At 69.6% G+C, this 55,211-nt stretch carries 55 protein-coding genes (1 of these 55 running past the window's edge); 31 read left to right on the top strand and 24 right to left on the bottom strand.

The window, feature by feature from the left end:
- On the top strand, window positions 1-1,567 hold the 3' portion of the coding sequence (gene ppc / locus AC1DGW_RS06605; protein ID WP_478020814.1) for a phosphoenolpyruvate carboxylase. Its footprint begins 1,142 nt before the window's first position; only the last 1,567 of its 2,709 coding nucleotides appear in the window; its start codon lies beyond the left edge, outside the window; the stop codon is at window positions 1,565-1,567.
- A 28-nt stretch (window positions 1,568-1,595) separates the two neighbouring features.
- Window positions 1,596-4,487, top strand: coding sequence for a serine/threonine-protein kinase (locus AC1DGW_RS06600; protein ID WP_478020812.1), 2,892 nt, complete (start codon window positions 1,596-1,598; stop codon window positions 4,485-4,487).
- Between the two features lie 26 nt (window positions 4,488-4,513).
- On the opposite strand, the gene AC1DGW_RS06595 is transcribed toward AC1DGW_RS06600, so the two are convergent.
- Both AC1DGW_RS06595 and metK read right to left on the bottom strand, forming a co-directional pair.
- Window positions 4,514-5,023, bottom strand: coding sequence for an acyl-CoA thioesterase (locus tag AC1DGW_RS06595; RefSeq protein WP_478020810.1), 510 nt, complete (start codon window positions 5,021-5,023; stop codon window positions 4,514-4,516).
- 137 nt (window positions 5,024-5,160) lie between these two features.
- Window positions 5,161-6,396 (bottom strand): methionine adenosyltransferase, encoded by a 1,236-nt coding sequence (gene metK / locus AC1DGW_RS06590; protein ID WP_478020808.1) that lies wholly within the window; start codon window positions 6,394-6,396, stop codon window positions 5,161-5,163.
- A gap of 231 nt (window positions 6,397-6,627) precedes the next feature.
- On the opposite strand from metK, the gene olsF reads away from it, so the two are divergent.
- From olsF to AC1DGW_RS06550, 8 genes are all read left to right on the top strand, one after another.
- A complete protein-coding gene (gene olsF / locus AC1DGW_RS06585; RefSeq protein WP_478020806.1) occupies window positions 6,628-8,340 on the top strand; it encodes a bifunctional ornithine lipid synthase OlsF in 1,713 nt (570 codons plus the stop codon).
- A complete protein-coding gene (locus AC1DGW_RS06580) occupies window positions 8,337-9,140 on the top strand; it encodes a UDP-2,3-diacylglucosamine diphosphatase (RefSeq protein ID WP_478020804.1) in 804 nt (267 codons plus the stop codon). Before olsF ends, AC1DGW_RS06580 begins: the two co-directional genes overlap by 4 nt.
- Before the next feature lie 71 nt (window positions 9,141-9,211).
- Window positions 9,212-10,591 carry a TolC family protein gene (locus AC1DGW_RS06575; protein ID WP_478020802.1) on the top strand — a complete coding sequence of 460 codons (1,380 nt, stop codon included), beginning with the start codon at window positions 9,212-9,214 and terminating at the stop codon, window positions 10,589-10,591.
- Window positions 10,588-11,598, top strand: coding sequence for an HlyD family secretion protein (locus tag AC1DGW_RS06570; RefSeq protein ID WP_478020800.1), 1,011 nt, complete (start codon window positions 10,588-10,590; stop codon window positions 11,596-11,598). Before AC1DGW_RS06575 ends, AC1DGW_RS06570 begins: the two co-directional genes overlap by 4 nt.
- Window positions 11,583-12,767 (top strand): ABC transporter permease, encoded by a 1,185-nt coding sequence (locus AC1DGW_RS06565; protein WP_478020798.1) that lies wholly within the window; start codon window positions 11,583-11,585, stop codon window positions 12,765-12,767. Before AC1DGW_RS06570 ends, AC1DGW_RS06565 begins: the two co-directional genes overlap by 16 nt.
- Window positions 12,764-13,888: an ABC transporter permease gene (locus AC1DGW_RS06560; protein ID WP_478020796.1), complete on the top strand. Its 1,125-nt coding sequence runs from the start codon at window positions 12,764-12,766 to the stop codon at window positions 13,886-13,888. Before AC1DGW_RS06565 ends, AC1DGW_RS06560 begins: the two co-directional genes overlap by 4 nt.
- Window positions 13,889-13,993: 105 nt before the next feature.
- Window positions 13,994-15,055 (top strand): metal-dependent hydrolase, encoded by a 1,062-nt coding sequence (locus tag AC1DGW_RS06555; RefSeq protein WP_478020794.1) that lies wholly within the window; start codon window positions 13,994-13,996, stop codon window positions 15,053-15,055.
- Window positions 15,056-15,198: 143 nt separating this feature from the next.
- Window positions 15,199-15,798, top strand: coding sequence for a nitroreductase family protein (locus AC1DGW_RS06550; RefSeq protein WP_478020792.1), 600 nt, complete (start codon window positions 15,199-15,201; stop codon window positions 15,796-15,798).
- Between the two features lie 523 nt (window positions 15,799-16,321).
- On the opposite strand, the gene dusB is transcribed toward AC1DGW_RS06550, so the two are convergent.
- From dusB to AC1DGW_RS06530, 4 genes are all read right to left on the bottom strand, one after another.
- Entirely contained in the window at window positions 16,322-17,311 is a 990-nt protein-coding gene (dusB, locus tag AC1DGW_RS06545) for a tRNA dihydrouridine synthase DusB (RefSeq protein ID WP_478020790.1), read from the bottom strand.
- Between the two features lie 75 nt (window positions 17,312-17,386).
- Complete coding sequence (locus AC1DGW_RS06540; RefSeq protein ID WP_478020788.1) at window positions 17,387-17,722, bottom strand: YegP family protein; 336 nt, start codon at window positions 17,720-17,722, stop codon at window positions 17,387-17,389.
- 63 nt (window positions 17,723-17,785) lie between these two features.
- Complete coding sequence (locus AC1DGW_RS06535; protein WP_478020786.1) at window positions 17,786-18,736, bottom strand: ribokinase; 951 nt, start codon at window positions 18,734-18,736, stop codon at window positions 17,786-17,788.
- 59 nt (window positions 18,737-18,795) lie between these two features.
- Window positions 18,796-20,094, bottom strand: a complete 1,299-nt coding sequence (locus AC1DGW_RS06530) for a NupC/NupG family nucleoside CNT transporter (RefSeq protein ID WP_478020784.1) — start codon at window positions 20,092-20,094, stop codon at window positions 18,796-18,798.
- 133 nt (window positions 20,095-20,227) lie between these two features.
- On the opposite strand from AC1DGW_RS06530, the gene AC1DGW_RS06525 reads away from it, so the two are divergent.
- The 4 genes from AC1DGW_RS06525 (at window position 20,228) to AC1DGW_RS06510 (ending at window position 24,936) form a co-directional block, all read left to right on the top strand.
- Entirely contained in the window at window positions 20,228-21,268 is a 1,041-nt protein-coding gene (locus tag AC1DGW_RS06525) for a potassium channel beta subunit family protein (RefSeq protein WP_478020782.1), read from the top strand.
- Window positions 21,269-21,406: 138 nt separating this feature from the next.
- On the top strand, window positions 21,407-21,604 hold the full coding sequence (gene hemP, locus AC1DGW_RS06520) for a hemin uptake protein HemP (protein WP_478020780.1): 198 nt from the start codon (window positions 21,407-21,409) through the stop codon (window positions 21,602-21,604).
- Between the two features lie 143 nt (window positions 21,605-21,747).
- Window positions 21,748-23,931, top strand: a complete 2,184-nt coding sequence (locus AC1DGW_RS06515) for a TonB-dependent hemoglobin/transferrin/lactoferrin family receptor (protein ID WP_478020778.1) — start codon at window positions 21,748-21,750, stop codon at window positions 23,929-23,931.
- A 69-nt stretch (window positions 23,932-24,000) separates the two neighbouring features.
- The gene (locus AC1DGW_RS06510) at window positions 24,001-24,936 is read left to right on the top strand and encodes a DUF6607 family protein (protein WP_478020776.1); all 936 of its coding nucleotides are present in this window, start codon (window positions 24,001-24,003) and stop codon (window positions 24,934-24,936) included.
- 75 nt (window positions 24,937-25,011) lie between these two features.
- On the opposite strand, the gene AC1DGW_RS06505 is transcribed toward AC1DGW_RS06510, so the two are convergent.
- The gene (locus AC1DGW_RS06505; protein ID WP_478020774.1) at window positions 25,012-25,365 is read right to left on the bottom strand and encodes a DMT family protein; all 354 of its coding nucleotides are present in this window, start codon (window positions 25,363-25,365) and stop codon (window positions 25,012-25,014) included.
- Between the two features lie 139 nt (window positions 25,366-25,504).
- Here AC1DGW_RS06505 and AC1DGW_RS06500 point away from each other — a divergent pair, with 139 nt between their 5' ends.
- The 11 genes from AC1DGW_RS06500 (at window position 25,505) to AC1DGW_RS06450 (ending at window position 33,904) form a co-directional block, all read left to right on the top strand.
- Window positions 25,505-26,218 carry a response regulator transcription factor gene (locus AC1DGW_RS06500; RefSeq protein ID WP_057505422.1) on the top strand — a complete coding sequence of 238 codons (714 nt, stop codon included), beginning with the start codon at window positions 25,505-25,507 and terminating at the stop codon, window positions 26,216-26,218.
- A 101-nt stretch (window positions 26,219-26,319) separates the two neighbouring features.
- Window positions 26,320-27,621 (top strand): sensor histidine kinase, encoded by a 1,302-nt coding sequence (locus AC1DGW_RS06495; protein WP_478020772.1) that lies wholly within the window; start codon window positions 26,320-26,322, stop codon window positions 27,619-27,621.
- A 298-nt stretch (window positions 27,622-27,919) separates the two neighbouring features.
- The gene (locus AC1DGW_RS06490) at window positions 27,920-28,300 is read left to right on the top strand and encodes a diacylglycerol kinase (RefSeq protein ID WP_273080703.1); all 381 of its coding nucleotides are present in this window, start codon (window positions 27,920-27,922) and stop codon (window positions 28,298-28,300) included.
- 51 nt (window positions 28,301-28,351) lie between these two features.
- Entirely contained in the window at window positions 28,352-29,101 is a 750-nt protein-coding gene (locus AC1DGW_RS06485; protein ID WP_478020770.1) for a TerC family protein, read from the top strand.
- Window positions 29,102-29,235: 134 nt separating this feature from the next.
- Window positions 29,236-29,865 carry a LemA family protein gene (locus tag AC1DGW_RS06480; RefSeq protein ID WP_478020768.1) on the top strand — a complete coding sequence of 210 codons (630 nt, stop codon included), beginning with the start codon at window positions 29,236-29,238 and terminating at the stop codon, window positions 29,863-29,865.
- Between the two features lie 7 nt (window positions 29,866-29,872).
- Window positions 29,873-30,742, top strand: a complete 870-nt coding sequence (locus tag AC1DGW_RS06475; protein WP_478020766.1) for a TPM domain-containing protein — start codon at window positions 29,873-29,875, stop codon at window positions 30,740-30,742.
- On the top strand, window positions 30,742-31,233 hold the full coding sequence (locus tag AC1DGW_RS06470) for a TPM domain-containing protein (protein WP_478020764.1): 492 nt from the start codon (window positions 30,742-30,744) through the stop codon (window positions 31,231-31,233). Before AC1DGW_RS06475 ends, AC1DGW_RS06470 begins: the two co-directional genes overlap by 1 nt.
- Before the next feature lie 51 nt (window positions 31,234-31,284).
- Window positions 31,285-31,623, top strand: coding sequence for a VOC family protein (locus AC1DGW_RS06465; RefSeq protein WP_478020762.1), 339 nt, complete (start codon window positions 31,285-31,287; stop codon window positions 31,621-31,623).
- 58 nt (window positions 31,624-31,681) lie between these two features.
- A complete protein-coding gene (gene lgt, locus AC1DGW_RS06460) occupies window positions 31,682-32,587 on the top strand; it encodes a prolipoprotein diacylglyceryl transferase (protein WP_478020760.1) in 906 nt (301 codons plus the stop codon).
- A gap of 22 nt (window positions 32,588-32,609) precedes the next feature.
- Complete coding sequence (locus tag AC1DGW_RS06455) at window positions 32,610-33,404, top strand: thymidylate synthase (RefSeq protein WP_478020758.1); 795 nt, start codon at window positions 32,610-32,612, stop codon at window positions 33,402-33,404.
- An 8-nt stretch (window positions 33,405-33,412) separates the two neighbouring features.
- Window positions 33,413-33,904 (top strand): dihydrofolate reductase, encoded by a 492-nt coding sequence (locus AC1DGW_RS06450; RefSeq protein ID WP_478020756.1) that lies wholly within the window; start codon window positions 33,413-33,415, stop codon window positions 33,902-33,904.
- Window positions 33,905-33,955: 51 nt separating this feature from the next.
- Here the strand turns inward: AC1DGW_RS06450 and AC1DGW_RS06445 are convergent, their stop codons facing one another.
- From AC1DGW_RS06445 to AC1DGW_RS06405, 9 genes are all read right to left on the bottom strand, one after another.
- Window positions 33,956-34,951, bottom strand: a complete 996-nt coding sequence (locus AC1DGW_RS06445; protein ID WP_478020754.1) for a symmetrical bis(5'-nucleosyl)-tetraphosphatase — start codon at window positions 34,949-34,951, stop codon at window positions 33,956-33,958.
- Window positions 34,951-35,334 carry a Co2+/Mg2+ efflux protein ApaG gene (gene apaG / locus AC1DGW_RS06440; protein ID WP_478020752.1) on the bottom strand — a complete coding sequence of 128 codons (384 nt, stop codon included), beginning with the start codon at window positions 35,332-35,334 and terminating at the stop codon, window positions 34,951-34,953. Before apaG ends, AC1DGW_RS06445 begins: the two co-directional genes overlap by 1 nt.
- Window positions 35,335-35,370: 36 nt before the next feature.
- Window positions 35,371-36,183 (bottom strand): 16S rRNA (adenine(1518)-N(6)/adenine(1519)-N(6))-dimethyltransferase RsmA, encoded by an 813-nt coding sequence (rsmA, locus tag AC1DGW_RS06435; protein WP_478020750.1) that lies wholly within the window; start codon window positions 36,181-36,183, stop codon window positions 35,371-35,373.
- The gene (pdxA, locus tag AC1DGW_RS06430) at window positions 36,180-37,160 is read right to left on the bottom strand and encodes a 4-hydroxythreonine-4-phosphate dehydrogenase PdxA (protein ID WP_478020748.1); all 981 of its coding nucleotides are present in this window, start codon (window positions 37,158-37,160) and stop codon (window positions 36,180-36,182) included. The genes rsmA and pdxA overlap by 4 nt, the downstream gene beginning before the upstream one ends.
- A gap of 4 nt (window positions 37,161-37,164) precedes the next feature.
- Window positions 37,165-38,523, bottom strand: coding sequence for a peptidylprolyl isomerase (locus tag AC1DGW_RS06425; RefSeq protein ID WP_478020745.1), 1,359 nt, complete (start codon window positions 38,521-38,523; stop codon window positions 37,165-37,167).
- A complete protein-coding gene (lptD, locus tag AC1DGW_RS06420; protein ID WP_478020742.1) occupies window positions 38,520-40,955 on the bottom strand; it encodes an LPS-assembly protein LptD in 2,436 nt (811 codons plus the stop codon). The genes AC1DGW_RS06425 and lptD overlap by 4 nt, the downstream gene beginning before the upstream one ends.
- A 99-nt stretch (window positions 40,956-41,054) precedes the next feature.
- The gene (locus tag AC1DGW_RS06415) at window positions 41,055-41,972 is read right to left on the bottom strand and encodes a histone deacetylase family protein (protein WP_478021472.1); all 918 of its coding nucleotides are present in this window, start codon (window positions 41,970-41,972) and stop codon (window positions 41,055-41,057) included.
- Between the two features lie 129 nt (window positions 41,973-42,101).
- Complete coding sequence (locus AC1DGW_RS06410) at window positions 42,102-42,656, bottom strand: cob(I)yrinic acid a,c-diamide adenosyltransferase (RefSeq protein WP_478020737.1); 555 nt, start codon at window positions 42,654-42,656, stop codon at window positions 42,102-42,104.
- Window positions 42,657-42,669: 13 nt separating this feature from the next.
- Window positions 42,670-43,251, bottom strand: a complete 582-nt coding sequence (locus AC1DGW_RS06405) for a hypothetical protein (protein WP_478020731.1) — start codon at window positions 43,249-43,251, stop codon at window positions 42,670-42,672.
- 117 nt (window positions 43,252-43,368) lie between these two features.
- On the opposite strand from AC1DGW_RS06405, the gene ubiH reads away from it, so the two are divergent.
- Both ubiH and AC1DGW_RS06395 read left to right on the top strand, forming a co-directional pair.
- Window positions 43,369-44,580, top strand: coding sequence for a 2-octaprenyl-6-methoxyphenyl hydroxylase (gene ubiH / locus AC1DGW_RS06400; RefSeq protein ID WP_478020728.1), 1,212 nt, complete (start codon window positions 43,369-43,371; stop codon window positions 44,578-44,580).
- Window positions 44,577-45,755, top strand: a complete 1,179-nt coding sequence (locus AC1DGW_RS06395; RefSeq protein WP_478020725.1) for a UbiH/UbiF family hydroxylase — start codon at window positions 44,577-44,579, stop codon at window positions 45,753-45,755. The genes ubiH and AC1DGW_RS06395 overlap by 4 nt, the downstream gene beginning before the upstream one ends.
- 101 nt (window positions 45,756-45,856) lie before the next feature.
- Here AC1DGW_RS06395 and AC1DGW_RS06390 read toward each other — a convergent pair whose 3' ends face one another.
- The 7 genes from AC1DGW_RS06390 to AC1DGW_RS06360 form a co-directional block, all read right to left on the bottom strand.
- Window positions 45,857-46,261, bottom strand: coding sequence for an EF-hand domain-containing protein (locus tag AC1DGW_RS06390; RefSeq protein ID WP_478021470.1), 405 nt, complete (start codon window positions 46,259-46,261; stop codon window positions 45,857-45,859).
- A 51-nt stretch (window positions 46,262-46,312) separates the two neighbouring features.
- Entirely contained in the window at window positions 46,313-46,624 is a 312-nt protein-coding gene (locus AC1DGW_RS06385; RefSeq protein WP_478020723.1) for an EF-hand domain-containing protein, read from the bottom strand.
- 125 nt (window positions 46,625-46,749) lie between these two features.
- A complete protein-coding gene (locus AC1DGW_RS06380) occupies window positions 46,750-47,472 on the bottom strand; it encodes a hypothetical protein (RefSeq protein WP_478020721.1) in 723 nt (240 codons plus the stop codon).
- An 81-nt stretch (window positions 47,473-47,553) separates the two neighbouring features.
- Window positions 47,554-48,468, bottom strand: coding sequence for an SMP-30/gluconolactonase/LRE family protein (locus tag AC1DGW_RS06375; RefSeq protein ID WP_478020719.1), 915 nt, complete (start codon window positions 48,466-48,468; stop codon window positions 47,554-47,556).
- Window positions 48,469-48,611: 143 nt separating this feature from the next.
- Window positions 48,612-49,661: a 23S rRNA (cytidine(2498)-2'-O)-methyltransferase RlmM gene (gene rlmM, locus AC1DGW_RS06370; RefSeq protein ID WP_478020717.1), complete on the bottom strand. Its 1,050-nt coding sequence runs from the start codon at window positions 49,659-49,661 to the stop codon at window positions 48,612-48,614.
- A gap of 97 nt (window positions 49,662-49,758) precedes the next feature.
- Window positions 49,759-50,319 carry a nucleoside deaminase gene (locus AC1DGW_RS06365; RefSeq protein WP_478020714.1) on the bottom strand — a complete coding sequence of 187 codons (561 nt, stop codon included), beginning with the start codon at window positions 50,317-50,319 and terminating at the stop codon, window positions 49,759-49,761.
- A 173-nt stretch (window positions 50,320-50,492) separates the two neighbouring features.
- The gene (locus tag AC1DGW_RS06360; RefSeq protein WP_478020712.1) at window positions 50,493-52,244 is read right to left on the bottom strand and encodes a glutamine--tRNA ligase/YqeY domain fusion protein; all 1,752 of its coding nucleotides are present in this window, start codon (window positions 52,242-52,244) and stop codon (window positions 50,493-50,495) included.
- Window positions 52,245-52,341: 97 nt separating this feature from the next.
- Between AC1DGW_RS06360 and AC1DGW_RS06355 the strand changes: the two genes are divergently transcribed.
- The 4 genes from AC1DGW_RS06355 to AC1DGW_RS06340 are packed head-to-tail and all read left to right on the top strand — an operon-like array spanning window position 52,342 to window position 54,490.
- Complete coding sequence (locus AC1DGW_RS06355) at window positions 52,342-53,010, top strand: glutathione S-transferase family protein (RefSeq protein ID WP_478020710.1); 669 nt, start codon at window positions 52,342-52,344, stop codon at window positions 53,008-53,010.
- A gap of 15 nt (window positions 53,011-53,025) precedes the next feature.
- Entirely contained in the window at window positions 53,026-53,292 is a 267-nt protein-coding gene (locus AC1DGW_RS06350) for a putative signal transducing protein (protein WP_478020708.1), read from the top strand.
- Between the two features lie 33 nt (window positions 53,293-53,325).
- Window positions 53,326-53,976 (top strand): peptide-methionine (S)-S-oxide reductase MsrA, encoded by a 651-nt coding sequence (gene msrA, locus AC1DGW_RS06345; protein WP_478021466.1) that lies wholly within the window; start codon window positions 53,326-53,328, stop codon window positions 53,974-53,976.
- A 1-nt stretch (window position 53,977) separates the two neighbouring features.
- On the top strand, window positions 53,978-54,490 hold the full coding sequence (locus AC1DGW_RS06340) for a flavodoxin family protein (protein WP_478020706.1): 513 nt from the start codon (window positions 53,978-53,980) through the stop codon (window positions 54,488-54,490).
- A 396-nt stretch (window positions 54,491-54,886) separates the two neighbouring features.
- Here the strand turns inward: AC1DGW_RS06340 and AC1DGW_RS06335 are convergent.
- On the bottom strand, window positions 54,887-55,211 hold a 325-nt coding region (locus tag AC1DGW_RS06335; protein ID WP_478020703.1), incomplete at its 5' end, for a transaldolase family protein.

Here is a 55,211-nt window from a genome sequence, read left to right as displayed (position 1 = left end):
CAACAAGGGCCGCCATGCCGGCTGGTTCTCGGTGCGCCGCCTGTTGTGGCGCGTGCGCACCTTCGGCTTCCACCTGGCGCGGCTGGACGTGCGCCAGGAATCGAGCGTGCACGCGCGCGCCCTGGCCGAGGTGCTGGGCGGGCAGGACGCCTTCGATGCGCTGGACGGCGCGGCGCGCGCGCGGCTGCTGTCGCCTTATGCCGCAGGCGGGGCCGCGCTGCCGCGTGGCGACGACGAGACCGGGCAGCGCCTGGACAAGGTGTTCGCGGCACTGGCCGACGCGCACCGCCGCCACGGCGCCGACGCGCTGGGCAACTACATCATCTCGATGGCGCACGACCGTGGCGACGTGCTCGCGGTACTGGCACTGGCGCGGCGCGGCGGCCTGGTCGCCGACGGCAATGTGCCGCTGGACATCGCGCCGCTGTTCGAGACGGTGGACGACCTGCATCGCGGCACAGCGACCCTGCGCGATCTGCTCGCCGATCCCGTGTATCGCACGCACCTGCGCGCGCGCGGCGACGTGCAGATGGTGATGCTCGGTTATTCGGACAGCGGCAAGGACGGCGGCATCGCCGCCTCGCGCTGGGGCCTGCAGCAGGCGCAGGTGGAGCTGCTTGCGGCCGCTGCCGAATACGGCGTGCGTCTGACCTTCTTCCACGGCCGCGGCGGTTCGCTCAGCCGTGGCGGCACCAAGACCACGCATGCGGTCGATGCCTCGCCGCGCGGCAGCATCGATGGCCGCCTGCGCGTGACCGAACAGGGCGAGGTGATCCACCGCAAGTACGGCATCCGTGCGCTGGCGCTGCGTTCGCTGGAACAGGAAGCCGGCGCGGTGCTGCGTGCCAGCCTGCGCCCGCGCGCACCGGAGCCGCGCGAACAACAGTGGACGCCGGTGATGGACATCGTCGCGGCGGAGAGCTCGCGCCGCTACCGCGCCTTCGTCGGCGACGCCCGGTTCATGGACTACTTCCGCAATGCCACCCCGATCGATGTGATCGAGCGCATGACCCTGGGCTCGCGGCCGTCGCGCCGGCTCGGCCAGGACGCGGCGCTGTCCAACCTGCGCGCGATCCCGTGGGTGTTCGCCTGGAGCCAGGCGCGGGCGGTGATCCCCGGCTGGTTCGGCGTGGGCAGCGGCCTGCAGGCTGCTGCCGATGCCGGCAATGAAGAGCTGCTGCGCGAAATGGCGCACGACTGGCCGTTCTTCGCCACTTTCCTCGATGACATGGCGATGGTGCTGAGCAAGGGCGACATCCACATCGCCGAGCAGTTCTCGCGCATGGCCGGGCCGCTGCACGAACGGTTCTTTCCGCTGATCCGCGAAGAGCTGGCGCTGACCGCGCACTGGGTCAAGCGCCTGAGCGGGCAGCAGGAGCTGCTGGAGCACGATCCGCGGCTGGCGCTGTCCATCCGCCTGCGCAACCCCTACATCGATCCGATCAGCACGCTGCAGGTGGACCTGCTGCAACGCTGGCGGGAAAGCGGCCGCGAGGACGAGGCGCTGCTGCGCGCGCTGGTGGCCTGCGTGAACGGCGTGTCGCAAGGCGTGCAGAATACCGGCTGACGGCGACACGCCGGACGGGGTGGGGACGATGCGGGAAGGGGAAGGCAACCGGGGCGGCGCGGCGCGTTACCACCGGATCAAACAGATCGTGCTGCAGGCGCTGGACCTGCGGGGGAGCGCCCGCGAGGACCTGATCGCCCGCGAGGCGGCGGGCGACGCGGCGATGGCCGACGAGCTGCGGGCGCTGCTTGCCGGCATGGAGGCCGACCAGACGCTGGTGGTGTCGTTGCGCTCGCCGGGGCTGCCGGCGCCCGACGCCGGGCAGGACCTGAGCGGCCAGGAGGCCTCGGCCGACGCCGCACGTGACTACCGCCTGCTGCAGCGCCTGGGCGCCGGTGGCATGGGCGTGGTCTACCTGGCCGAACGCAGCCACGGCGGCTTCGTGCAGAAGGTCGCGCTGAAGCTGCTCAACCCGGTGGCCGAGGCCTCGCCGGAACTGCGCGAACGCTTCGCCCGCGAGCGCGAGCTGCTGGCGCGGCTGGACCACCCGGGCATCGCGCGCCTGCTCGACGGCGGCATCCTCGCCGACGGCCGTCCGTTCCTGGCGATGGAATACGTCGAAGGCGAACGGGTGGATGTCCATGCCGCGCGCCTGCCGCTGGACGAGCGCATCGCGCTGTTCGTCGGGATCTGCGAGGCAGTGGCCGAGGCGCATCGCTGCCTGGTCATCCACCGCGACCTCAAGCCGGCCAACATCCTGGTCGACGCGCGCGGCCAGCCGCGGCTGCTGGATTTCGGCATTGCCCGCCTGATCGACGAGGACAGCGCGGCGGCCGGCGACACCCGCACCGGCCAGCATGCCCTCACCCTGGCCTATGCCAGCCCCGAGCAGCTCGCCTGCCAGCCGCTGACCACCGCCACCGACGTCTATTCGCTGGGCGCGGTGCTGTACCAGCTGGTCTGCGGGCAGCTGCCGTTCGCCGATATCGACAATCCGGCCGGCCTGTACAACGCCATCGCCAATACCGACGTGCCACCGCCCAGCCGGCGGCTGCGGCGCGATGGCGAACCGCGCGCGCAGGGCCGCGCCGTGCCGGCCGACATCGACGCGATCGTGCTCAAGGCGCTGCGCAAGGAACCGGACCGGCGCTACGCCTCGGTCGCGGCGCTGGCCGAGGACCTGCGCCGCTACTTGGCCCATCGCCCGGTCAGCGCGCGGGCCGGCGAACGCGGCTATCGCGCGCGGCGCTTCCTGCGCCGCAACGCCTGGCCGCTGGCCGCCGCCGCGCTGGTGCTGCTGTCGGTGCTGGGCGGCCTGCTGGCCTCGGTGCTGGCGCTGCGCGAGGCGCGGACGCAGCAGGCGCTGGCCGAGAAGCGCGGCCACGACCTGCAGCGGCTCACCGACTTCCAGCAGGCGATGCTGGAGAGCGTGGACATCGATGCGATGGGCCATGCCATGACCGATACCCAGCAGCGCAAGGTGCTGGAAGTGCTGGAGAGGCAGGGAACCGGTCAGCCGCTGGACGTGCGCCTGCGCCAGGCCTTCGCCCAGGTCGGTGCGCCGAGCATCGCCCGCGACGCGCTCGACCAGCAGATCGTCACGCACGCGCTGGTGCGGCTGGACAGCGATTTCGCCGATGCACCGCTGCTGGCGGCCGACATGCGGCAGTCGCTGGCGCGGGTGCTGATCGCCATCGGCCACTATCCGCACGCCGCCGACGAATTGCGGAGGGTGCTGCAGGTGCGCGAGACGGCGCTGCCGGCCAGCGACGCGCGCATCGTGTCCGCGCGCATCGACCTGGGGCAGGCGTTGTCGCTGCAGGGTGAGCTGGAGCCCGCGGCGGACGCCTACGGCCAGGCGCTGGCGGCGACGCGCGCTTTGCCGGCACTGGACCCGCAGCGCCGCGCCGCCGAGGCCGGTGCGGCGCGGGTGCAGGCGGCGCGCGGCGAACTGCAGGCGGCATTGGTCCGCCAGTCCGCGCTGCGCAAGGCGTGGATGGCGGCCCTGCCCGCCGATGACGAAGCCCTGCTGCTGCTGCGCGGCGATTACGCGCACACGCTGGACAAGCTTGGACAGCGCGACGAAGGCAGCGCCGAGATGGATGCGCTGCTGCCGCTGTACCGCGCCCGCTTCGGCCCGGAGTCCAACCGTACGCTGGCGGCCATGGACACGCTGGCCGAACTGGCCTTCGCCCACAACGACTACGAGCAGTCCGCCGCGCTCGCCCGGCAGGTGGCCGAGGTGCGTGAACGCCGGCTCGGCGCGGAGCATCCGGACACGCTCAAGGCCTGGGGCATCGCCGCCGGCAGCCTGGTGCGGCTGGCCGATTCGCCGGAAACCTTCGCCGAAGCCGAAGCCCTGCTCGACCATCTGCTGGAGGCGCAGGGGCGGATTCTCGGCATCGAACACCCGGCCACGCGGCAGTTCATCGTGGCCAAGGTCCGCCTGCTGTCCAAGCAGGAACGCACGATCGAGGCAATCGCGCTGCAGCGCCAGCTGCTGGCCGATTGCCAGCGGGTGCTGGGACCGGACCACAGTGAAACCCTGTTCGCGCAGGGCAGCCTGGCCAGCCTGTTGAGCTACCTGCCCGACCGCCAGGACGAGGCGCGGCGGCTGGCACAGGCGCTGCTGGCGCCGATGGGCCAGCAGCTGGGGCCGGAACACCCGTTCGTCACCGCCACCTACGACCTGATCGGGCGCATCGAGCGCAATACCGGCAACTGGGCAGCCTCGCGCGATGCCCATGCGCGGGCGCTGGAGATCCGCGCGCGTACCCGCGGCATGGTCGACGGCAACACCATCGAGAGCGCGAACCGGCTCTATGTCGCCCTGCTCAATCTGCATGACGAAGCGGGCATGGCCGACATCCGGGACCGCTTCCTCGACCCGCTGATCGCGCGCGACCCGGCCACCCTCAATGCCAGCCTGCGCAGCGTGCGCGAAGCTTCGCTGCTGGCGCTGAAGGGGCGCTGGGACTAGGCCCTTCCAGCGTACGGGCGGGGCGGTCAGCCCTGGTCCGGCGTGGAGGAGGGGGTGCTCCTGAGCAGCTCAAGGTGGCGCTGCTCCATCTCCTGCCGCAATTGCCGGCGGATCTGCGCGGCGGCGTAGCGGCGCTTCTCGTCGCCGGTCCGCGGCTGCAGCGGCGGCACCGGCGTGGGCCTGCCGTCGTCGTCCACCGCGACCATGGTGAAGAAACAGCTGTTGGCGTGGCGCACGCTGCCCTTGCGTATGTCCTCGGCCACCACCTTGATGCCCACTTCCATCGACGAGGTGCCGGTGTAGTTCACCGAGGCCAGGAAGGTGACCAGTTCGCCCACCGCGATCGGCTGGCGGAACGTCACCTGGTCCACCGACAGGGTGACCACGTAGTTGCCGGCGTAGCGGCTGGCGCAGGCATAGGCGACCTGGTCGAGCAGGCGCAGCACCGCGCCACCGTGCACCTTGCCGGAAAAGTTGGCCATCTCCGGCGACATCAGCACGGTCATCGACAGCTGGTGGGGCGTGGGTTCGGACATGGGCGGCTACTGCTGTGACGGGAGCCGCAGGCTAACCGTCGCGGGCGCCGGATGCACGCATGGCCTGTGTAGGAGCGCACAAACGAAAAGGCCGCCCCTGCGGGCGGCCTTTCCGGTCACGCGATGCGGTGCAGGCCTTACTTGAGCTTGGCGGCCTTGCGCAGCGCTTCGGCGCGGTCGGTCTTCTCCCACGAGAACGCCGTGGCATTGACGTTCTTGCCGTCGCCATCGACGTACGAGAATTCCTTCGGCTTGCGGCCGAAGTGACCGTAGGCGGCAGTCTGCTGGTACATCGGGTGGATCAGGTCGAGCATCTTGATGATGCCGTACGGGCGCAGGTCGAAGTGCGCGCGGATCAGCTTCTCGATCTGCGCGTCCGGGATCTTGCCGGTGCCGAAGGTGGTGACCGAGATCGAGGTCGGCTCGGCCACGCCGATGGCGTAGGAGACCTGCACTTCGCACTTGTCGGCCAGGCCGGCGGCGACCACGTTCTTGGCGACGTAGCGGGCGGCGTAGGCGGCCGAACGGTCAACCTTGGACGGGTCCTTGCCGGAGAACGCGCCACCGCCGTGACGGGCCATGCCGCCGTAGGTATCGACGATGATCTTGCGGCCGGTCAGGCCGCAGTCGCCCACCGGGCCGCCGATCACGAAGATGCCGGTCGGGTTGATGTGCACCTTGTTCTTCGGCAGCTTGTCCAGCCACGCCTTCGGCAGCACCGGCTTGAGGATGTGCTCGCGCACGGCCTCGATCAGGTCCTTCTGCTTCACGCCCGGGTCGTGCTGGGTCGACAGCACCACGGCATCGAGACCTTCGATCCTGCCGTCCTGGCCGTAACGCAGGGTCACCTGGCTCTTGGCGTCCGGGCGCAGCCACGGCAGCGGCGAGTTCTTCTTCTTGCGGACCTTGGCCTGCTGCTCGACCAGGCGGTGCGAGTAGTAGATCGGCGCCGGCATGAATTCCGGGGCTTCATTGCAGGCATAACCGAACATCAGGCCCTGGTCGCCCGCGCCCTGTTCTTCCGGCTTCTTGGCCTTCTTGTCGGTGCCGTCCACGCCGGCGGCGATGTCCGGCGACTGCTTGCCGAGCATGTTGATGATGGCGCAGGTGTGGCCATCGAAGCCGACGTTGGAGTTGTCGTAGCCGATCGAGTTGATGACGTTGCGGGTCAGCTCCTCGATGTCGACCCACGCAGAGGTGGTGACTTCGCCGGCGACGATGGCCGCGCCGGTCTTGACCAGGGTTTCGCAGGCGACGCGGGCGCGCTTGTCCTGGGCCAGGATCGCGTCCAGCACCGCATCGGAAATCTGGTCGGCGATCTTGTCCGGATGGCCTTCGGAGACCGACTCGGAAGTGAAGAGATAGCTGGACATGAGCTTGTATCCCTGTATGCGGATGAAAAGATAGCCGCGAATGATACACGGCCGGGGCGCCCCCGGAATAGTGCAGGGGCGGTTGTTGCCATCCGGTTAATAAACGGGTTCACCCGCCGCGCCGCATCGGCCGGGGGCGCAGCCGGGCGTCACGGAACTGCCGCAAAACCGCAACCGCATTGCCGCCTGCCGCGCGCAGGCTGCCGGCCAACCGGGCCGTCGGACAACGTCATGCACCAGATCGAACAACGCCTGCAGCAACGCTATCCCGATTGGTTCCACGGCCCGCGCGGCCGCCTGGCGCGGCCGCTGCTGCGCACGGTGGGGCGCTGGTCGCGGCTGGACCAGGTACAGGAATTCCTGCGCCGCAACGGCGACCGCAGCGGTTTCGCCTTCGTCGGCGCGGCGCTGGACTTCCTGGACAGCCGCTATGAAGTGGAGGCCGCGGCGCTGGCGCGGATCCCCGCCAGCGGGCGCCTGCTGATCGTCGCCAACCATCCCTCCGGTGCGCTCGACGCGCTGGCGCTGCTGGATGCGGTGGGCAAGGTGCGGCGCGACGTTCGCATCGTCGCCAACGACCTGCTGGCCGGCCTGGAGCCGCTGCGCGAACTGCTGCTGCCGGTGCGCATCCTCGGCGGCCGCGCGCAGCGCGCCAGCCTGCAGGCGGTGGAGCAGGCGCTGGCGGCCGAACAGTGCGTGATCGTGTTCCCGGCTGGCGAGGTCTCGCGGCTGTCGCTGCGCGGCATCCGCGACGGGCGCTGGAACCGCGGCTTCGTCCGCTTCGCCAACGCCACCCAGGCGCCAGTGCTGCCGGTGCGGGTGGAGGCACGCAACTCGGCGCTGTTCTATGGCGCTTCGACCCTGTTCAAGCCGGCCGGCACCGCCTTGCTGGCGCGTGAGATGTTCGCCCGCCGCGGCCGGCCGCTGCGGCTGCAGGTGGGGCAGGCGATGCGGCTGGAGTCCGGGGTGGACCCGGCACTGCAGCTGGAAACGGTGCGACGCGCCCTGTATGCGCTGGGCCGGGAGGCAGCACAGTCCGACGCTGCGGACGGCGGACCGGAACCGCTGGCCGCGCCGGTCGCGGTGGAGGAGGTGGTGGCGGAGATCGAGGGTGCCGAACTGCTCGGCCAGACCGGCGACGGCAAGCAGATCCGGTTGGCGCGCTGCGCCGCCGGTTCGCCGCTGCTGCTGGAACTGGGCAGGCTGCGCGAACTGACCTTCCGCCGGGTCGGCGAGGGCACCGGGCGCAGCCGCGACCTGGACGATTTCGACCCGCTGTACCAGCACATCGTGGTCTGGGATGCAGCCGCGCAGCGCATCGCCGGCGCCTACCGCATCATGCGCGGCGCCCAGGCGTTGGCGCGCAGCGGGCTGGCCGGGCTCTATACCGCCGCGCTGTTCCGTTATTCGGACGACGCCATCACCCACATCGCCGAAGGCATGGAGCTGGGCCGCAGTTTCGTCGTGCCCGACTACTGGGGCAGCCGCAGCCTGGATTACCTGTGGCAGGGCATCGGCGCCTACCTGCGCTGCCAGCCGGGCATCCGCTACCTGTTCGGCGCGGTGTCGATCAGCGCTGCGCTGCCGCGCGAGGCGCGCGAACAATTGGTCGCGTACTACCAGCGCTACTACGGCGGCGGCCACGGCCTGGCCGAATCGAACCGGCCGTTCCAGTATTTCGCCGCGCCGCCATGTTTCGGCGACCTGGACGCCGAGGCCGCGTTCGAGGTGCTCAAGGCCAACCTGGCCACGTCGGGCACCAGCGTGCCGACGCTCTACCGCCAGTACACCGACCTGTGCGAACCGGGCGGCGCGCGTTTCCTGGCGTTCGGCGTGGACCCGGATTTCAGCGATTCCATCGACGGGCTGATCGAGGTGGACCTGCAGGCGATCCGGCCGAAGAAGCGCAAGCGCTACCTGCGCGATGCCGGAGCAGTGGCATGAGCGCGCCGACGCCGCTGCTGCCGCACCGGCGCGCGGTGTTCATCTCCGACACGCACCTGGGCGCGCGCCACTGCCATGCCGCCGAACTGGCGCGCTTCCTGTCGCTGCTGCGCTGCGAACGGCTGTACCTGGTCGGCGACATCGTCGACCTGTGGTGGCTGACGCAGCGGCGCGCCAGCTGGACGGCAGCGCACAACGAGGTGATCGAAGCGCTGCGTGCGCTGCGCCGCGCCGGCACCGAGATCGTCTACATCCCCGGCAACCACGACGCGCCGCTGCGCCGCACCTGCGGGCTGATGCTGCCGGCCATGCAGGTGCGCCGCCGCGCCATCCACGTCACCGCCGACGGCCGCCGCCTGCTGGTGGTGCATGGCGACGACTATGACGGTGCAACCCATTTCGGCGGGTTGCAGGAACGCTTCGGCGACTGGCTGTACTACCGCATCCTCACCGGCAACCGCCTGCTCAATGCGCTGCGGCGCCGGTTCGGGCTGCGCTACTGGTCGCTGGCCGAATTCCTCAAGCGGCGCAGCACGGCGGCCGAGCGCTATATCGAACGCTTCGTGCAGGCCGGCCTGGACGACGTGCGCCGCCGTGGCCTGGACGGCGTCGTCTGCGGCCACATCCACCGCGCCGCGCTTGTCGAGCGCGACGGGCGGGTGTACGCCAACGACGGCGACTGGGTCGAAAGCCTCACCGCGCTGGCCGAGGACCCCGACGGCAGCCTGCGCCTGCTCGACCATGCCGGCCGCAGCCTGGCGTGGCTGCCGCCGCGTTCCCCGCTGGCGCGGGCCGCCTGAAACGCGCGCATGCTTCTTCCTCACGATGCCGGCGCTATGCTGGCGCCGGCGTGGGGAAAGGAGCATCCGGGGTGGCAGGCAAGCAGCCGACAACGAGGGGGCAGGCGGGGCTGTTCGCGGCCTGCCTTTTTCTGGCGGGGAGCGTCGCCGCCGATGACGCGCCGGTACTGAGTTTCGAGCAGGCGCGCGAACGGCTGGAACAAGTGTCCGATGCGCTCGCCGCCGCCCAGGCCGGGGTGCGTAACAAGCAGGACCTGCAGGACGCCACCCGCTACCTGCGGCTGCCGGAAATCACCGCCGACGTGCGCCGCATGCAGTTCCAGAAGACCCTGAACCTGCCGCTGGGCTCGCTGGCGCCAGTGGCCGAGGCGTTCGGCATCGAATCGCCGCTGCAGTTCGCCGAGCGCGACTGGCGTACCCGGCCGATCGTCACCGCCAGCGTGCCGCTGTACAGCGGCGGGCTGATCCCGGCCGCGCAGCAGGCGGCGCAGGCGGCCACCGCGCAGGCGCAGGCCGAGCGCGAGGCGCAGCGGCAGTCGCTGGCGCTGCAATTGGTGCAGGCCTATTTCGGCCAGCAGCTGGCCGGGCAGGCGGTGCTGGTGCGGCGCGACGTGCGCGATGGCCTGCAGCGGCATCTGGACGACGCGCTCAAGCTCGAACGCGAAGGTTTCGCCAGCCGCGCCCAGCGCCTGCAGGCCAATGTCGCCCGCGACAAGGCCGAGCGCGACTACCAGAAGGCGGTCAACGACCTGGCCACGCTGCAGCAGGCGCTGGCCACGCTGCTGCGCAGCGGCGGGACGGTCGGTACCGCCTCGCCGCTGTTCGTGATCGATGCGCCGCTGGGTGCGCGCGCCGACTTCGAGCGCAGCGCGCTGCAGCGCCATCCGCAGATCGAACGCCTGCGCGCACTCACCGCGCAGGCCGAGCAGGGCGTGCGCGTGCAGCAGGCCAGGCTCAAGCCGCAGGTCTATCTGTTCGGGCAGTACGACCTGCACCGCCGCGATGCCCTGCTGACCGATGCCGACTGGGCGTTCGGCATCGGCCTGCGCTACACCTTCCTGTCGCCGACCGCGCGGCCGCTGCAGGTCAGCGCCGCGCGCGCGCAGCTGGAACAGGCGCAGTCGGGGCTGGGCGAGGCGGAGAACCAATTGCGGCTCGGCGTGGGCAAGGCCTGGAACGAGTTGGACACGGCGCGCACGCAGTTCCGGCTGCTGGACAGCAGCATCGCCCAGGCCGAGGAAAACCTGCGGCTGCAGGAGCTGTCCTTCCGCGAAGGACAGGCCACCTCGCTGGACGTGATCGATGCACGGCTGGCGCTGGGCGGTGCGCGGGTGGAGCGGGCGCAGGCCGCCTACCAGTTCGATGTGGCATTGGCGCAGCTGCTGGAAGTGAGCGGGCAGATGGAACGGTTCGACGACTACCGCCGGCGTGCGGACAAGGTGCTGGAATGAGCGATTCACTGGGACAGGGCGCGAGCCCGCGGCATCGCCGCGCCTTCGCCATTGGCGGCGGCCTGCTGCTGGCGTTGGTGGCGCTCGGCCTGTGGCTTGGCCTGCGCACGCCGGCCGACCAGGTGCAGGGCATGGCCGACGCCGACAGCGTCAACGTCGCCGCCAAGGTCACCGCGCGGCTGCAGAAACTGCACGTGCGCGAGGGCGACCGGGTCGCGGCCGGGCAGGTGCTGTTCGAACTGGACAGCCCGGAGGTGGCCGCCAAGGAGCGCCAGGCCGAGGCCGTGGTGGCGGCCGCGCAGGCGGTGGCGGAGAAGGCCGAGGAAGGCGCGCGCAGCGAGGACATCCGTGCGGCCGAGGCCAACTGGAAGCGCGCCGTGGCCGGCGCCGAACTGGCCAGCGCCACCTTCCGCCGCGTGGACAACCTGTTCGGCGAAGGCGTGGTGACGCGGCAGAAGCGCGACGAGGCGCGGGCGCAGGCGCGCAGTTCGGAGGAACTGGCGCGCGCGGCGCGGGCGCAGTACGACCAGGCGCTGGCCGGTGCGCGGCAGCAGGACAAGGCCGCGGCGTTGGCGCAGGTGCGGCAGGCCGAAGGCGCCAAGGCCGAGGTCGATGCCGCGCGGCAGGAGACGGTGGGCCGCGCGCCACTGGCCGGCGAGGTGAGCAAGCGCCTGTCCGACATCGGCGAACTGGTGCCGGCCGGCTACCCGGTGTTCACCCTGGTGGACATCGACCGGATGTGGGTGGCGATGACCCTGCGCGAGGACCAGCTGCACGGGCTCAAGCCGGGAGCGACGCTGCAGGGTACGATTCCGGCGCTGGGCGGGCGCAGCGCCGGGTTCGAGGTCTATTTCATCAATCCGGCAGGCGACTACGCCACCTGGCGCAGCACCCGCCAGTCCTCCGGCTACGACGTGCGCAGCTTCGAGGTGCGGGCGCGGCCGCAGCAGCCCATCGACGGCTTCCGCCCGGGCATGAGCGTGCTGTTCGCATGGCCGCAGGGCTGACAGCGGGTACGTTCGCCGCCTTCACTGCTTCGCTGTGGCGCGAACTGCGCCATTGGCGCGCGGATCGCTGGGACTTGGCGCTGGTCACGCTGATGCCGCTGCTGCTGATGGCGATGATGATGTGGCTGTTCTCCAGTTCCGTGCTGCGGCAGGTGCCGGTGGCGCTGGTGGACCTGGATGGCAGCCCGGACAGCCGCGCGCTGGCGCGCGCCATCGACGCCAGCCCGGGCGTGGCGATCACCCGCCAGCCGGCGTCGCTGCAGCAGGCGCAGGCACAACTGCGCGGGCTGGAGGTGTTCGCCATCGTGCTGGTGCCGCGCGACATGAGCCGACATGCGCTGCGTGGCGAGGCGGCGCCGGTCTATGCGTTCTACAACGCCACTTACATGGCCACCGGGCAGTCGGCCGCGCGCGACATCGCCGATGCGGTGGGCACCTTCAACGCGCGCATGCTGCGCGAGCGGATCGGCCGCCAGACCGGACCGGCGCGGCTGCGCGCGGCGCCGGTGACGGTGCAGGCCACGGTGCTGCACAACCCTGCGCGCAGCTACGAGCTGTTCCTGTTGCCGCTGGTCTTCCCCGCGGTGCTGTCGCTGCTGGCGGCGCTGGCCGCCGGCGGCGCCTTCGGCCGGGAGCGTCGCGACGGCCTGCTGGGCGCATGGCTGGGCGAGCGGCCGTGGGCGGCCATCGCCGGCAAGCTGGCGCCCTACGTGGCGCTGTTCTCGCTGTATGGCGCGCTCGGCGTGCTGTACCTGGCGTACGCGCGTGGCGACGGCGTGGCCGGCAGCCTGTGGCTGCTGTTGCTGGCGCAGCCGCTGTTCTACCTGGCCTGCTGCTGCTTCGCGCTGCTGTTCATCGCCATCACCCGCGACATGGGCACCGGCCTGTCGCTGGTGGGGCTGAGCATCGGCACCGCGCTGGCGTTTTCCGGCGCCACCTTCCCGGTGATCGAGGCGCCGCTGTTCACCCGTGTCTGGAACGCACTGCTGCCGCTCACCGCCTACGTGCAGGTGCAGATGCAGCAGCTGTTCATGGGCGCGCCGTGGACGCTGTCGCTGCGGCCGCTGGGCGTGCTGCTGCTGATGGCGGCGGTGGCCGGCAGCCTCGGTGCGCTGCTGCTGGTGCGGGTCGCGCGCAGGTCCGCCGATGCGCAGCCGGTGCCGGCATGAGGCGGATCGCTGCTACCTTCCGCGCGACCCTGCAGGCGGTGTTCGCCGATTCCTCGGCGCGCGCGGTGATGATCGGCGCGATCCTGCTGTATTCGTTCTTCTATCCGGCGGCCTACCGCCACCAGGTCGCCAGCGACCTGCCCATCGCCGTGGTCGATGCCGACCGCAGCGCCACCAGCCGCGAGCTGGTCCGGCATATCGACGCGCTGCGCGCGGTGCGGGTGGTGGCACAGCCGGCCGGCCTGGCGCAGGCGCGCGCGCAGCTGGAGGCCGGACAGGTCGATGGCATCGTGCTGGTCCCGGCGCGGCTGGAGCGCGACATCCTGCGCGGCGGCAGCGGCCAGCTGGTGCTGCTGGGCAATGGCGCCTACCTGAGCCGCGCCAGCGCCATCCTCAACGGGCTGGCCGAAGGCATCACCGCCTTCGCGCGCGGGCAGGCGGTGCGCCAGGCCGCCTTCATGGGGCCGCCGCAGGCCGCACCGCTCGAGCTGGTGCAGCGGCCGCTGTACAACACCCGCGAGGGCTATGGCAGCAGCGTGGTACCGGGCGTGGCCGAGCTGATCGTGCACCAGACCCTGCTGCTGGGCATCGGCGTGCTGCTCGGCAGCCGCCGCGCGCAGCTGGGCCGGCGCCTCCATTTCGCCCCATCGGTGCTGCTGGGCATGGCGGCGGCGTTCGCGCTGGTCGCCGTGTGCGGGCTGCTCTATTACGCCGGCTTCACCGCCTGGGCGCAGGACTATCCGCGTGGCGGCAACGTACCGGGCCTGCTGCTGGCGGTGCTGCTGTTCGCGCTGGCAACGGTGCCGTTCGGGCTGTTCGTCGGCAGTTTCTTCACCACCCGCGAGCGCGCGTTCCAGTACGTCACCGCGGTCTCGATCCCGCTGTTCTTCCTGTCCAACCTGTCGTGGCCGGCGCTGGCCTCGCCGCCGGCGCTGGTGGCGCTGGCGAAGCTGCTGCCGACCACGCCGGGCATCAACGCCATCGTGCGCACCCAGCAGATGGGCGCGCGTCTGCCCGAAGTGGGCGGCGACCTGCTCAATCTGCTGCTGCTGGCGCTGCTGTACGGCGCGCTGGCGCTGTGGCGGTTCCGCACGCCGCCGCCGCGCCACGATCCCGCGTAGGCGCCGGGCTCGCCCGGCGCGGGGCTTGGCCGGGAATGTTCCATGCGGGGCAAGCCCCGCATCTACGCCAGGGAAGGGCGCCCGGCGGCCCGGCATAATGCGGCAATGGATTCCCTGACCCAGATCGTCCTCGGCGGCGCGGTCGCCGCCGCCATCGCACCCGCCGGCCACCGCCGTGCGGCCCTGCTCGCCGGCGCCGCGCTGGGCACCTTGCCCGACCTCGACGGCCTGCTCATCGCCGCCTTCACCCAGGACCCGGTCAGCTTGATGACCGTGCACCGCAGCTTCAGCCATTCGCTGTTCGTGCTGCCGCTGCTGGGCACGCTGATCTGGTGGCTGTACCGGCGCTTCGGCCACGGCCGGGTGGCGGCGTCGCCGGCGCGCTGGTGGTGGGCGATGGTGCTGGCGCTGGTCACCCATCCGCTGCTGGACGCTTTCACCGTCTACGGCACGCAGCTGTGGTGGCCGCTGATGCCTCATCCAACGATGTGGTCGAGCGTGTTCATCATCGATCCGCTCTATACGGTCTGGCTGGGTCTGGCCTGCGCGGTGGCCTGGTTCGCCAGGGCGCGGCCGCTGGCGCAGCGCGCGCTGGTCGCCGGGCTGGCGCTCAGCTGCGGCTATCTGGGCTGGTCGCTGCTGGCCAAGGGCATGGTCGAGCGCGAGGCCGACCGCGCGCTGGCGGCGATGGGGCTGGGGGATGCGCCTCGGTTCTCGGTGCCGATGCCGTTCAACACGCTGCTGTGGCGGGTGGTGGCGATGACGCCGCAGGGCTATGTGGTCGGCGACCGCTCGCTATGGGCCGACCATGGGCCGATGCGCTTCAGCGGCCACCCGTCCAACGTACAGGCGCTGCGGCAGGCGGCGCCGATCCCGGCGGTGGCGCGGCTGCAGTGGTTCAACCGCGGCTTCATGCGTGCGCAGGTGGTGGAGGGCGAACTGGTGCTCAGCGACCTGCGCATGGGCCTGGAGCCGGACTACAACTTCAGCTTCGCCGTGGCCCGCGAGGACGGCGCCAGCTGGGCGGCAATTCCGCCACGGCAACTGCGCCCGGTCTACCGCGAGGCCGGCGGCCGCGTGCTGCTGGAACGGCAGTTGGCGCGGGTATGGCATCGTATATGGAACGATGAGGACATGGCGCCACCGGAGGTGATGGCTGGCGGATAGAGCAGGATCCGAAGGGAAGGATTATTGTTTTGAATTTGGAACAAATAGTGGTTTTTCTGGTATTTGTTCTGAATTTGATGGCAATTACACTGGCGCCCATTCCAACGGCCGCCGTGCCGGCTTTCCTTCCTTCCGGAGTCATCATGAACAGCCAAGCCATCGCCCTGTACAAGCAGCGCCGTTCCCAGTACGCACTCGGCCGCAACCTGCCCATCGGCCAGGACCAGGTCACCGACCTGATCAAGCACGCCGTGCGCGAGGCGCCGTCGGCCTTCAACTCGCAGCCCACCCGCGCGCTGATCCTGCATGGGGCACAGAGCGTGAAGTTCTGGGAACTGGCCAAGGACGCGCTGCGCCGGATCGTGCCGGCCGAGGCCTTCGCCGCCACCGAAGGCAAGCTGGACAGCTTCGCCGCCGGCGCCGGCACGGTACTGTTTTTCAACGACGTGGACGTGACCAAGGGCCTGCAGGACCAGTTCCCGCTGTATGCCGACAACTTCCCGGTATGGGCCGAACACGCCAGCGGCATCGCCCAGTTCGCGGTGTGGACGGCGCTGGCCGAGGCCGGCATCGGCGCCAGCCTGCAGCACTACAACCCGCTGGTGGACGAAGCCGTGCGCAGCGAGTGGGGCATCGCCGAAAACTGGCAGCTGCGCGCGCAGATGCCGTTCGGTTCCAACGAAGCTCCCTTCGGCGAAAAGAACTACATGGAAGACGAGGCCCGCTTCAAGGTCTTCGCCTGATCTTTCCGGCGCGCTCCTCCCCCGCGCCGATCCAGGCCCGCCGGCTCTGCCGGCGGGCCTTTTTGCAGGCGTCCCTGTAGGGCGGGGCAACGCCCCGCTGGGGCAGCTTGCAGGAGCGCTTGCCGTTGCCGTGATTTTGTTTTTGCTTCCCTGCTTTTGACTCACCCCGGCCGTAGAGCGAGCCGAGCACCGCCGCGGGCCGAGGGGCGAAGAGGCGCACGTGTCTGAGCGAAGCGAGTTGTGCGCCGTCCCCTCGGCACGCGAGGAGCGCAGGGAACCGATGCGGCGCAGCCGCAGCGGATCGCGTCCGGCCCGTGCTTGACCAGCCATTCGGCTGTTGAAAAGCTCTTCTCTTGGTCACTTCTCTTTGCACGAGCAAAGAGAAGTGACTCGCGCCCCGAAGGGGAGCGAAAGCCTTTGATTCTGACTTTAGCTGTTGCTTGGGTTTCCAAAACCAAACGACAACAGCCAAAGCACAGAGCCGAAGCGGAAGCTTGAAAGCAAAAACTTCCGCCGTGATGCCTCAGGCCGCAGCCAGCGGCTGCCCGGCGATCAGGCTGTCGAAGTAATCGCGGGTCAGGCGCGACTGCGCATCGGCGCTCTCGGCGGCGTTGACCACGGCGCGGAAGGCCGCGTTCTCCGGCCGGTCCTTCGCGTACCAGCCCAGGTGCTTGCGGGCGATGCGCACGCCCTGGGGTTCGCCATAGAAGGCATGCAGGTCGGCGAGGTGGCCGAGCAGGATGTCGCGGATCTCTTCCAGCGATGGCGGCGGCAGTTCCTCGCCGGTGGCCAGGTAGTGGGCGATCTCGCGGAAGATCCACGGCCGGCCCTGCGCGGCGCGGCCGACCATCACCGCATCGCATCCGGTATGGGCCAGCACCTGCGCCGCCTTGCGCGGGGAGTCCACATCGCCGTTGGCCAGCACCGGGATGTCTAGCATCGCCTTGATCGCGGCGATGGTGTCGTACTCGGCGGTGCCGGTGTAGTGCTGGTCACGGGTTCGGCCGTGGATGGCGAGCGCGGCGATGCCGCTGTCCTGCGCGATGCGGGCGATGGCCGGCGCGTTGCGCACTTCCGCGCACCAGCCGGTGCGGATCTTCAGCGTGACCGGCACTTCCACAGCGCCCACCACCGCCTCCAGGATGCGCGCGACCAGCGCCTCGTCGCGCATCAGCGCCGAACCGGCCCAGGCATTGCATACCTTCTTGGCGGGGCAGCCCATGTTGATGTCGATGATCTGCGCGCCGTGGTCGACGTTGTAACGCGCCGCTTCGGCCAGCTGCTGCGGCTCGGTGCCGGCGATCTGCACGCTGATCGGCGCCGGTTCTCCGGCGTGATCCATGCGGTGGATGGATTTGCGCGTGTTCCAGAAGCGCGGGTCGGAGATGGTCATCTCCGAAGCGGCCAGGCCCGCGCCCAGCCGCTTGCACAGCTGCCGGAACGGCTTGTCGGTGACGCCGGCCATGGGCGCGAGCACCACGTTGGGCGCAATGGTGTAGGGGCCGATCTGCATGGCGGGCATTGTAATGATGAAGTCCCCTGGAGAACCGCAGAGCGCGGTGAGCCGCGCTCTGCGGGGGCTGCAACATCAGGCGGTTTCGTCCACCACGGTGGCGTCGGGGGCATTGGCCTTCACCGAGTCAATGCCGTTCTCGCGCGAAGCGGTGCTCTCATACATCTCGCTGCTGCCGATGACCTGCCCATTGCCGGCCAGCAGGTTGAAAAACGGCTTGTCGTTGCTGGAAGTCTTGCGCTCGTAACGGCCATCGTCCGGGCTGTTCTTCTTCACCGAGTCGATGCCGTTCCTGCAGCCCGCCTTGTCGGCATAGCCCTGGCTGGTCAGGATCACCTGCCCGTTGCCGGCCTTGAGGTTGAACTGGAAATCGCCATTGCTGCGCTTGCTGATGACGAACTTGCCTGCCATGGGATGCTCCGGTGTGCGGCGGGAATGCCGTAGCAGGCAATGTAGCCCAAGCGTGACGCCGGGTCAGGCGTCGGCCGGCGTCATCCGCGGCATCGCCACGGCGGCGCCTTCGTTCTCGGTTGAACGGGCCGCGTACTGGTTGGCGAAGCGCACGTGCTTGATGAAGGCCGCGTCCGGCGCCTGCGCCAGCGAGGCGACCAGCGCGCCGTTGAAGGCGTCGCCGGCACCGGTGGTGTCCACCGTCTGCACCGATTCGGCGGCCACGCGGTAGTAGGGCTGGCTGTCGCCGCGCAGGCGCTCCTCGTCGTGGGAGACGAACACGCCGACCGCGCCGAGGGTGACCACCACCGTGTTGCCCGACAGCTTGCGGCACAGCACGTGCAGGCTGGCGCCGTCGAGCGCCGCCACGTCGTCGGCTTCCACGCGCTCGCCGACATGGCGGCCGAGCAGGGCGGCGAACTCGGTTTCGTTCGGGGTCAGCACGTCGGCCAGCTTGAGCAGGCCGATGGTCGAGGGCGCGTTGGCCGGGGCGGCGTTGAGCACGGTCAGCACGCCGGCCTCGCGGGCGATGCCCAGCGCGGCTTCGATCGACTCCACCGGCGACTCCAGCTGCGCCAGCAGCACCTTGGCGCCGCCGATCAGCGCCGCCTTGGCGGCCATGAATTCCGTGCTCAGCGAAGCGTTGGCGCCGGGACCGATGACGATGGAGTTGCGGCCGCGGTTGTCGACGTAGATGCCGGCGGTGCCGGTGGGTTCGCTGCTGGCCTCGGCGGCCAGCACGATGCCGTCGGCGGCGGCCAGCTGGCGCGCCAGCGCGCCGCCGGCGTCATCGCCCAGCGCGCAGACGAAGGTGATGTCGGCGCCGGCGCGACGCGCGGCCACCGCCTGGTTGAAGCCCTTGCCGCCGGGACCGGTGCTGTAGCGCCCGGCAATGGTCGCCCCCGGCGCGGGCAGGGCATCGCAGCGCCAGACGTGGTCGACATTGAAGGAACCGGCAACGACAACAGACTTCATGGAATCTACTTCTCTACAGGTGGCCGTGGGGGAGCCGGAAGGGGGAGCGCGCCGGTGGCTCAGCCGAAGTGGCTGAGCACGCCGGCGATAGTCGCCGTCATCAGCGTGGCGATGGTGCCGCCGAGCACCGCGCGCAGGCCGAACTTGGCCAGGTCGTGGCGACGATCCGGGGCCAGGCCGCCGATGCCGCCGATCTGGATGGCGATCGAACTGAAGTTGGCGAAGCCGCATAGCGCGTAGGTGGCGATCAGGCGGCCTTCGTCGCTCAGCGCGACGCCGGCGACATTGCCCTTGATGATCTCCGACAGCTGCAGGTAGGCGACGAATTCGTTGATCACCACCTTCTGGCCGATCAGCGAACCCACCGTGGTGGCATCGCTCCATGGCGTGCCGATCACCCAGGCGATGGGCGCCAGCACGTAGCCGAAGATGGTGGCCAGGTTGGTCGGCTTGCCGATGGCCTGGGCCAGGCCGGTGACCTCGCCCAGCCAGGTCAACGGGGCGTTGAGCAGGGCGATCAGGGCGATGAAGGCCAGCAGCATCGCGCCGATGTTCAGCGCCAGCTTCAGGCCATCACCAGCGCCGGCAGCGGCCGCGTCGATGATGTTGGAGGAGGTCTTTTCCACCTCCATCTTCACCGTGCCGCGGGTCAGCGGGGTGCCGGTCTCGGGCACCAGCAGCTTGGAGATCACCAGCGTGGCCGGCGCGGCCATGATCGAGGCGGCCAGCAGGTGCTTGGCGTAGAACGCCTGCGCCACCGGGTCGCCGCCGCCGAGCATGCCGACGTAGGCCGCCAGCACGCCGCCGGCGATGTGCGCCATGCCGCCGATCATCATCGTGATCAGCTCGGACTGGGTCATCTTCGGGATGTACGGGCGCACGGTCAGCGGCGCCTCGGTCTGGCCGATGAAGACGCTGGCGCAGACGCTGGTGGTCTCCGCGCCGGACACGCGCATCACCTTGGTGATCGCCCAGGCCATGACCTTGACCACCGCCTGCATCACGCCCAGGTGGTAGAGCACGCCCATCAGCGCCGAGAAGAAGATGATGGTCGGCAGCACCTGGAAGGCGAAGATGAAGCCGTACTTGGGCACGTTCATCAGGTCGCCGAAGATGAAGCCGGAGCCTTCGTTGACGTAGCTCAGGATCTTGACGAAGCCCTGGCCCAGCCAGTCGAACACGTCGCGCCCGCCGGGCACCAGCAGCACCAGCGCGGCGAAGCCGATCTGCAGGGTGACGCCGGTGGCGACCAGCTTCCAGTCCACCGCCTTCTTGTTGTTGGAAAACAGCCAGGTGATGCCGATCAGCACCGCCAAGCCGAACAGGCCGAAGCCGATCCTGCCCAAACCTTCGACCATGAGTATTCCCCGGGCCAGCCCGCAAAAGCGGCAAGCCTAGTGCAGCGGCCAGTGCCGGGCAACAATCCCGATGCCGATCGGGGGCAACGGCGTCGATCAGGCCGTCATCGGCAAGGTCCCGGGCGCTATCGGTATGGTCGCGGCGGTTACACTGGCGACCCCGCCCGTGCCGCCCGCGCGGAGCGCGTTCCAGGAGCCTGCCATGCAATACCGCCGCCTCGGGTCGTCCGGCCTGCAGCTTTCCGCCCTGTCCTTCGGGGCCTGGGTCACCTTCGGCAGCCAGATCGCCCGTGGCGAGGCGCGCAACCTGATCGCCGCGGCCTGGGACAACGGGGTCAACTTCTTCGACAACGCCGAGGTCTACGCGCAGGGCCGCGCCGAACAGGTGATGGGCGACGTGATCGCCGACCTGCGCCTGCCGCGCGACGGCTACTGCGTGTCCAGCAAGGTGTTCTTCGGCGCGGTCGACGCGCCCAACCCGCTGCAGCGAGGGCTCTCGCGCAAGCACGTGCACGACGCCTGCCATGCCGCGCTCAAGCGCCTGCGGGTGGATTATCTGGATCTCTACTACTGCCATCGCCCGGACCCGGAGGCGCCGATCGCCGAAACCGTGCAGGCGATGGATGTGCTGATCCGCCAGGGCAAGGTGCTGTACTGGGGGACGTCGGAATGGTCCGGCGCGCAGATCGCCGAGGCGGTGGCGTTCGCCCGCGGCAACGGCCTGCATGCGCCGACCATGGAGCAGCCGCAGTACAACCTGCTGCACCGCGAGCGCGTGGAACAGGAATATGCGCCGCTGTACGCCGACGCCGGGCTGGGCACGACGATCTGGTCGCCGCTGGCCTCGGGCCTGCTGACCGGCAAGTACAACGACGGCATCGCCGCCGACAGCCGGTTGGCGCAGACCACGATGGACTGGCTGAAGGACGCGGTGCTGGGGTCGCCGGAACAGGATCGGCTGGGCAAGGTGCGGCGCTTCACCGCGCTGGCTACGGAACTGGACGAATCGCCCGCGCAGCTCGCCATTGCCTGGTGCCTGCGCAACCCGCACGTATCCAGCGTGATCCTCGGCGCCAGCCGGGTGTCGCAGCTGGAGGAGAACCTGCGCGCGCTGGACGTGCTGGCGCGCCACGGCGAGGACGTCTGGCGCAGGGTGGAAGCCACGTTCGCCTGATGCCTTCGATGGGTCGGGCGCGATTGCCCCGACCCGGACGGCGGCATGGATGGCTGGATGAAAAATTCCGCATACCCCTCTTGCGTCGCGGATGAGAATCATTATCATCAATTCCGTCCCCGCCACGGAATCGCCGCGATGTTCGCCCAACCCGTCCTGCTCCGCCCCCGCACGCTGCACCTGCCGCAACGTCCCGCCCCGCAGGCGGTGGCCGTCGATGACACCATCGACAGCGGCGCCCTGCTCAAGGGCCAGCGCGAAATCCTGATCCGCCATGGCGACCGCGTTTACCGCCTGCGCCACACCAGCAACGACAAGCTGATCCTCACCAAGTAACTCCCGGCCGCATTCGCCGCCAGCCGGCGCGCATCCGCGCGTCATGCCCGCCTGAATCGCAACTCTCTCCTCCTCGGCCGCGGCCGGGCCGCMGCTGCGGCCGGCCGCTCCGCCGGGGGTCAACCTTTCGATTCCAGGTACTCATGATCCGTCCTGCTGCCTTGAGTGTCGCCCTGTGGGCGGTGCTGTCCCCCGCCCGTGCCGAAACCGCGGCGCCGGCCGATGCCCACGAGTTCGACCGCGTCCAGGTCACCGCCACCCGCACCGGGCGCGCGGTCGGCGACGTCGCCGCCACGGTCGACGTGATCGACCGCGAGCAGCTCGACCGGCAGCTCGCCCACGACATCCGCGACCTGGTCCGCTACGAACCGGGCATCTCGGTGACCCGCAGCGTGGCGCGCTTCGGCCTCGGTGGTTTCCGCATCCGCGGCCTGGACGGCAATCGCGTGCTGATCCAGACCGACGGCATCGCCATGCCCAAGAGCTTCGACATCGGCAGCTTCGCCAGCGCCAACCGTAATTTCACCGATCTGGAGACGCTCAAGCGCGTGGAAATCGTGCGCGGCCCGACAAGCTCGCTGTACGGCTCCGATGCGCTGGGCGGTGTGGTCGCCTTTGTCACCAAGGACCCGGCCGACTACCTGGAGGACGGCAAGGACAGCCACGTCGGCCTGAAGTTCGGCTACGACGGTGACTGGCGGGGCCTGCTGGCCGGGGTGACCACCGCCTTCGGCGGCGAGCGCTGGAGCGGCACGGTCAACGTCAACCACCGCCAGGGCCAGGAAACCGGCAACAAGGGCGAAGAGCGCAGCCTCGACAACACCCGCACCGCCGCGAACCCGCAGGAACGCGACGGCCGCAGCGTGTTGTCCAAGCTGGTGTACGCGCCCGATGGCAGCCAGCGCTTCCGCCTGACCGTGGAAGGCAACGAGGACACCACCGATACCGACGTGTACTCGGCCATCGACCACACCACCACCACCGGCATGAAGGCGCACGACAGGCAGACCCGCGCCCGCCTGTCCTTCGCCCACGAAATGGATGCGCTCGAGGCGGCGTTCGCCGACAGCCTGCGCTGGCAGCTGTACCGGCAGGACAGCGAGACCACGCAGGTCACCGACGAGGCCCGCGCCAACCGCAGCCATCGCCATCGTGAGTTCAATTTCGACCAGCGCGTGTACGGCGCACAGGCGCAGTTCGACAAGGGCCTGACCAGCGGTGCGGTGGAGCATGCATTGACCTGGGGCTTGGACGGCGCGTGGACCGAGATCCGCCAGAAGCGCGACGGCTACCAGGTGCTGGCCAACGGCAGCACCAGCACCACGATCCTGCCCGATGCGTTCCCGGTGCGCGATTTTCCGATCAGCAGGACCACCGAGCTGGGCCTGTACGCACAGGATGAAATGCGCGTTGCGCAGGGCCGGTTGTCGTTGGTGCCGGGCGTGCGCGTGGACCACTACCGGCTCGACCCGCACGCGGATGCGATCTTCAGCGAGGACAACCCCGGCGTCGCGCTGGCGTCGCTGCGCAAGACCAGCGTGTCGCCGAAGCTGGGCATGGTGTGGCGTCTGGACGAACAGTGGTCGCTGTTCGCCGGCTATGCGCACGGCTTCCGCTCGCCGCCGTACAACGACGTCAACCTCGGCTTCACCAACGTGATGTTCGGCTATACCGCCATCCCCAACCCGGACCTCAAGCCGGAAACCAGCAATGGCCTGGAACTGGGCCTGCGTTACCTGTCGCCGGCGGTCTATGCCAGCCTGAGCGGTTACTGGAACGACTACCGCGACTTCATCGAATCGCAGCGCTATGTCGGCGTCAACGACCAGGGGCTGATGGTGTTCCAGTCGCAGAACATCGCCGACGCCCGCATCCATGGCGCCGAACTGAAGGCAGGCGTCGATTTCGGCGAACTGAACCCGGTGCTGGCCGGCTGGTCGCTGCGCGGCGCGGCGGCCTGGTCGTACGGCCAGAACCGCACCGAGAACCTGCCGCTGGATTCGGTGGATCCGCTGCGTGGCACGCTAGGGTTGATGTACGACCGCGATGACTGGGGCGTGGAGCTGGCCGGCACCTTCGCCCGCCGCAAGGACCGTGTCGCCAGCGCGGACGCGTTCCGTCCCGCCGGCTACGGCGTGCTCGACCTGATGGCGTACTGGCGGTTCGCGCCGGGCGCCACGGTCAACGTCGGCGTGTTCAACCTGGCCGACCGCAGGTACATCGATGCTTCGGCCCTGATTTCGACGCTGGCCGCCTCCAGCAGCGTGCTCGACCGCTACAGCAACCCCGGCCGCACGCTGTCGGCCAGCCTGTCGATGGACTGGTAAGCCCACGCTCTCTCTCCCCCGGAGTTCTACCGGCCAGGGACGGCCCTCTTCCGCACAAAGGAACCCACGATGAAACCGCATCACGCCAGCCTGCTGCTGTTGTGTGCCGCCACCGGCACCGCCAGCGCCGCGCCCGCCGACATCGCCCGCGACCACGACGCCATCCTGCGCATGCAGGGCGAGTACACCGTGGATTTCGCCTTCGACGAAACCGTGCTGCTGCAGCCCGGCTACGAGCGCGCCCCGGCGATGCGCAGCGGCGGCAACGAGTTGGTGGTGGTGGTCGAGGACACGCCGACCCGCGTCGTGCTGCAGCACCTGCTGGTGGACGCAAAGAGCGGCCACGTCACCAAACACTGGCGGCAGGACTGGACCTACGAAGCGCCGACCCGCTTCGAGTTCAGCGCCGACCAGACCTGGCGGGTGCGCGCCATTCCCGCCGCGATCAACCAGGGCGCGTGGACCCAATGCGTCCATGAGGTCAGCGACGCCCCGCGCTACTGCGGCACCGGCAGGTGGAGCTACGACAACGGCGTGCCAAGCTGGACCAGCGACCCGGGCTGGCGTCCGCTGCCGCGCCGCGAATACACCCGCCGCAGCGACTACAACGCGCTGGCGATGGTCAACCGCCACACGCTCACGCCCAACGGCTGGACCCACGAGCAGTTCAACACCAAGGTACAGCGCAGTGCAGACGGCACGCAGCAGGAAATCGCGCGCGAGTTCGGCTTCAACGATTACATCCGCACCACGGACGTGGACTTCACTCCGGCCCGCGACTACTGGAGCGCCACCGCCGGTTACTGGGCGAAGGTGCGCCGGCACTGGGACGGCTTCCTGGGCCAGGCCCCGGGTGCGCACCTGAAGACCAAAATCGACGGCATGGCGATGATCATCCCGTTGTTCACCCAGGCCGACGAGGTGCAGGCCGGTGGCAAGGTGGCCGATGCGCGGATCGACGCGGTGTTCGCTGAATTCGTCGAGAAGGCCCCGCGCGGCGACTGAGCGGCGGCGCGGAGGCGGCCCGTCCTGCGAACGCGATCCCGGGCAGGAAGCCGGGGTCGCGTTCGCGTCCGTGCCTCATTCCTTGAACATCAGCAGCGCGGCGACCACGATCAGGGCGAACGCCGCCCAATGGTTCCATTTCAACGGCTGGCCCAGGTAGACCGCCGAAAACCCGGCGAAGACCAGCAGGGTGATCACCTCCTGCATGCCCTTGAGCTGCGGCGCCGAGTAGACGGCCGCGCCCAGGCGGTTGCCCGGCACCTGCAGGCAGTACTCGAAGAAAGCGATGCCCCAGCTGACCAGGACCACCGCCAGCAATGGCGCCGAGCGGTACTTCAGGTGCCCGTACCAGGCGAAGGTCATGAAGACGTTGCTGGCGGCCAGCAGCAGTACCGGGTACAGGTAAGCGGTGAAGGGCGGGGCGGGCATGTCCGGGTCCGGGGCAGGGCGCACATAGCATAGGGGCAGCGCCGGCTGGCCGGACGGCCGGTGTCGTGACACGTTTTCTTCACATGGGATCCACCCCGGGTACGGCATCTTTCACAAAGCTGAAGAACGAGGAGGCTCCATGCGACAGACCAAGGAATCGTCCGGACTGGTGCTCGTCATCGAGGACAACCGCAACATCTCCGAGATGATCGGCGAGTACCTGGAAGGCAAGGGATTCGAGGTGGACTATGCCTGCGATGGCCTTGACGGCTATCGCCTGGCGGCGGAAAACAGCTACGACGTGGTGGTGCTGGACCTGATGCTGCCGCGCCTGGATGGCATCGAGGTGTGCCGCCGCCTGCGCAACGAGGCGCGCAAGTCCACGCCGGTGCTGATGCTGACCGCGCGCGACACGCTGGACGACAAGCTCACCGGGCTGGGCTTCGGCGCCGACGACTACCTGACCAAGCCGTTCGCCATCCAGGAGCTGGAGGCGCGCCTGCGTGCGCTGATCCGCCGCGAGCGCCGCCAGGTGGGCGCCGAGGTGCTGAAGGTCGCCGACCTGGTGCTGGACCCGGTCAGCATGCGCGCCACCCGTGCCGGCACCGAATTGCAGCTCTCGCCCATTGGCCTGCGCCTGCTGACCATCCTGATGCGCGAATCGCCGCGCGTGGTGACCCGGCAGGAGATCGAGCGAGAGATCTGGGGCAATGGCCTGCCCGACTCGGATACCCTGCGCAGCCACCTGTACAACCTGCGCAAGATCATCGACAAGCCGTTCGACCGACCGCTGCTGCATACCGTACAGAGCGCGGGCTACCGCATCGCCGACATCGCCCAGCCGATGGGCTGAGCATGCCGGCGAACGCTCTCCGTCGCGAAGGGAAGGGCCGTGCCGCGGCCCGGTCCCGGGTGCGCTTCCCTTAACCGCACAGGATCACCGACGGGGCTGCAATGCTGCACGGGTTGCCGCGCAAGATCAGGACCGCTTTCATGCTGCAGGCGCTGCTGGCCGGCCTTGCAGTGCTGCTGGGCGGCTACCTGGTGCTGCTGGTCGTCAAGTTCGGGCTGGTCAATGCGCTGCTCAAGGAAGAGGCCGCGCATTTCTGGGAGCTGCATGCGGCCTCGCCGGTGCAGCCTCCCCCCAATACCAGCAACATCCGCGGCTACCTGCTGGAGACCGGGCAGTCGCCGCTGAGCCTGCCCGCCGATCTGCGCGCGCTGCCGCCGGGTTTCCACGAGATCGGCGACGCCGACCAGCTGGTGCTGGTGGACGAGAAGCCCGGCGGCCGGCTCTACCTGGTGTTCCTGCGTTCGCAGGCCCAGCACCTGGCCTTCTGGTTCGGGGTGGTGCCGGTGCTGCTGATCCTGCTCGCGGTCTACGGCGCCTCGTGGCTGACCTACCACGTCTCGCACCGCGTCGTGTCGCCGGTGACGTGGCTGGCGCGACGCGTATCGCAGTGGGACCCGCTGTACCCGGACGCCAGCGAGCTGGCGCCGGAGCGGCTGCCGCCCGACGTGCAGGGCGAGGTGCGGCAACTGGCCGGCGCCCTGCACACGATGGCCGGGCGCATCGGCGACCATGTCGCGCGCGAGCGCAATTTCACCCGCGACGCCAGCCACGAGCTACGCACGCCCCTGACCGTGATCCGCATGGCCAGCGACATGGCGCTGGGTTCGCAGGAGTTGAGCCCGGGGCTGCAGCGCAGCCTGCAGCGCATCCAGCGCGCCGGCCGCGACATGGAGGCGCTGATCGACGCGCTGCTGATCCTCGCGCGCGAGGCCAACATCGAGCCGCAGGCCGAATGGGTCGAGGTGGCCGATGTGGTCCGTTACGAGGCGGCCAACGCCCGCGGCAGCCTGGCCGGGCGGCCGGTCGAACTGGAAGTCCACGTGCTAGCGGCGTGCCCCTTGCGGGTGCCGCCGCAGGTGCTGCACGTGGTGATCGGCAACCTGCTGCGCAATGCCTGCAACTACACCGACGCCGGCCGCGTCGACGCCTACGTGGAGGCCGACCGGGTGGTGGTGCGCGATACCGGCATCGGCATGTCGCAGGAGGCGCTGGCGCGGATCTTCGAGCCGTTCTTCCGCGTCGAGCCGGAGCGGCGCCAGGGCCATGGCCTGGGCATGCCCATCGTGCATCGCCTGTGCGAGCGGTTCGGCTGGCGCATCGAGCTGGACAGCGCGCCGGGGCAGGGCACGACGGTCACGGTGCGTTTCTCCCGCCAATCCCCGGGGGAAAGCCTCGGCGGGTAGCTGGCGGCATGGCGAACCGGTGGAAGGCCAGGGCACGGATGTCCTGCGCAGACGCGCAGAACAGGGCAGGAGCGGCCTGGAGACCGGGTATCGGCATTTTCATCCAGCATCCGCTGGCAGCGCACCGCCCCTGTCTTCCCGCCCGGAAGATGGAAGGGCTTGAGACGTGACGACAGGGCGCCGACAGGGCGCCTGTGGCAGAATCCCGCGCTGTTCATCGCCACGGCCGCCTGCATGGATATTTCCTGTTTCCGCCCTGTTCCGGCCGCCTGCGCCGGCTCGACCGAGGGCCGCGCCCATGGCTGACGAGATCGGCAACCTGCCGCGCGGCCCGGCGCGCGTGCTCAAGGCGGCGGTCTGGTCCTGGCAGGGGCTGACCGCGGCGTGGAAGCACGAATCCTCGTTCCGGCTGGAGGTTTACCTGTTCGTGGTGCTGGCCCCGCTGGCGCTGTGGCTGGGGCAGACCCCGGTGGAACGCGTGCTGCTGGTCGGCTCGATGCTGCTGGTGATCGCCATGGAGCTGGCCAATTCGGCCATCGAGGCGGTGATCGAGCGCTATGGCCCCGAGTTCCACGTGCTGGCCGGTCGCGCCAAGGACATGGGCTCGGCGGCGGTGTTCGTGCTGATGATGAACGTGCTGCTGTGCTGGGGGCTGATCCTGGCGCCCCGGATTCTCTGAACCACCTGCCGCGCGGTGGTGGCTTACGGTCTTTGTTGAAGGATTGCCTGCATGTCTTTTGAGTTCCTTGCCGACCCGAACGTATGGGTCACCCTGTTCATGCTCAGCGCGCTGGAAATCGTGCTCGGCATCGACAACCTGGTGTTCATCTCCATCGCCGTCGGCCGCCTGCCCGAGCACCGGCGGCCGCTGGCGCGCCGCGTCGGCATCGCCGTGGCCTGCATCACCCGCATCATGCTGCTGGTCTCGCTGGCCTACCTGGCGCACATGGAGAGCAATCTGTTCACCATCGCCGGCATGGGCATCTCGATCCGCGACCTGGTACTGATCGTCGGCGGCCTGTTCCTGCTCTACAAAGGCGTCAAGGAAATCCGCGAGCTGGTCAGCGGCGGCGAGGACCAGGACCCGACCACCACCCGGGCCTCGGCCACGTTCGGCATGGTGATCGCGCAGATCGCCGTCATCGACATCGTGTTCTCGCTGGACTCGGTGATCACCGCCGTCGGCATCGCCGACCACATCCCGGTGATGGTCTGCGCGGTGCTGCTGTCGGTGGCGGTGATGCTGCTGGCGGCCAACCCGCTGGGCCGTTTCATCGACGCCAACCCCACCGTGAAGCTGCTGGCGCTGGCCTTCATCCTGCTGGTCGGCGCGGTGCTGGTGCTAGACGGCCTGGACCTGCACGTTCCCAAGCCCTACATCTACGCCGCGATGGGCTTCTCGGTGCTGGTGGAGTGGTTGAACCTGCTGATGCGCCGCAATGCCAGGGAGCACCACGTCCCGGGCGCGGACAACTGGTAAGCCGTGGCCTGCCGCCGGCGCCATGCCGGCGGCGGCGACCTGACGGGGGCCGGCCGATGCCGGCCCTTGTCGTATGCACACGTTGAACACCGGTGGTGGCATGCTGCGGGCTCCAGCCGCCCAAGGACCCGCCCATGCGCCAGTTCCTCCGTCTGATGCTGCTCGCCATCGTGGCGGGTTCGATTTCCGGCTGTGGCTACAACGCCATCCAGCAGAAGGACGAGGCGGTCAAGGCCGGCTGGTCCGAGGTGGTCAACCAGTACAAGCGCCGCGCCGACCTGATCCCCAACCTGGTCAACACCGTGCAGGGGTACGCCCAGCAGGAGCGGCAGGTGCTGACCGAGGTGACCAACGCGCGCTCGCGGGTCGGGCAGATCAACGTCAATGCCGACGACGAGGCCTCGCTGAAGCAGTTCCAGCAGGCACAGGGCGAACTGGGCAGCGCGCTGTCGCGGCTGCTGGTGGTCAGCGAGAACTACCCGACGCTCAAGTCCGATCAGAATTTCCGTGACCTGCAGGCGCAGTTGGAAGGCACCGAGAACCGCATCACCGTCGCGCGCGGTCGTTACATCCAGCTGGTGCAGGACTACAACACCTACATCCGCTCGTTCCCGCAGGTCATCACCGCCAAGCTGTTCGGCTACCAGGCCAAGCCGAATTTCACCGTCGACAACGAGGCACAGATCGCGCAGCCGCCGGCGGTGGATTTCGGCACCCGGCCGGCGCCGCAGCCGCAGAACCCGCCGCCGGCACCGGCGCAGTGAGCCGGCGATGACGCGCCTGCTGCGCCCGTTGCTGCTGGTCCTGCTGCTCGGCCTCGGCGGGGCGGGAGCGGCCGTGGCGCAGCAGCTGGCGCCGATTCCGCCGCTGGACTCGCCGGTGGTGGACACCACCGGCACCCTGGATGCGGCGCAGCGGCAGGCGCTGGTGCAGCAGGCATTGGCCCTGCAGCAGCGCAAGGGCAGCCAGCTGCAGATATTGATCGTGCCCAGCACACGGCCCGAAGACATCGCCCAGTACACCACCCGCGTGTTCGAGCAGTGGGGTATCGGCCGCAAGGGCGTGGACGACGGCGTGCTGCTGGTGGTGGCGAAGAACGACCGCCGCGTGCGCATCGAGCCGGGCTATGGCCTGGAAGGCGCGATTCCCGACGCCATCGCCAACCGGGTGATCCAGGAATACCTGGTGCCGCGTTTCCGCGACGACGACTATGCCGGCGGCATCGCCGAGGCGACGGCGGCGCTGGTCAGGCTGGTCGATGGCGAGGAACTGCCGGCGCCGCTGGCCAGCAACCGCGATCCGGGCGACGGCGACGCCACTTTCTTCGTCGCGCTGTTCATCGGCGGCGTCGCCTCGATGCTGGCGCGGTTGCTGTTCGCACGCCGCTCGCGTCCATTGAAGGGCGTGCTGGCCGCGCTGCTCGGCGGCGGCGCGGGCTGGCTGCTGCTGTCGCTGGCCGGCGGCGGCATCGCCGCGGCGGTGGCCTTTTTCCTGTCGCTGGGCGGGCTGTCGCCCGGCGGTTTCGCCCGTGGGGGCGGTTTCGGCAGCGGCGGCTTCGGTGGTGGAGGATTTGGCGGAGGCGGCGGCTGGTCCGGCGGCGGTGGGCGTTCGGGAGGCGGCGGCGCCTCGGGGAGCTGGTGATGCGCTGGTTGCGCCATCTTTTTTCGCCTTCCGCCCATGCGCGGTTTCCCGCCGCGAGCCTGGGTCGTATCGCCCGCGCCATCGCCGACGGCGAGCGCCGGCATGCCGGGCAGGTCATGTTCGCGGTCGAATCCGACCTGCCGCTGACGGCGCTGTGGCGCGGCGTGTCGCCGCGCGAGCGCGCCGAACACGCCTTCGCCATGCTGCGCACCTGGGACACGCAGGCCAACAACGGCGTGCTGGTCTATCTGCTGCTGGCCGACCACGCCATCGAGATCGTCGCCGACCGCGGCCTGCATGGACGCGTCGAGGCGGTGCAGTGGCGGCAGGTCTGCGAGGACTTCGGCCGACACCAGCGCGATGGCGACCTGGAGGCGGCGGTACTGGCCAGCGTGGACGAAGTCTCGCGGCTGCTCGCGGTGCATTTCCCGGCCGACCCACGGCAACCCCGGGACAATGAATTGCCCGACCAGCCCCACATTCTGGGCTGAACCAGCGAGAATGGCGTCCTCCCGTCACATGGATCCGGCCGCGAGCGGCACATGGCGCTGAGTCTTCTCCTGCGTTGCAACAGTCTCCCGGAGACGGGTGCGTTCTACGCCTCGCTGCCGGGCTTTTCGGTGTCGCCGACGGACCGGGACCCGCTGGTGGTCGAGGGCCACGGCTGCGCCCTGCTCTTCACCGGGACGGACCTGTGGAGAATGCCGCCGGCCTTTTCCGGCACGCTCTACATCGCGGTCGCCGATGTGGACGCGCTATGGGAACAGGTGAAGGACCGGGCGATGGTCGCGTGGCCGCTGCAGGACATGCCGTACGGCACGCGCGAGTTCGCCATCAACGATTGCAACGGCTATTACGTGGCGTTCCAGCAGCAGGACTGACAATCCATCCACCGGCGCCTTCTTCGGCACCCCTCAATCCAGGCCAATCCGCACACGCATGATCTACCTCCACGACATAGACCCGATCGCCTTTTCCCTCGGGCCGATCAAGGTGCACTGGTACGGCATCATGTACCTGCTAGGTTTCGCCGCGGCATGGTGGCTGGGGCGCGGGCGCATCCGCGCCGTGCGCCTGCCGGGCGTGGACATGAACGGTTTTTCCGACCTGCTGTTCTACGCCATGCTCGGCGTGGTGCTGGGCGGGCGCATCGGCTACATGCTGTTCTACGCGACCGCCGATTTCCTGCACAACCCGCTGATCCTGCTGCGCGTATGGGAAGGCGGGATGAGTTTCCACGGCGGCCTGCTCGGCGTCATGGCCGCCGGCTGGTGGTGGACCCGCAAGCATGCGTTGCACTACTTCGACACCATTGACTTCGTCGCGCCGCTGGTACCGCTGGGGCTGGGCTTCGGCCGGCTCGGCAATTTCGTCGGCGGCGAGTTGTGGGGCAGGTTCACCCACGCCGGCTGGGGCGTGGTGTTCCCGCACGCGCCGCTCAAGGACGTGCCGGCCGGCCTGCCGACCATGGAGCAGCTGATGTCGGCCGTGCAGATCAGGCAGGACTTCGCCGCCGGCCTGCTCACCCAGTACGCACGCCATCCCTCGCAGCTGTATGAAGCCGTGCTGGAAGGGCTGGTGATGTTCGCCGTGCTGTGGGTCTATTCGATGAAGCCGCGCCCGCGTTATGCCGTGTCCGGCCTGTTCGCGCTGATGTACGGCTGCTTCCGGTTCCTGGTGGAGTTCGTGCGCATGCCCGACAACGGCGTCTACCTGGCCTTCGGCTGGTTCACCCGCGGCCAGCTGCTGAGCCTGCCGCTGATCGCGCTGGGGCTGGTGCTGCTGGCGATGTCGCGGCGCGCGCCGACGCTGCAGCCGGCGCTGCCTGCGGGAGGCAAGGCGTGAGGCCCGTTGCCGGAGGCAAGAAATGAGACAGTACCTGGACCTGCTGCGGCATGTGCTTGAACACGGGAGTGAGAAGTCCGACCGTACCGGCACCGGTACGCGCAGCGTGTTCGGCTGGCAGATGCGCTTCGACCTCAACGAAGGCTTCCCGCTGGTCACCACCAAGAAGCTGCACCTGCGCTCGATCATCCACGAGCTGCTGTGGTTCCTGAAGGGCGACACCAACATCGGCTACCTGAAGGACAACCAGGTACGGATCTGGGATGAGTGGGCCGACGCCAACGGCGACCTCGGCCCGGTATACGGCAAACAGTGGCGCAGCTGGGCCGCTTCCGACGGGCGGCAGATCGACCAGATGCAGTGGCTGGTGGACGAGATCAGGCGCAACCCGGATTCGCGACGGCTGGTGGTCAGCGCCTGGAACGTGGGCGAGCTGTCGCAGATGGCGTTGATGCCCTGCCACAACCTGTTCCAGTTCTATGTGGCCGACGGCAAGCTCAGCTGCCAGCTGTACCAGCGCAGTGGCGACATCTTCCTCGGCGTGCCGTTCAACATCGCCAGCTACGCGCTGCTGACCCACATGGTGGCGCAGGCCACCGGCCTGGGCGTCGGCGATTTCGTTCATACGCTGGGCGACGCGCACCTGTACTCCAACCACTTCGAGCAGGCCCGCGAACAGCTGTCGCGCCAGTCGCGCGCGCTGCCGAAGCTGTGGTTGAACCCGGAAGTCACCGACCTGTTCGGTTTCACCTTCGACGATATCCGCATCGACGGCTACGACCCGCTGCCTGCGATCAAGGCGCCGGTGGCGGTGTGAGCGGCGCGATGAAGCTCTCGCTCATCGCCGCGCTGGACCGCAACCATGGCATCGGCCATGGCAACGCGATGCCATGGCACCTGCCGGACGACTTCAGGCACTTCAAGGCGCTTACCCTCGGCAGGCCGATCCTGATGGGGCGCAAGACGGCTGAATCCCTCGGCCGCGCGCTGCCGGGGCGGACCAATCTGGTGCTGACCCGCGGCGGCCAAGTGCCGTTCGACGGCATGCAGGCGGTGGCATCGCTGGAGGAAGCCAAGGCCATTGCCGAGGCCGAAGGCGCCGACGAGTTGTGCGTGATCGGCGGCGGCGAGATCTACCGGCTGCTGATCGACCAGGCCACCGACCTGCACCTGACCTGGGTGGATGCCGAGGTCACGGCCGACACGCATTTTCCCAAAGTCGATCCCGCGCTATGGCAGGAAGTGGACAGCCAGCCGCATCCGGCCGACGAGCGGCATGCCTTCGCGTTTCGCTTCGCCCATTACGCGCGTCGGTAGACGCGCGAACGGAGTTTGCTGACAAGGCCCATTGCGCACCGCGGTGCGCTGCTACGGTTTGGGTGGGTCCTGCCGGGGCGTCCCGCCGCCATTCCCGCCGTTGTGCGGGCGATGCCGGCGCGGCCGGCGCCGCGGTTCGCGGCGTTCGCCCTGCGCTTCGTTGCGTGCTTCCGGGCGGCGTTCGGCCGGCGGCCTGCGCGGCGGGTGGGCGCCGGGCACCGGAGCCGGCACGTCGCGGCCGGGCACCTGCACCACGCGCAGTTCTTCGCTGTCCAGCTGCAGCGCGGTGAGCTTGCCGCCCCAGACCGCGCCGGTGTCGATGGCGTGCACGCCCTGGGTGATGGTCAGGCCCAGCGCCGACCAGTGGCCACAGACCATCTTCAGTTCGCGCTCGACCCGGCCCGGTACTTCGAACCATGGGTACATGCCCTGCTGCTGGGTACCGGGCGTGCCCTTGTCTTCCATGCCGATGCGCGCGCGCGGCGTGCAGTAGCGCATGCGGGTGAAGAAATTGATGATCGCGCGCGCGCGGTCGTAGCCGGCCAGGTTCGGCGCCCAGTTGGGGCCGTCGCCATACATGTTGCGCAGCAGTTTGCGGTAGCCGTTGCCGTGCAGCTGCTGCTCGACTTCGCGCGCATGCTTTTCGGCCATCGCCACGGTCCACTTCGGCGCGAGGCCGGCATGGAACATCATCCAGCCCAGCTCGCGGTCCACGTGCACGAGTTTCTGCAGGCGCAGCCAGTCCAGCAGCACGTCGCGGTCCTCGGCGAGCACGACGCGCTGCAGGTCCGGGTTGACCTTGCGCTGTTCCTCCGCGCTGCGCGCGCCGACGGCCAGCAGCGAGAGGTCGTGGTTGCCCAGCACCACCACGCAGTGCTCGCGCAGCGAATGCACCAGGCGCAGGGTTTCCAGCGACTGTCCGCCGCGGTTGACCAGATCGCCGCAGAACCACAGCCGGTCGACGGCCGGGTCGAAGTTGATCTTCTCCAGCAGCCGCTGGGTCACGTCGTAGCAGCCCTGCAGGTCGCCGATCGCCCAGGTCGCCATCAGTGCAGGGTCCTGGGAATGGAAAGCACGAACGGCGCGACCGGCGCGGCGAACTCGGTGCCGTCGTCGGCAAGCATGTCGTAATGGCCCTGCATGGTGCCGCGCTCGGTGCCGAGCATGACCCCTGAGGTGTAGCGGAATTCCTCGCCCGGGCGCAGCCGCGGCTGTTCGCCGACCACGCCGTCGCCATCCACGCGTTCGATGCGGCCGTTGCCGTCGGTGATGCGCCAGTGGCGGCTGATCAGGCGCGCCGGCACGTTGCCGCGGTTGTGGATGCGGATCGTATAGGCGAACGCGTAGCGCCCGTCTTCGGGGGCCGACTGTTCGTCGACGAATCGAGGCGATACCTCGATCTCGATCGCGTAGTGGCGGGAATCGTCCATGCGGGCAAGTGTAAGCAAAAGCGGGTGGAGCGGACGTCAGGCGACGGTGGCGTTGGCCAGGGCGATGAAATCGGCCACGTCCAATTGTTCGGCGCGCGCATCGCTGCGCACGCCAGTGGCGGCGAAGCCGGCTTCGTCGACGATGCCGTTCAAGGCATTGCGCAGGGTCTTGCGGCGCTGGCCGAAGGCGGCCTTGACCAGGTTGGCGAAGTGCCTGGGATCAACGATGCCGACCGTGGCCGGATCGCGCGGCACCAGCCGCACCACCGCCGAGTCCACCTTCGGCGGCGGCCGGAACGCGCCCGGCGGCACCACGAACAGCGAGGTCACCTGGCACCACGCCTGCAGCATCACGCTCAGGCGGCCGTAGACCTTGCTGCCGGGCGCGGCGGCCATGCGGTCCACTACTTCCTTCTGCAACATGAAAGTCATGTCCGAGATCGCCGCGGCATGCTCCAGCGCGTGGAACAGGATCGGCGAGGAGATGTTGTAGGGCAGGTTGCCGACCAGCCGGATCGGCGAACCGCCGGCCAGTTCGGTGAAATCGACCTGCAGCACGTCTCGGTGGACGATGGTCAGCTCGCCCAGCGGCGCGGCCGCGGCGGTGAGCGGCGCGATCAGGTCGCGGTCGAACTCGATCACCGTCAGCTGCGGATGGCGGCGCAGCAGCGGGAAGGTGATCGCGCCCTGGCCGGGGCCGATTTCGACCAGCCGGTCGCCGGGCTTCGGGTTGACCGCCATCACGATCTTTTCGACGTAATGCGTGTCGGCCAGGAAGTGCTGGCCCAGCTGCTTCTTCGCCGGCGCGGTGAAACCGGCGCCGGCGCGCGGGGAGTGGGAGGAATTCATCGGGCGATTTTACGTTGTGCGGCCAGCCGCGCGCATAGGCTCGTGGCAGCGATCAGGCTGGACGGGTCGGCCGTGCCCGTGCCGGCCAGGTCCAGCGCGGTGCCATGGTCGACCGCCACGCGTGGATATGGCAGGCCCAAGGTGATGTTCACCGCCTGCTCGAAGCCGCTGTACTTGAGCACCGGCAGCCCCTGGTCGTGGTACATCGCCAGCACCGCGTCGAAGCCGCGCAGCCTGGTCGGCAGGAACGCGGTGTCGGCGGGCAGCGGGCCGACGAGGTCCAGGCCTTCGCCGCGCAGCCGTTCCAGCAGCGGGATGACCACGTCCAGTTCCTCGCGGCCAAGGTGGCCATCCTCGCCGGCATGCGGGTTCAGGCCGAGCACGGCGATGCGCGGCCGGGCCAGGCCGAAGTCGCGGCGCAGCGCGGCGTGGGTGGTGGCGAGAACCGTGCGCAGACCGTCGGCCGTGATGGCATCGGCGACCTCGCGCAGCGGCAGGTGGGTGGTGGCCAGGGCCACGCGCATGTGCTCGTTGGCCAGCATCATCACCACCTCGACGCCAGCCTGCCGGGCCAGCAGTTCGGTGGTGCCGCTGTAGGCGATGCCGCCTTCGTTGATGATCGCCTTGTGCACCGGGCCGGTGACCACGCCGTCGAGTTCGCCGTCCAGACAGGCATGGCCCGCGCCGAGCAGGGCGTCGATCACCGCGCGTGCGTTGGCGGCATCGGGCTGGCCGAAGCGGGACGGGGCGGCGTTGTGGATGGCGCGCAGGCGCAGGTCGCCCGGTGCGGATGCCTGGGCGTTCTCGGGCAGCAGATTCAGGGGCAGATCGAGCGCGGCCGCGGCGGCGTGCAGGACGTCCGGGTCGGCGAATGCCAACAGCCGGCAATCGTTGCGCGGCTGTTGGACGAGACGGATGCAGAGTTCCGGGCCAACCCCGGAAGGCTCGCCCGGGACCAGAGCGAGCTGGGGAACCATGGGATCAGGGCTTGGCGGGTTCGGCCGCGCCGGAGGCCGGGTCGGCGGTGCCCTCGGCGCGGTCGCCGATGCGGAAGCTGACGTAGGCGTCGCCGCGCAGTTCCTGCAGGAAGCGGTTGTATTCGTCGTCCAGCTTGCGGCGGCCGATCTGGTCGCGGATCTGCGCGCGCTTGTTGTCGTCGGTCACGTCGGTCTGGCGGGTGGCCACGCGCTGCACGATGTGCCAGCCGGCATCGGTGCGGAACGGCGCGGTGACGCCGCCGTCCTGGACGCCCTCGATCTGCTTGCCGAAGTCCGGGCCGAAGGCATCGGCCGGGAACCAGCCGAGGTCGCCGCCCTGGCCGCGGCTGTTGGCGTCGTCGGACGATTCCTTTGCCGTGGCCTGGAAATCGGCGCCGCCGGTGATGCGCGCGCGCAGGGTCTCGGCCTTGGCCTTGGCCGCCGTATCGTCCACCTGGTCGGTCACGCGCACCAGGATGTGGCGGGCGTGGTACTCGGTGACGGTATGGGTGCCGGCGGCATTGTCGCTGTCGCGTACTTCCACCAGCTTCAGCAGCTGGAAGCCGCTCGGGCCGCGGATCGGGCCGATCACGTCGCCGGCCTTCATCGTCTTGATCTGCACGGAGAACGCGTTGGGGATCTCGTCCAGGCTACGCCAGCCCAGGTCGCCGCCTTCCAGCGCGTTGGGGCTGTCGGAATAGCGCACCGCGGCGGCGGAGAAGTCCAGCTCACCCTTGCCGATCAGGTTCTTGATGCCGTCGACCTTGCTCTGGCCGGTGGCGATCTGCTCGGCGCTGGCGCCGTCGGGCAAGGCCACCAGGATGTGCGCCAGGTGGTACTGCATGCCGCCGGCGCTCTGCTGGGCCAACGCGGCGTCGACCTCGCCTTCGCTGACGCTGATGCGGCTCTGCGCGAAGCTCTGGCGCAGGCGCTGGGTGACGATCTCCTCGCGCACCGAGTGGCGGAAATCCTCGAAGCCGATGCCGTCCTGGGCCAGGCGCTGGCGCAGGCCGTCCACGTCGGTGCCGTTCTGCTGGGCGATGCTGGCCACGGCGTGGTTCAGCTCCTCGCCACTGACGCGGATGCCGCTGCCTTCGGCGCGGGCCACCTGCAGCTTGACCAGCACCAGGCGCTCCAGCACCTGGCGTTCGAGCACGCCCTGCGGCGGCAACTGGTGCTCGCGGCCGGCGTACTGCGACTTGATGTTGTTGACCGCGCGCTGCAGTTCGCTCTGCAGGATCACGTCCTCGTCGACGACGGCGGCGATGCGGTCCAGCGGCTGCGTCTGCTGCGCGGCGACCGGTGCGGACACGCCGGCAAGCGCCAGCAGGGTGGCGAGGACTGCAGGTAGGGTCTTGGTCATGGAATCAGGTTCGGATCGTAGTCGTCGTCGTTCGCCTCGATGTTGCTGGGCGGAACGAGGTACAGGTCGTCTCGGTTGTAGCCGAGAATAGCACGGCGCAAGGTGCGGTCCGTGTCCTGCCCGACCGAGCTCAGGCCCTTGAGCACGAACTCGATCTGGAAGGAATTGTTCATCTCGCCCTCGCGGTTGCGCACGTAGCGGCGGGCCAGGGCGCGCACGGCCAGGCAGCAGCTGTCCCACTGCACGCCGCCGATGATCTCCAGCGGCTTGTGGTCGAGCATCGAGTAGTAATAGCGGCCGACGATGCTCCAGCGCGGGTTGACCGGGTACAGGAAGGACAGGTCGGCCTGCTTGAGCTGGTCGGTATTGTTGCTGGGATTGCGCCGGTAGCGGTAGGTCAGGTTGACCACGCCGTCCTCGGGCAGCAGGTAGCGGGCGCGGACGCTGGCCAGGTCTTCCTTGCGGTACTTCGGGTTCCACTGGTAGGTGCTGCCCAGGGTCCAGCGGTCGTTGATCGCCCAGTTCACGTCCGCCACCCACGCCGATTTGCCCTGCTGGACGATGGCGTCGCCGCTGCCGAGGGTGACTTTCGAATCCTCGAAGTAGGTGATCTGGCCGATGCTGGCCGACAGCTTTTCGCGGCCGTCGGCCTGGCGGATCAGGCGCGTGGTCAGCGCGGTGGTCAGCTGGTTGGCATCGTTCTGGCGGTCGGCGCCGGTGAAGCGCGAATCGCGGAACAACTGGCCCCAGCTGAAGGTGAAGGCGCGGGTATCGAACAGCGGCAGGTCGCTCTGGTCGCGGTATGGCGTGTTCAGGTAGAACAGGCGCGGTTCGAGGGTGTGCAGGTAGGACTGGCCGCCGATGTCGGTTTCGCGGTCGAAGAACAGGCCCATGTCCAGGCTGGCGATGGGCAGGCTGCGGTGCGGCGCGGTATTGCCGCGCAGCTGCTCCGGGGTGGCGGTCGCCGGGTCGATGCCCGCGGCAATCAGCTGGTTGCGGCGGATGCCGTCGGCCAGGCCGCGTTCCAGCTCATAGGCGGTATAGCGCCAGGCCAGGGTCGGAGTGATGTACCAGGCGGCGCCGGCCAGCGGCATCGACACGTAGGGCCTGATGTCCAGGCGCGAGCCGCCGTCGACCCGGGTCAGGCTGCCATCGCGCACATACTCGCCATCGGCATCGATGGTCTTGCCGTGGATGTCGTCGTGGGTGAAGCGTACGGCCTCGGCATACACGCCGGCCTCGAACCAGCGGCCGAAACTGTCGTCCCAGGTGCCGAACAGGCGCGGCTGGCGGCTGTAGGGCAGGGCGGCTTCGGTCAGGGTGTAGTCGGTCAGCTGCCAGTGGTCGGCCATCAGGCCGGCGGTCCAGGTGCGGCCGGTGCCGTACAGGCCGGCGGTGCTCTGCAGGTTGGAGGCGGTCACCCCGAGCAGGCGGTTGGCGAAATCCTCCATGTAGCGCTCGTCGCTGACCCAGGCCAGGCTGGCGCGCGCCTGCCAGTGGCTGTCGATGTTGTGGTAACCGCTGAAGACGATCTTGCCGCGCTCCTTGTCGCGCAGCGAGTCGTTCGGCATCCACTCGGTTTCCAGCTGGCCGCGGCCACCGCCGTACAGATAGCGGAACTCGTTGTCGAGCATCAGCCCGCGCCGGCTCATCCAGCGCGGCGTCAGCGTGTCGTCGTAGTTCGGCGCCAGGTTGAAATAGATCGGCTGCGCGTAGTCGAAGCCGTTGCGCCCGGACATGCTCAGCTTGGGATAGAGCAGGCCGGTCATGCGCCGGTCGTCGATCGGGAACTTGAACCAGGGCATGTACATCACCGGCACCTTGCCGACGCGCAGCACCGCGTTGCGGGCGGTGCCGAAGCCCTCTTCGTTGTCGACCTCGATCTGCGGCGCGGCCAGCTTCCACACCGGCTGCGACGGATCGCAGGTGGTGTAGGTGGAGCGGTGCATCTGCCCGACCGAGCCCTGCAGGTCGATGGAGTCGGCGCTGCCGTTGCCGCGGCGCGAGACCAGCTGGTAGTTGATGTCGCTGATCTTGTGGCTGTCCGTTTCCTGGTTGCCCTCGGCGCGCTTGGCGGTCAGGCGGATCGTCGAGTCGGAATAGCGCACGTTGCCGTCGGCGATGTAGTTGCCGGTTTCCGTATCGAAGCGCAGGTTGTCGGTGCCCATGAACTGGTCGCCGCGCTTGAGCGCCACGTTGCCCTCGTACTGCGGGACCGTGCTGGTGCCGGAGAGCTGGTCGCCCTCGATGTCGGTCGGCAGCTGGTCGCGGGTGGCGGCCGCGGCCGGGTCGGCCTTGGGCGCCTCGTCGAAGGCCGGCAGCACGTCGGTGGCCGGGCACAGGTTCCAGTTCACCGGCTTCTCGCTGGCCATCGCCGACAGGCCGAAGGCGACGCTCAGGGGCAGGGGAAGCAGGCGAAGGGCTCGGCGCACGCGGATCGGATTCAGGGAAAACGGCCGCTAGCTTGCCGCATCGACTGCATGGGGGCAATGAAGGGCTTCCGCGGACGGGGGGCGGGGTTCATGCGCCCGTCACCGGGCGAGCAGGGCGTGCACATGGGCCACACTGCATTCGGCCAGGGCCTGCAGGTCGTAGCCGCCCTCCAGCAGGGACACCAGCCGGCCGTCGGCGTGGCGGTCGGCCAGCGCCGCCAGTTCGGCGGTCAGCCAGCCGAAGTCCTCGGTCTCGACCATCAGGTCGGCCTGCGGGTCGCGCATGTGCGCGTCGAAGCCGGCCGAGACGAGGAGCAGCTGCGGACGGAAGGCGTCGACCTGCGGCAACAGGTCGTCGGCCCAGGTGTTGCGGAAGCGGAAGCCGCCGCTGCCCGGCGGCAGCAGGATGTTGCAGACATTGCCCACGCCGCGCTCGCGCATGCTGCCCGAGTAGGGGAACAGCCCGGATTCGTGGCTGCTGTAGTAGGCCACGCGCGGTTCGGTCTCGAAGATCGCCTGGGTGCCGTTGCCGTGGTGGACGTCGAAATCGACGATGGCGATCCGCTCCAGCCCATGCACGTCGCGGGCGTAGGCGGCGGCCACGGCGATGTTGTTGAACAGGCAGAAGCCCATCGCGGTATCGGCGGTGGCGTGGTGGCCGGGCGGCCGCACGGCGCAGAACGCGCGCCGGTCGGGGCCGCGCATCACCGCGTCGACCGCGGCCACGCCGGCGCCGGCGGCATGCAGGGCGGCGCTGGCCGAGCCGGGCGAGGCGAAGGTGTCCAGGTCGATCCGCCGCAGCGGTGCGGTCTGCGCCTGCAGCACGTTGTCGATCAGCTCGCGTTCGTGCACCCGCGCCAGTTCGCCGAGCTTGGCCGGCGGTGCTTCGCGCCAGTCCAACTGCTCCGGGAACGCCCCATGCAGTGCGTCCAGCACCGCGCGCAGCCGTTCGGGCGATTCGGGATGGTCGGGACCGGGGTCATGGCCCAGGCAGGCCGGGTGGGTGAATACGAGCATGCCGGCAATGTAACCGACCGCCATGCCTCGTAGCTGCCGGCTTTGGCCGGCAGGGACGCTCAGGAACGAGTGAAGAGGAACGAGGAACGAGTAAAAGCAGGAGCGCGGCTCTCACTCGTTCCTGAATGATCAGCCGTGCCGGCGCTGGTGGTTCCAGGTCACTTCGCCGTGACCATCGGCGCGGGCCAGCACCCGCGCCAGCACGAACAGCAGGTCGGACAAGCGGTTCAGATAGCGTATCGCCTCGCCACGCACGTCCTCGACCCGGGCCAGCGCGACGGTCTCGCGCTCGGCGCGGCGCACGATGGTGCGGGCCAGGTGGCAGCGCGCCGCGCCTTCGCCGCCGGCCGGCAGGATGAATTCCTTCAGCGGCGGCAGGTCGTCGTTGTAGCGGTCCAGATGCTGTTCCAGCGCGTCGATGTCGGCCGCATGGATGGCGGCGTGGCCGGGGATGCACAGCTCGCCGCCAAGGTCGAACAGCTGGTGCTGGATCGTGGTCAGCAGCGTACGCACGTCCTCGGGCAGGGCCACGGCCAGCAGCACGCCGATGGCCGAGTTGGCTTCGTCGACGGTGCCATAAGCGTTGACCCGCAGCGAGTCCTTGCCGGTGCGGCTGCCGTCGCCCAGGCCGGTGCTGCCGTCGTCGCCGGTGCGGGTGTAGATCTTCGAGAGGCGGTTGCCCATCGTGCGGCGCCGGTCAGTGCGCGATGCGGTCGGCGGCCGACTGGCGCGCGAGCGCCTCGGCGGCGACCTGCGCCAGCGCCGCCATGCCGGTGTACATGGCCGCGGTACGCATGTACGGCAGCAGCCAGTCGGTGTAGTTCTTGAACCAGCCGGCCACGGTCGGCTCGGCGACGACGCTGCTGGTCCAGTAGAAGCCGCCCTGCGCGAACAGGTGGCAGACCACCACCGCGCCGACCAGGGTCGCGGCGAACAGGCCCAGCGCACGCCAGCTGGCGCCCTTGTAGAAACGGCGCAGCAGCATGCCGCCGGCCCACATGGCGAAGTAGGCCGGAACCAGCGCCCAGTAGCCGGCCGAGACGCAGTAGTGGCCCCAGAAATCCATGCCCTGGCTGCTGATCACGGTCCAGTCGACCGCCACCGCCAGCGCCATCAGCAGCGGGAACGCCCAGCGGGTCCAGCTGCGCAGGTAGAAGCCGCCCATGAAGAACACCGCCCAGGACGCGTCCGGGATCGGCGCGAAATGGTTGATGCGGGTGCCGGCCATCAGCAGCACGAGCAGGGACAGGACGAAGGCGCGTTGGACGTTGGCGGTCATGGTGTTGAAGGATCTGGCGGAATCAGGCCGCCATTCTAGCCGCAGTCGCGCCGCGACCGCGGTTGCAGCGCGGCATCGCGGCGGCGCCCGCGGCGGCCGAGCCTTTATCATGGCGGCATGAGCGACCTTCATGATGTGGTGATCGTCGGTGGCGGACTGGTCGGTGCCAGCCTGGCCATCGCGCTGGACCGGCTGGGGCTGGACGTGGGACTGGTGGAAGCGACCCCGGCCAGCGAACTGCCGGCGGTGTTCGACCAGCGCAACCTCAGCTTCGCCGCGGCCACGGTCAACGCGCTCGCCGCGCTGGGGGTGATGCAGCGCCTGGAAGGCGCGCCCGGCCCGATCCGCCGCATCCACGTCAGCCGCGCCGGCGATTTCGGCCGCGTGGTGATGGACGCCAGCGACTATGGCCGCGATGCCTTCGGCCAGGTGGTGGTGGCGCGCGACTTCGGCCGCGCGCTGGAGGCCCGGCTGGGCGACCTGTCGCACCTGACCCGCTATCGTCCGGCGAAATTCGTCGGGCTGGGCGGATGCGCCGATGGCCGCCGCGAAGTGGTGATCGCCGAAGCGGCGGGCGAGCGCCGCCTGCGTGCGCGGCTGGTGGTCGGCGCCGACGGCACCCGCAGCGCGGTGCGGCAGGCGCTGGGCATCGACGCCAGCGAGCACGATTACCTGCAGACCTTGTTCGTGGCGCGGGTGCGCGCCGCCCGGGCGCCGGACGGCACCGCCTGGGAGCGCTTCACCGATACCGGCCCGACCGCGCTGCTGCCGCGTGGCGACCGCCACTACGGCCTGGTCCACGGCGTGGCCCGTGACGAGGCCGACGCGGTGATGGGGCTGGACGACAACGCATGGTTGGCGCGTCTGCAGAACGTGCTGGGCTGGCGCGCCGGGCGGCTGCTGGAAAGCGGCCCGCGCAGCGCCTACCCGCTGATCCAGGTGCTGGCGCGGCAACTGGTCGGCGAGCGCGCGCTGCTGCTGGGCAACGCGGCGCAGACCATCCATCCGCTGGGCGCGCAGGGCTTCAACCTGGGCCTGCGCGATGCGCTGACCCTGGCCGAACTGATCGGCGATGCCGCGCAGGACCCCGGCGCCGACGGCCTGCTGCAGGCCTACGTGCAGCGCCGTGGTCCCGACCGCGAGCAGACCCTGGCCTTCTCCGACGGCCTGGCGCGCTTGACCGGCAACCCGGCGCCGCTGTTGCGGCCGCTGCGCAGCCTCGGCCTGGTGGCCGCCGCGCAGGCCGCGCCGCTGCAGTCCTTCCTGGTCGGCGGCGCGATGGGATTCCGCGGGCAGGTGCCCGAGCTGTGCAGGAGCCAGGCGCAATGAGCCGGCGTGGACGGTTGGACGCGGTGGTGGTCGGCGGCGGCGTGGTTGGCACCGCCTGCGCGTTGGCGCTGGCGCGCGAAGGCCTGCAGGTAGCCCTGGTGGAAGGGCGCGAGCCACCGCCGTGGTCGGCGCAGCGGCCGGACCTGCGCGTGTTCGCCTTCGCCCACGACAACGCGGCGCTGCTGGAGGCGCTGGGCGTGTGGCCGCAGGTGGCGCAGGCGCGGGCGCATCCCTACCTGCGGATGCGGGTGTGGGACGCGGCCGGCGGCGGCGAACTGGCCTTCGATGCCGATGCGCTGGGCCGCCGCGAACTGGGCTGGATCGTCGAGAACGGCCTGCTGGTGGACCGGCTGTGGGCGGCGCTGCCGGCGGCCGGCGTGCAGCTGCATTGCCCGGCGCGCGTCGAGTCGATGGAACAGGACGAGGGCGGCGTGCGCCTGCGCCTGGACGACGGCCGCCGCGTGGACGCGGCCGTGGCCATCGCCGCCGACGGCGGCGAATCCACCCTGCGTGCGCTGGCCGGGCTGGACGTGTCGCGCCACGACTACGGCCAGCGCGGCGTGGTCGGTTATGTCGACAGCGAGCGCCCGAATGAGGCCACCGCTTGGCAGCGCTTCCTCGACACCGGCCCGCTGGCGGTGCTACCGGTGGACCGGCACCGCAGTTCCATCGTCTGGACCCTGCCCGACGCCGAGGCCGAGCGCGTGCTGGCGCTGGGCGACGAGGCTTTCGGCCGCGAACTGACCAACGCCTTCGAAGGCCGCCTGGGTGCGATGCGCACGGCCTCGCCGCGCGCGGCGTTCCCGCTGCGCCGGCAACTGGCCAGCGACTACGTCGCCGGCCGCGTGCTGGTGTTGGGCGACGCCGCGCACGTGGTGCATCCGCTGGCCGGGCAGGGCGTCAACCTCGGCCTGCGCGACGTGGCCGGGCTGCGCGAGCTGGTGCGCGACGCGCGCCAGCGGCGGGTGGACTGGACCGCGCCGCACCGGCTGCGGCGCTGGGCACGGGTGCGGCGCAGCGACAACACGGTTGCCGCCTACGGCTTCGATGCGATCAACAAGGTGTTCTCCAACGACGAGATGCACCTGACCCTGGCGCGCGGCGCGCTGCTCGGCCTGGCCGGGCGCATGCCTCCGCTGCTGTCGCTGTTCTGGAAGCGCGCTTCGGGGCTGTAACAGCGCACCCTTCTTGTAGGAGCGCACTTCAGTGCGCGATGGGGCCTTCCTCGGTGAAGCCCCATCGCGCACTGAAGTGCGCTCCTACATGTACATGCGCGTCAATCCACCAGCCAGCCGGCCAGCTGGTCGCGTGCGAGCTTGCCGTGTCGTGCGGTATCGAGCGCATTGAACTCGTCGGCCAGCGCCGGGTTGGCCTGCGCCTCGTCGCGGCTGATGAAGCCGTCGCCGTCCACGTCGAGCGCGTCGAAATCGATGCGGTAGCTGCCGATTACGCTGTCCGGCTGGATCGAGCGCACGATCACCGCCGCCTGCCCGGGTTCGGCCGGCAGACGCACCTGATGGGTGACCGCCCCACTGGCCAGCGACTGGTTGCGCACGTTGACCGGTGCCGCCGGCAGCGGCGTGGTGACGGCCGCATCGCGCGGCGCGTTCTGCGCCTGCACGGATACGGCCGGAACCGTGGAAAGCAGCAGGGCGATGGCGGGAAAGCAGCGGCGGATCACAGGCAACCTCTCACACGGACGACGGGATTCCGCCTGCCGGCCCGTCCGGCCTCACTTCTTCATCCAGCCCTCCAGCTGCGCCTTGCTCAGGCGGCCGGTGTGGTGGGTGTCGAGCGCATCGAACTCGCGTTCGAGCGTGGGATCGGCCTTGGCTTCCTCGCGGCTGATGAAGCCGTCGTGGTTGCGGTCCAGCTTGGCGAAGTCGATATGGTAGTCGCCACGGATCGAATCGGGTTCTTCCGAGGTGACCGTGACCGGCGTGCCCTTGTCGGTGAAGGTGGCCTTGCCGGTCTCCTGCGCCAGTGCCGGAACACTGGCGGCGCATAGCAGCAGGGCGGGAAGCAGCGGGCGGGAGAGGTTCATGAGTGGACTCCAGAAGGGGAAATCACGCCCCCGATGCTTGGCCCGCCACCGTTAAACCGGCCGCAAGAACGCATGCAGGCCGGCTGAATGTTGCCGCCGGTTCAGGGCCGTGCAGGGTGCCGCCCTCAGCCCGGAATGAACGGGAACGCGAGCTTCAGCAAGCCCTTCAGGCCGCCTTCGACGGTGGAGCTGACTGCCTTGGCGCCGAGGCTGTTCAGGGCGCGGCGCACGTCGTCCCAGCGCAGCTGGGCGACATCCTTCTTCAGCAGGTCGGCCACTTCCTCCGAAGCCGGGGCCAGCTTCTTCAGCGCCGCCACCGTGGCCTGCGGATCGGGCTGCAGGTAGCCCCAGCGCTCGGCGATCTTCAGCAGCGTGTCGAAGCGCACCGCCGCCACCTCGCGATTGCGCTCGTACACCGGCAGCGCGCCGACCTCGAGGATGGCCTGCTCGAAGCGCTGCGCGTCGTCCGGGTGCTCGATGCGGATGGCGAGGAAGCCTTCCTTGCGGCTGCGCTCGCTCACGTGCTTCGCGCCCGAGCGCAGGTTGGCTTCGGTCAGCACGGTGGCGACGATGCGCTGCAGGGCCGCGTCGGCGTCCTCGGGCACCAGCGCGCGCCAGCGGGCGTAGCCGTCGCGGCGCAGGCCCTTGACCTTGGCCGGCGTCACCCGCAGATGCAGCGCCACGCTGGCGTTGGAGTCGCCGCGGTCGATGGCGCCATCGCGTTCGAGCAGCACGAAGATCAGCAGTTCGAGATCGCGCTTGGTCAGCGACTGGAAACCCTGCAGCAGGGTCAGGCGCAGGAATTCATTGCCGAAGCCGGCCGGGTCCTTCAGTTCGATGGCGTGCATGCGTGTCCTCCCAGGAGTCACAGCATGCCCGATCGCGGTTGCGCGGATTGAGACTTCGCGTGCCGGACCGGCGATCCGGCGTCAATGCCCGTATTCACGGCCGGGACGGTCGGCGCGGAAGGTCTCGATGGCGCCGCGGTCCTGCAGCGTCACGAACACCTGCCGGCCGTCGCTGCCGCCGAAGGCCACGTTGGTCGGCTTGCGCCCCTTGAGCGGCACCTCGCGCAGCAGTTCGCCGGCGGGCGAGACGATGGCGACGACGCCGGCATCGTAGCGGGCGATGTACAGGTTGCCGTCGGCGTCGCAGCGCATGCCGTCCATGCCATGGTCGTCGAAGCGGATCAGCAGGCGCTTGTCCGACAGCGTGCCGGCGGCATCGCGGTCGTACACCCAGACGTTGCGCTGCACGCTCTCGTTGACGTACAGGCGGCGGCCGTCCGGGCTGACCTCGATGCCGTTGGTGGTGCCCATGCCGGATTCGAGCCGGTGCGCGCGGCCGTCGCGGTCGATGCGCCACAGCTGGCCGTTGTCCGGGTTGGCCCAGTCCGGGTCGCTCGCATACAGCGTGCCGTCCGGTGCCAGCGTGATGTCGTTGGGCTGGTGCGCGCCGTCCAGGCGTGCGAACACCGACACCGCGCGCGTGACCGGATCGACGCGCAGCACGGCGTGGCCCTTGTAGTCGGCCACGAGCATGGCGCCATCGGCGGCGAAGCGGATGCCGTTGCCGACGCTGCCTTCCGGCAGGGTGACGAACAGCGTGGCCCTGCCGCTCTTATCGACGCGGCCGATGGTGCCGTCGCGGCCGAAGTTGACCACGTACAGCGCGCCGTCCGGGCCGGTCGCCGGGCCTTCGATGCCGGAGGTGAACATGCCGTCGCCGACATGGTCGCGGGCGAGGAAATCAGGCGCGGCGATGGCATTGCCGCACAGGGCCAGGCACAGCGCGGCGGCGGCATGGCGCAACAGGACGTGACGGGCGATGGCGGCGCTCTCCATGCGGGAAAGGTCCGCAGTGTGCCAGAGCCATGCCCTCGGGGTGGCCGGTGGTTGCGCTGGCAACGACGCACTGCTGCAGATGCGGGGCTTGCCCCTGCATGGCGCATCGCCGGGAAGGCCCCCCGCAGATGAGGGGACGTGGCTCAACCGCGCGCCGGCATCGCCAGCACGGTGATCTCCTCGCGGTCGTGATACAGCTGCTTGGCGCGCACGGTCAGCGGCCTGCCGGCCTGCTCGGCGAACAGGTCCAGGCACAGGCGGGTCTCGTCCCAGCGCTTCTTCATCGGCAGCTTGAGGTTGAAGATGGCGTGCCGGCACCAGCCTTCGCGCAGCCAGGTGGCCATGCGCTCGGCCACTTTGCGCGGCTGTTCGACCATGTCGCAGACCATCCAGTCCAGCGCGGTCTCCGGCTTCCAGTGGAAGCCATCGGCGCGCAGGTGCTCGACCAGACCGGTGTCGAGCACGTGCTGGCGCAGCGGGCCGTTGTCGATGCTGGTGACGCGCAGGTGCTGGCGGGTCAGCACCCAGGTCCAGCCGCCGGGCGCGGCGCCGAGGTCGGCTGCGCGCATGCCGGGCTTGACCAGCGCTTCGCGTTCCTCGGGCGTGAGCAGGGTCAGCAGCGCCTCGTCCAGCTTCAGCGCCGAGCGCGAGGGCGCTTCCGGCAGCAGTTTCAGGCGCGGGATGCCCAGCGCCCACGGCGCGCTGTCGCGGGTATCGGCGACGCCGACGAAGGCGTGGGTGCCGTCGACGAACACCACGTGCAGCCGCGGCAGCCTGCCGTTGTCCTTGTCGGTGAGCTGGCCGGCCTTGCGCAGCGCCGGGCGCAGCGCGTTGCCGAAACTGCGCGCCAGCCCGGCCAGCGGCTTGCCCGCGTCCGAATCGGGATGTTCCACCCACAGCTCGCCGAAGCGCGGCTGGCCCTGCAGCGCGGCGATGATCGGGCTGATGCGGTCGGCGGGGTCCAGCTGCGGCAATTCCGCCAGCAGGCGCAGCTTCTGCCGGGCGAAGATCAGCCCGCGCCACGGCAGGGCGCGGTCGAGCGCGGCGGCTTCGTCAGTGACGAACACCACGTAGCCGTCGTTGCGCTGCGTGCGCGCATAGCCGGCGATGCCGGCATGGCCGGCGCGCTCGGTCAGTTCGGCGGCCAGTTCCGGCTCGAAGCCCTGGCGGCAGTAGCACAGCAGGCCGGTCATGTGAGTCCTTGAGAGCGGTTGTAGGAGCGCACCTTGGTGCGCGATGGGGTGTTACCGGGAAAGCTTCATCGCGCACCAAGGTGCGCTCCTACAGGAATCAATACCGAGCGCCGTCGCTCTGGCCATAGTGGCGCAGCACCGCGCGGGCGGCGTCGCGGTGCAGGCCCTGCACGACCTCGATGCCGCGGCGGTTCAGCTCGCCGACCCAGTCGGCCGGCAGCGGGCCCTCGTCGAACGGGGTCAGTTCCTCGACGTCGGCGGCGCTGGCGCCGATCAGCAGGCGGTCGATGCCGGCCCAGATCGTGGCGCCGTAGCACTGGCAGCACGGCTGCGAGGAGGTGGCCAGGGTCACCGGCGACAGCGCGTCGTTCAGGCGCGGGGTCTGCAGCCGCTGCTGGGCCAGCATGTAGGCCATGTTCTCGGCATGCGCCAGCGAGGTGCAGTGCGGCACCACGCGGTTGACCGCGGCGGCGATGACGCGGTCGTCCGGGCCGAACACCACCGCGCCGAACGGACCGCCGGTCTGCGCGTCTACGTTCAACCGCGACAGCTCTATCGCCAGCGCGACCTTGGCGTCGTCGCCCGGGTAGGCGCGGCTGGTGTCGACGACTTCGTGGATCCAGGCCGGCAGGGTCAGGTGGACTTGCGCGTACAGCATGCGGGGCGGTGCCTCGTGAGCGTTGAACAGGGGGTGCGGCGGCCAGTGTAGCCCGGCGCGCCCGTGCGGACCGTGCAGGGCGCGGCCGCGCGGCCCGTGCCGCAGCGCGGGCACGGGCGTGGCTTCTCTCGATGGAACGGGCGGCGGCAGGCGTCATGCCCGCCGCCAGGGGATCAGCCGGCCCAGGTGTCGCGCAGGGTCACGCTGCGGTTGAACACAGGCTTGTCCGCGCGGTGGTCGCGGCGGTCGGCGACGAAGTAGCCGGTGCGCTCGAACTGGAACGACTGCTCCGGCACGGCGCTGGCCGCGGCCGGTTCCACGTAGCCGGTGACGACCTTGCGCGATTCCGGGTTGAGGTAGTCGCGATAGGTCTTGCCCTCGGATTCGTCGTCCGGGTCCGGCACCGAGAACAGGCGGTCGTACAGGCGGACTTCCGCCTCCACCGCGTGCTTGGCGCTGACCCAGTGGATGGTGCCCTTGACCTTGCGGTTGGCGCCTTCCATGCCCGGGCGGGACTCGGGGTCCAGCCAGCCGCGCAGCTCGACGATTTCACCGGCGTCGTTCTTCACCACCTCATCGACGCGGGCGATGCCGGCGCCACGCAGGCGCACTTCGCCGCCCGGCACCAGCCGCTTCCAGCCCTTGGGCGGGACTTCGGCGAAATCCTCGCGCTCGATCCACAGCTCGCGCGAGAACGGCACCTGGCGCTCGCCGAAGGACTCGTCCTTGGGGTGGTTGCTGAAGGTCAGCGTTTCCTCATGGCCTTCGGGCAGGTTGGCCAGCACGAACTTCAGCGGCTCGATCACCGCCATGCGGCGTGGCGCGGCGCTGTCCAGGTCCTCGCGCAGCGCGCCTTCCAGCACGCTGAAATCGATCAGCGAATTCTGCTTGGAAATGCCCACGCGCTCGGCGAACAGGCGCATCGCCGCCGGCGTGTAGCCGCGGCGGCGCAGGCCCTGCAGGGTCGGCATGCGCGGGTCGTCCCAGCCGTCCACCAGCTGCTCGGTGACCAGCGCCATCAGCTTGCGCTTGCTCATCACCGTGTAGTTGATGTTCAGGCGCGAGAACTCGATCTGGCGCGGCTTGGCCGCCTCGCGCGGCAGGCCCTTGTCGGCCAACGGCTGGGTCAGCGTGTCGTCGTGGGCGAAGTCGACGTTGTCCACGCACCAGTCGTACAGCGGGCGATGGTCTTCGAACTCCAGCGTGCACAGCGAGTGGGTGATGCCTTCCAGCGAATCGCCCAGCGCGTGCGCGTAGTCGTACATCGGGTAGATCGGCCAGGCGTTGCCGGTGTTCTGGTGCTCGACGTGCTTGATGCGGTAGATCGCCGGATCGCGCAGGTTGATGTTGCCGCTGGCCATGTCGATCTTCGCGCGCAGGGTGCGGGCGCCATCGGCGAACTCGCCGGCGCGCATGCGCGCGAACAGGTCCAGGTTCTCCTCGACGCCGCGCTCGCGGTAGGGCGAGGGCCGGCCCGGCTCGGTCAGGGTGCCGCGGTAGGCGCGCACTTCCTCGGCCGACAGGTCGCAGACATAGGCCTTGCCCTCGCGGATCAGCTTCTGTGCGCCCAGGTAGTAGGCGTCGAAATAGTCCGAGGCATGGCGCAGCTCGTTCCATTCGAAGCCCAGCCAGCGCACGTCGTCCTGGATCGCGGCCACGTACTCCGGGTCTTCCTTGGCCGGGTTGGTGTCGTCGAAGCGCAGGTTGCACACGCCGTTGAACTCACCGGCGATGCCGAAGTTCAGGCAGATCGACTTGGCATGGCCGATGTGCAGGTAGCCGTTGGGCTCGGGCGGGAAGCGGGTCTTGATCGCGGTGTGCTTGCCGCTGGCCAGGTCCTCGCGGACGATCTGGCGGATGAAGTCGCGCTTTTCGGCAGGAGCCGTTTCCGGCGTGGCAGCAGCGGCAGGCGTGTTCTCGGACATTGGGGTGCAGCGTATTGAGAGAACGCAAGTTTAGCCGAGCCGGGCGCCGGCTGCCGGACCGGCGCTATGCTGGGCGCCCCACCTGCAGGTTGCGCCCATGAACCGCCCCGTCCTGGTGATCGGCAACAGGAACTACTCCTCCTGGTCGCTGCGGCCCTGGCTGCTGCTGCGCCATTTCGGGGTGGAGTTCGACGAGGTGCGGCTGGCGCTGGACGCGCCGGACTTCGCCGCCCAGGCCCTGCGCCATTCGCCCACCGGCAAGGTGCCGGCCCTGCGCGACGGCGAGCTGGCGGTCTGGGATTCGCTGGCGATCTGCGAATACGCCAACGAGCGCTGGCTGGGCGGCAACGGCTGGCCGGCCGACCTGCACCGACGCGCGCTGGCCCGCGCCGCCGCGGCGGAAATGCATTCCGGTTTCACCGCCCTGCGTACCCAGTTGCCGATGAACAGCCGCCGCCGGCCCGACGGCTACCGCTGGGACGCCGCCGCGCAGCGCGACATCGACCGCGTGCAGGCGTTGTGGCGCGCGCTGCGCTGGGAGCATGGTGCCGGCGACGATTTCCTGTTCGGGGCGTTCGGCATCGTCGATGCGATGTTCGCGCCGGTCGCGATCCGCTTCGACGGCTATGGCGTGGCGGTGGACGACACCGCCGCGGCCTACATGCAAGCGCTGTTCGCCCTACCGGCGCTGCGGCAGTGGCGCCAGGCGGCGGAGCAGGAAAGCGAGCGGGTGGCCGCCACCGACGCCCTGTGCCGCCCGGCCTGACTGCGGAGAAACCCGATGCAACTGGTCTACCAGACAAGCAACCTGTTCGACGCGCACCTGGTCAAGCACGCGCTGGAGGACGCCGGCATCCCGGCCTTCGTGTTCGGCGAATCGCTGCTGGGCGCCGGCGGCGAGCTGCCGCTGTTCGGCCTGCTGCGGGTCTGCGTGCCGGACGCGGCCAAACCGGAGGCCGACGACATCGTGGCCGCGCTGGGCTTGGACGACGGTGTGGCCGGCCCCATCTGTGACGATGACGAAGCGCCGGGACTCCTGCCGGCCTGAGAGGAACGGATCATGCTGGGTATCGGACAAGGGCTGCTGGGCATCGGCGCGTTCAAGCAGCGCCTGCCGCGGCCGGAAGAAGCATTGCCGGGGCGCGAAGCGCCGTTGCCGCTGCACAACGTGCATTACGTCAACGGCCAGCCGCTGCGCGGCGAGTTCGCCGGTCTGCAGGTGCTGGACGTGGGGCTGGGCTGCTTCTGGGGCGCCGAACGCAAGTTCTGGCAGCTGCCGGGCGTGGTGACCACGGCGGTCGGCTACCAGGGCGGCGTCACTCCCAACCCGACCTACGACGAAGTCTGTTCCGGGCTCACCGGTCACACCGAAGTCGTGCGTGTGGTGTTCGACCCGGCGCAGGTCGCGTTGGACACGGTGCTGCGCACCTTCTGGGAAAACCACGACCCCACCCAGGGCATGCGCCAGGGCAACGACACCGGCACCCAGTACCGCTCGGCGCTGTACTGCCATACGCAGGCGCAGTACGAGGCGGCCATCGCCAGCCGCGATGCGTACCAGCAGCAGCTGGGCGCCGCCGGTTACGGCGGGATCACTACCGAGATCCTGTTCCCGGCGCCGCCGTTCTTCCATGCCGAGGACTACCACCAGCAGTACCTGGCCAAGAACCCGAACGGCTACTGCGGCATCGGTGGCACCGGCGTGAGCTGCCCGATCGGACTGGGCGTCTGAGGTGACGGGCGCCGCACCACGCCGGTTGCTGGTGGTGTGGCACGGCTTCACCGGCGCCACCCGGGCGATGGCCGAAGCGGTCGCGTCCGCGGCGCGCGAAGGTGCCGGCGATGCGCTGGACGTGCGCCTGCTGCGGGCGGCCGAGGCCAGCGCCGACGACGTGCTGGCCGCCGACGCGGTGGTGTTCGCCACGCCCGAGACGCTGGCCTCGATCAGCGGCGCGATGAAGGATTTCTTCGACCGCAGCTATTACCCGCTGCTGGGCCGTTGCGATGGCAAGCCTTACGCGCTGGTGGTCTGCGCCGGTTCCGATGGGCACCCGACCATCGCCCAACTGCGGCGCATCGCCACCGGCCTGCGCCTGCGCGAAGTGGTCGAGCCGGTGCTGGTCTGCACCCACGCGCAGACGCCGGAGGCGATCACGGCGCGGAAAGTGCTGCCGGAAGCGGATTTGGCGCGCGGCCGCGAACTGGGCGCGCTGCTGGCGGCCGGGCTGGAGCTCGGAATCTTCTGAAGCCACCCGGCGGTGCCGTAGATGCGGGGCTTGCTCCGCATGCGCATTCGCGGCCAGACATCCGCCCGGCCATCGCCGGAACGCCTTGTAGGAGCGCACCTTGGTGCGCGATGGGGCTGTGCCGGTGAAGCCTGTCGCGCACCAAGGTGCGCTCCTACGAGGGGCGGCGGTTCAGTTCGTCGGCGACGCGCCGCCGGCTGGGCTGGAGCTCGGGATCTTCTGAATCCACCCAGTGACGCCGTAGATGCGGGGCTTGCCCCCGCATGCGCCTTCGTGGCCAAACGCCGCTGGGCGTCGCCCCAGGCGCGCAATCAGATCCTGTAGGAGCGCACCTTGGTGCGCGATGGGGCTTTGCCGGTGAAGCTCATCGCGCACCAAGGTGCGCTCCTACGGGGGTCAGCGGGCCAGTTCGTCGGCGATGCGCTGACGCAGCGCCTGCAGATCTTTGGCGAAGGCATCGATGCCGGTGGCCAGCTTCTCGGTCGCCATCGGGTCGGCGGTCATGTCGGCGTCGAAGCGGGCTTCGTCGATTGGCGTGACGGTCAAGGCTTCGGCAGCGCCGGCCACCAGCTTGCGCGGCAGCTCGCCCATGTCGGCGTCGAGCTTTTCCAGCAGGTCCGGCGAGATGGTCAGGCGGTCGCAGCCGGCCAGCGCCTCGATCTGTGCGGTCGAGCGGAACGAGGCGCCCATCACCACGGTGGACGAGCCGCGGCGCTTGAAC

Source organism: Stenotrophomonas sp. 05N423 (assembly GCF_056397145.1).
Note: the sequence above shows the minus strand (reverse complement) of the source record. Positions and strands in the feature narration are given on the sequence as shown.

Excerpts from the sequence above, each read along its gene's own strand:
- AC1DGW_RS06450 (WP_478020756.1), top strand. The coding sequence starts at position 33,413 with ATGAAGCTCTCGCTCATCGCCGCGCTGGACCGCAACCATGGCATCGGC.
- AC1DGW_RS06530 (WP_478020784.1), bottom strand. The coding sequence starts at position 20,094 with ATGGTCGAAGGTTTGGGCAGGATCGGCTTCGGCCTGTTCGGCTTGGCG.
- lgt (WP_478020760.1), top strand. The coding sequence starts at position 31,682 with ATGATCTACCTCCACGACATAGACCCGATCGCCTTTTCCCTCGGGCCG.
- AC1DGW_RS06380 (WP_478020721.1), bottom strand. The coding sequence starts at position 47,472 with ATGCACGCCATCGAACTGAAGGACCCGGCCGGCTTCGGCAATGAATTC.
- AC1DGW_RS06350 (WP_478020708.1), top strand. The coding sequence starts at position 53,026 with ATGCAACTGGTCTACCAGACAAGCAACCTGTTCGACGCGCACCTGGTC.
- AC1DGW_RS06385 (WP_478020723.1), bottom strand. The coding sequence starts at position 46,624 with ATGAACCTCTCCCGCCCGCTGCTTCCCGCCCTGCTGCTATGCGCCGCC.
- ubiH (WP_478020728.1), top strand. The coding sequence starts at position 43,369 with ATGAGCGACCTTCATGATGTGGTGATCGTCGGTGGCGGACTGGTCGGT.
- AC1DGW_RS06600 (WP_478020812.1), top strand. The coding sequence starts at position 1,596 with ATGCGGGAAGGGGAAGGCAACCGGGGCGGCGCGGCGCGTTACCACCGG.
- AC1DGW_RS06535 (WP_478020786.1), bottom strand. The coding sequence starts at position 18,736 with ATGAAGTCTGTTGTCGTTGCCGGTTCCTTCAATGTCGACCACGTCTGG.
- AC1DGW_RS06410 (WP_478020737.1), bottom strand. The coding sequence starts at position 42,656 with ATGGGCAACCGCCTCTCGAAGATCTACACCCGCACCGGCGACGACGGC.
- hemP (WP_478020780.1), top strand. The coding sequence starts at position 21,407 with ATGTTCGCCCAACCCGTCCTGCTCCGCCCCCGCACGCTGCACCTGCCG.
- AC1DGW_RS06525 (WP_478020782.1), top strand. The coding sequence starts at position 20,228 with ATGGTCGCGGCGGTTACACTGGCGACCCCGCCCGTGCCGCCCGCGCGG.
- rlmM (WP_478020717.1), bottom strand. The coding sequence starts at position 49,661 with ATGACCGGCCTGCTGTGCTACTGCCGCCAGGGCTTCGAGCCGGAACTG.
- AC1DGW_RS06550 (WP_478020792.1), top strand. The coding sequence starts at position 15,199 with ATGAACAGCCAAGCCATCGCCCTGTACAAGCAGCGCCGTTCCCAGTAC.
- AC1DGW_RS06490 (WP_273080703.1), top strand. The coding sequence starts at position 27,920 with ATGGCTGACGAGATCGGCAACCTGCCGCGCGGCCCGGCGCGCGTGCTC.
- AC1DGW_RS06355 (WP_478020710.1), top strand. The coding sequence starts at position 52,342 with ATGAACCGCCCCGTCCTGGTGATCGGCAACAGGAACTACTCCTCCTGG.
- AC1DGW_RS06425 (WP_478020745.1), bottom strand. The coding sequence starts at position 38,523 with ATGACCAAGACCCTACCTGCAGTCCTCGCCACCCTGCTGGCGCTTGCC.
- AC1DGW_RS06595 (WP_478020810.1), bottom strand. The coding sequence starts at position 5,023 with ATGTCCGAACCCACGCCCCACCAGCTGTCGATGACCGTGCTGATGTCG.
- AC1DGW_RS06480 (WP_478020768.1), top strand. The coding sequence starts at position 29,236 with ATGCGCCAGTTCCTCCGTCTGATGCTGCTCGCCATCGTGGCGGGTTCG.
- AC1DGW_RS06495 (WP_478020772.1), top strand. The coding sequence starts at position 26,320 with ATGCTGCACGGGTTGCCGCGCAAGATCAGGACCGCTTTCATGCTGCAG.
- AC1DGW_RS06475 (WP_478020766.1), top strand. The coding sequence starts at position 29,873 with ATGACGCGCCTGCTGCGCCCGTTGCTGCTGGTCCTGCTGCTCGGCCTC.
- rsmA (WP_478020750.1), bottom strand. The coding sequence starts at position 36,183 with ATGAATTCCTCCCACTCCCCGCGCGCCGGCGCCGGTTTCACCGCGCCG.
- AC1DGW_RS06570 (WP_478020800.1), top strand. The coding sequence starts at position 10,588 with ATGAGCGATTCACTGGGACAGGGCGCGAGCCCGCGGCATCGCCGCGCC.
- AC1DGW_RS06415 (WP_478021472.1), bottom strand. The coding sequence starts at position 41,972 with ATGCTCGTATTCACCCACCCGGCCTGCCTGGGCCATGACCCCGGTCCC.
- AC1DGW_RS06505 (WP_478020774.1), bottom strand. The coding sequence starts at position 25,365 with ATGCCCGCCCCGCCCTTCACCGCTTACCTGTACCCGGTACTGCTGCTG.
- pdxA (WP_478020748.1), bottom strand. The coding sequence starts at position 37,160 with ATGGTTCCCCAGCTCGCTCTGGTCCCGGGCGAGCCTTCCGGGGTTGGC.
- AC1DGW_RS06445 (WP_478020754.1), bottom strand. The coding sequence starts at position 34,951 with ATGGCGACCTGGGCGATCGGCGACCTGCAGGGCTGCTACGACGTGACC.
- AC1DGW_RS06555 (WP_478020794.1), top strand. The coding sequence starts at position 13,994 with ATGGATTCCCTGACCCAGATCGTCCTCGGCGGCGCGGTCGCCGCCGCC.
- metK (WP_478020808.1), bottom strand. The coding sequence starts at position 6,396 with ATGTCCAGCTATCTCTTCACTTCCGAGTCGGTCTCCGAAGGCCATCCG.
- apaG (WP_478020752.1), bottom strand. The coding sequence starts at position 35,334 with ATGGACGATTCCCGCCACTACGCGATCGAGATCGAGGTATCGCCTCGA.
- AC1DGW_RS06540 (WP_478020788.1), bottom strand. The coding sequence starts at position 17,722 with ATGGCAGGCAAGTTCGTCATCAGCAAGCGCAGCAATGGCGATTTCCAG.
- AC1DGW_RS06515 (WP_478020778.1), top strand. The coding sequence starts at position 21,748 with ATGATCCGTCCTGCTGCCTTGAGTGTCGCCCTGTGGGCGGTGCTGTCC.
- AC1DGW_RS06565 (WP_478020798.1), top strand. The coding sequence starts at position 11,583 with ATGGCCGCAGGGCTGACAGCGGGTACGTTCGCCGCCTTCACTGCTTCG.
- AC1DGW_RS06470 (WP_478020764.1), top strand. The coding sequence starts at position 30,742 with ATGCGCTGGTTGCGCCATCTTTTTTCGCCTTCCGCCCATGCGCGGTTT.
- dusB (WP_478020790.1), bottom strand. The coding sequence starts at position 17,311 with ATGCAGATCGGCCCCTACACCATTGCGCCCAACGTGGTGCTCGCGCCC.
- AC1DGW_RS06465 (WP_478020762.1), top strand. The coding sequence starts at position 31,285 with ATGGCGCTGAGTCTTCTCCTGCGTTGCAACAGTCTCCCGGAGACGGGT.
- olsF (WP_478020806.1), top strand. The coding sequence starts at position 6,628 with ATGCACCAGATCGAACAACGCCTGCAGCAACGCTATCCCGATTGGTTC.
- AC1DGW_RS06500 (WP_057505422.1), top strand. The coding sequence starts at position 25,505 with ATGCGACAGACCAAGGAATCGTCCGGACTGGTGCTCGTCATCGAGGAC.
- AC1DGW_RS06560 (WP_478020796.1), top strand. The coding sequence starts at position 12,764 with ATGAGGCGGATCGCTGCTACCTTCCGCGCGACCCTGCAGGCGGTGTTC.
- AC1DGW_RS06375 (WP_478020719.1), bottom strand. The coding sequence starts at position 48,468 with ATGGAGAGCGCCGCCATCGCCCGTCACGTCCTGTTGCGCCATGCCGCC.
- AC1DGW_RS06365 (WP_478020714.1), bottom strand. The coding sequence starts at position 50,319 with ATGCTGTACGCGCAAGTCCACCTGACCCTGCCGGCCTGGATCCACGAA.
- AC1DGW_RS06510 (WP_478020776.1), top strand. The coding sequence starts at position 24,001 with ATGAAACCGCATCACGCCAGCCTGCTGCTGTTGTGTGCCGCCACCGGC.
- AC1DGW_RS06405 (WP_478020731.1), bottom strand. The coding sequence starts at position 43,251 with ATGACCGCCAACGTCCAACGCGCCTTCGTCCTGTCCCTGCTCGTGCTG.
- AC1DGW_RS06455 (WP_478020758.1), top strand. The coding sequence starts at position 32,610 with ATGAGACAGTACCTGGACCTGCTGCGGCATGTGCTTGAACACGGGAGT.
- AC1DGW_RS06580 (WP_478020804.1), top strand. The coding sequence starts at position 8,337 with ATGAGCGCGCCGACGCCGCTGCTGCCGCACCGGCGCGCGGTGTTCATC.
- AC1DGW_RS06485 (WP_478020770.1), top strand. The coding sequence starts at position 28,352 with ATGTCTTTTGAGTTCCTTGCCGACCCGAACGTATGGGTCACCCTGTTC.
- AC1DGW_RS06360 (WP_478020712.1), bottom strand. The coding sequence starts at position 52,244 with ATGTCCGAGAACACGCCTGCCGCTGCTGCCACGCCGGAAACGGCTCCT.
- AC1DGW_RS06395 (WP_478020725.1), top strand. The coding sequence starts at position 44,577 with ATGAGCCGGCGTGGACGGTTGGACGCGGTGGTGGTCGGCGGCGGCGTG.